The following is a 46,379-nucleotide window of genomic DNA, read 5'->3' as shown; positions in this document are numbered from 1 at the left end:
AAAAAAATATACTCTAAAAATTATAAAAATCTCAAGAAAGTTAATATAAAAAGTTTTTTAAAAAAATAGTGAATTTCAAGAAAGTTAAATTATATAAAAATAGCTAAAAAAGATATATTTACATTTTAATGAAAATGTAAATAGTTAAAATAATAAAGATTATTAAGATTACACTTAATATTGCAATAATTTGATTTTGATATTTAGATAAAGTATCTTGTTCAAATTCAGGTTTATCATTATTTGAATCATCAGTTAAATCATCAATATTAAAATTATTTATTGGTTTTTTAGATGAATTACCTCTATATAAAGATTTATCATCTTCAAAACTTTCTTTAATTGGTTTTTCAGATGCATCTTCATTTTCAAATTTATTATCTACATCTTTTGATTTAACAGAACCTTTAGGTTTATCATTAGAAGGCTCTGATTTAGATATAATTTTTTTATCTGCATTATTAATATTTCTTAAAACCTTTTGATACCTATTATAAAGTTCTTTATATTTATCATCAGATATTAAACCTGCTTCATAATCTTCTTGTAAAGATTTAATCATATTTTCAATATCTTTCTTTTCAGGAATAATTACACCTCCTAATTATATTCTCTAAATATTTATTATCTTGATCCATTAGGTGAACCTGCAGCACTAGAAGAACTACCTAGATGAACCACTACTAGATCCACTACCAGAAGAACCAGTACTAGAAGAACTAGATCCACTACCAGAAGAACCAGTACTAGAAGAACTAGATCCACTACCAGAAGAACCAGTATTAGATGAACTAGAATGCTGATTATTTGAATTTGAACTAGAACTTGATGACTGATCGTTACCACTATTACTACTTGAACCAGAATCAGAAGGAGCTGAATAATCAGATCCACTAGAACTATCTTGACTTATAGTATCAATTGGATTATCAGTAGTATTATTTGTTGTATTATTCATTGTATCATTAGTAATATTATTTCCAAAATCAGGTAATTTTAAATTAATATGTCCAGTCATCATTCCTGCAACATTACCTACACCACAAGCAACAATTGCAACAATAAATAAAACTAAAACAACTGCTTTTTTATCAGCCATAAAAATTCTCCTAATAAATATTATATTAAATTATGTATATTCAGTTAAAATCATATTTTCTTATAATGAAAAATATTAGTATATTTAACTAAATATAACTTAAATAATTATATTTAATATAAAATATATAAATATATCTATAAATATATAATTTAAGAAATTATAAGAACTAAATTAAAATTTAAAGAATATAAATATAAAAAATTAAAATTCTATTTAATATTAAAATAAAATTTAGACCTTATTAAAAATATGTTTTATTTAAAAATTTTAATACTTTAAAATCCATTAATTTTTAAATTTATAAATCTAGAAAACTTAAAAAAAAATTAATTTTAAAATTGATTAAAATGAAAACAATAAAGAAAAGTGTTGAATCTACAGTAAAAATTAAAAAATCAATATTTACTGCAAGATTATATCCTGCTCAAAACAAAAAAGAAGCTAAAAAAATAATTGAAGAAGTTTCAGATAGATATAATGATGCAACACACAATTGTACAGCATATATTGTAAGTGATTCACAAGGCTATGATGATAATGGTGAACCTAGTGGAACTGCAGGAAAACCAATGATTAATGTTCTTGAAAAAAATAATCTAGAAAATATTGTTGCAATAGTAACAAGATATTTTGGTGGAATAAAATTAGGTGCTGGAGGTCTTGTAAGAGCATACTCTCATTCAGTACTTGAAGCAATAAATATTGCAGAAATAGTTGAAATGAAAGAATTTGAAATATATGAATTTATATTTGATTATAAATACATTAAAAATATTGATGGTATCATTAGAAAATCAAATCTTAAAACAATTAAAAAAGAATATGATTCTAAAGTAAAGTATTATATTGCATCTAATAATCAGAAAATAATTGAAAATATTAATGAAAAATTTCAAAATGAAATAAAAATTAAATCTGTAGGTAAAAAATATTTAGAAGTATAATATATTTTTTAATAAAATAAGAAGATATTAATAATTTAAAATAATAATACTCATTTTTTATATAGACTTAACTTCATAATCCTAAATAATTCCAAAAAATAATTATAAGACATGAAAAAGTTTTAAAATTTTTATCTTTAAGAATAAGTAGTATTTTCTTAAAGATAAATAACTTATTTTAAAAAAGCATTTTTAAATAAAATAATAATTCTAGAATGAATCTAAATAATAGATAGACTAAACTTCACAAATTAAATGTCTTAAAATCTTAAGAGAAAAATATATATTATCTATAAAAAATTAAAAAGTGTTTTTATCAATCTTTCTAAGAATAATTTCTAATAACCTAGATAATTATCATATATTCAACCTTTAAACTACAATTAAATCAACTATAAAAATATATACTTTTTATATTCTAATTAAGATAGTATACATTAAAATATTTAAAAATCCTGAAAACTTTAAAAACATCTAATAATGAAATATAAATCAAAATCTACAATTTAGATTAACTAATTTCTAGAATCATATAACTTTTAAGCTAATATTTCCAATACAATTAAATAATACGGATTGTTACTTAAAGTTATTAAGTAGAATTTAATTTGTTTGGGCAATTGCATTATTAATTTATGCTTTTAATTATTAAAATATTTTTTGTAAAATACACAAAACTAAAAATATAAATCAATATTATTTTTAAAATACTTATTTTATATATTTCAAATCTAATAAAGTAGCATAAAAAAAGATATTAATAAAAAACAGTAAAAAAAAGAAGAGTATTAATAAAAAATACTGAAAAAGAAGAATACCCATTATAAAAAAATATTATTATGATTTAAAATCAATGATAACATTAGAATTACCATTTTTCATATCATTAATAATATGTTTAGATTTTTTATTCTTTTTAAAATTATTATTTTTATTGTTTTTCTGATTATTTGATTTATTATTCTGTTTATTAGACTGATGACTTTTACTATGATTATTCTCTTTATTAGATTTCTTATTATTTTTATGTTTATTCAAATCATGATTATTATTTTCTTTATTAGATTTCTTATTAGACTTATGACTTTTACTATGCTTATTTACTTTATTAGATTTCTTATTCTTATTATTCTTCTGTTTATGATTCTTATTATTATTTTTAGATTTTTTTCTATCTTTTGAAGATTTATTAGAGTTTACTTTAATTGATTTATGATTTTTATTATTATTCTTAGATGAATTTTTATGTTTATTATTCTTATTATTGTTCTTTTTAGATTTTTGCTTTAGATTATTTTTTGATTTAACTTTAATTTTATCTTTTTTAGATTTATGTGGATTTTCAATTTCACGAATAAGATATTCTGCTTGTTTATATAATTTATTCATATCAAATGCATAAGCTACTCTTTTAACAGCATCTAAACTTTTAATATAATTATCTAACCATGAAAAAATATCTCCAGGATAAGTATGTATTTGATAGTTATTAAATAATGTTTTAGATATATTAATTGGATCTTCACCATTTAATCTTTCATTTATAATAAGATAGGATATACCTCTTTGTAAGCAATCACAGAAAGGTTTATCAATACAATCACATCTTAAGAAATCAACTTGAATTCTAATTAATGCATCTTGGAATTTACTATCTAACTTGTTTATAACATCTCCAGATGATATAATATCCAGTGTAGACTCTGCAAATAATCTTGAGGAAACATTCATTTTTAATTTATTTGCTATTTGATTATGAACAGATGGTGAAAGATAAGCATTAGCAAATAATTCTAAATCCATAGCAATTGTTTTAACTTTAAGTTGATTAAGTTCTTTACGGCTTATAAATTTAAATACATTATTTGTAACTTTTTTATTAGTCTTTTTAAGATTTTTAGATTTATTCTTAGATTTATGAACTAAATCATTATAATATTCACTTTGTGGATTTAAAATATTAGGAATATTATTCATAATATAATCTGAATCTTTAAAGTAATTTGAGTTAAAAATGGAATCTTTAATAAATTGAGCTTTCTCAATTGATAAGAAACTCATTGTTACAGCTCGACCATACCTAGTTGCTTCAAGTATTCCTTTTTTATATTCAATAAATCCATCATCAATTAATTTACGTGTTATATATCTAGTATCAGATGGAATTTCAGTATTTTCATAGAACTCTTCAAGATCTGTCATAGTATTTACAGCACCAGAAGATATATCTGCAAGTATTTGCTCTTTCAATTGTTCTTCATCATAAATAATTTCAACATCTTCAGTATCACTTTCAAGAAGATTTAAAGCCATTGCTTCTTCTGTGTCAGTATCAAATTCTTTACCTATTTCAGGTAAAAGATATACTATTCCTCTATCATGGTATGATGGACGACCAGCACGTCCTAACATCTGTGAAAATTCATTAGGTCTAATCCATTTATTACCCATTAATAAAGTATCAAATATTACTTGACTTGCAGGAAAATCAACACCTGCTGCAAGAGCTGCAGTTGTAACAACAGCTTCTAATTTACCTTCATCAAATCTTTTTTCAATCTTAGCTTTTTTAGAATAAGATAAACCTGCATGATATGCTGCAGCTTTAATACCTTTATCAAGTAAGAAACTTGCAATCTGAGTTGTTTTACGTCTTGAATTAGTAAATATGATGGTTTGTCCTTTATATCCTTTAGATGAAACTGTATGATTTTCTTGAATAATAAGTTTTCTCATAATCTCTCTTTTTTGAGATTCATTCCTTACAAAACTAATATGTCTTTCAAGAGGAACTGGCCTATTTTCATATTTAACAAGATTCATATTGAATTTATCTGCTAAATATTCTGGATTCTTAATAGTAGCTGAAAGACCAATAAGTTGTGCACTTGGAAAAATTTTAGATAATCTTTTAATTAATCCATTAAGACGAGTACCTCTATCTTCATCATCTAACATATGGATTTCATCAATTAAAACAACCCCAAGATTATTTAAATCCTCATAATTTCCACTTCTAATCATATAATCTAAAGCTTCATATGTACCTACAACAATATCAGAATCATATATACTTTTATCAGGAAGTCTTAATTCACCTTTAGCTTTAACACGATTTTTACCAACTTTAATAGAAACTTTAAGATTTAAATCTTTATATTTTTCTTTAAAATCCCTATATTTCTGATTTGCAAGAGCAACAAGAGGTGTTAAAAATACAAATTTTTGACCTTTTAAAGCTTTTGGAACACCTGCAAGTTCACCAACTAATGTTTTACCACTTCCTGTTGCAGATACTGCAAGTATATTTTCATTTCTTAATAAACCTTCTTTAATTGCAAGTATTTGAACAGGTAAAAGTTTAGTATTACCATGAGAAATAAGAATATCCTTAAATTTTTTATTAACTTTAAGTCTCCTCATATCAATAAGTGGAATTTTTTTACTATTATCTACTTTAACCTTATCAAAAAGAGTTAAATCTGGATGACTTATAGGATCAAATTTAGGAGATAACATATCCATAATAATCTCAAGATTTCCTGTTTTATCTAGAATCCTTTTAAAATTCCTAAATACTCTTTTATCATAACCTCTTAATTTAAGCTGTTCTTTAATAGTGTTTTCTGCACAATCTTTACATAGTAATTGATTATGATATTTATAGGAATACTCAGAATTAATAATAGTAATCTTATTTTCAAGGACACAGTAATCACATATTCTTGTAAACCTATATTTAATATTTAAAGAATCTAAAAATTCTTCAAATTCTTCATCATGATTAGCTAAAAATACTATTTGACTTCTAAGTATTTTAATTGCTTCTTGTGGAGGATAAAATTTTTCATATAAAGATGAATTTTCTTCAATATTAAGATTAACAATGAATCTATTAAGTTCTATTTTTCCTTTTTCATCTTTTTTAAATTTTAATGTAGCTACAAAACTTGGTACTCTTTGAGTATTTAATGCACCTTTAGGTGAACCAATAGGATACATTTCCCACAATTTTTTCTTTTTCTTAAGAATTATCATTAATTTAATTTTAATCTTTAAAGTTTATAAAAATAATTGTTAAAGTAATTATTTAATAAAAAGTATATATTAAAATTTAAAGTCTCTTGAATCTATTTTTCTATAATAATTAATATTTGAAAACTAAATTCCATAAAAAACATCAAAATACTAAATAATTAGAATATAAAAAAATGGATTTTATAAAAAACACTAAAAATTAAGCTTAAAAAAACATCAAAATATTAAAAAAATTAAAAAAATAAAAAATAGATTTTATAAAAAACACTAAAAATATTAAACTTAAAAAAATTAAAAAATAATCAATAATTCTAAAAAATAGTAAAATAAATAGAAAATTGAAATATTGTAAATAATTTAGAAAAAAGCTTATGAATTTTTAATAATATCTTCATAAGCACTTATTGCAGCAACTGCACCTTCACCACAAGCTACAATCCACTGTTTTAATCCACCAGTAACATCACCTGCAGCATAAACATTACATAAACCAGTTCTCTGATATTTATCACATAAAATACTTCCATCATCACTAAGTTTAAGATTCAATTTCTCTGCAATTTTATTATGTGGAATATCACCTACTGCAATAAAGACCCCATTTACTGAAATTTCAGATTTAGTACCATCTTTATTTAATAATTTAACATTACTTACAAGTGGTTCTCCTTCAATTGCTTCTACAGTAGTATTCCATATAATAGGAATCTTAGATTCTATAAGTTGATCTTCTAAATATTTTTGACATCTTAATCTATCTCGTCTATGAACTAATGTAACATTACATCCAAGATCTTTAAGATATATTGCATCAATTGCTGCAGTATTTCCACCACCTACAACAAGTATATCTTTTCCTTTAAAAAACATTCCATCACAAGTAGCACAATAAGATACACCTTTACCTAAATGTTCATTTTCACCTTTAACATCAAGTTGTCTATGTCTTGAACCAGTTGTTAAAATAATAGCCTTTGATGTATATTCTCCTTTTGAAGTTTTAACAATAAAAGAATGATTTTCATTAAATACATCAAGTACTTCTTCAAATTCATGAATATCAGCATACTTTGATGTTTGTGACTTGGTTTTTTCAATTATTTCTAATCCACTTACCATTGAAAAACCAGGATAATTATCAATTACTGGAACTTCTCTAGCTTGACCACCTGCTAATTCTTTATCAAGAATTAAGGTTTTTAAATTTTGACGACCTGTATAAATTCCTGCTGTAAGACCTGCAGGACCTCCACCAACAATAATAACATCATAATTTTCCAATTTAATACCTCTTAAAAAATTTATAAAAATAAAAGTCATTTTTAAATTAATATTATATTAAGCAATATGATATTTATAATTTTTAAATATTAATAAAAAACAAGTTTTCTTAAAAAAATATTTTAATTATTTAAATAAATCTATTAATTTTAAAGATTAAAATGTTTTAGAGAATATATAATTTTTAAAAAGACAAAAACACTTTAAAATGAGTAATCATAAAATAAAAGCTCATTAAATAAAAATAAAAATAAAAAAAGCTCAGTAACTAAAAATAAAACAATCATAAATTAAAGAAAATAAAATATTAAAATTTAAATTAACCAAATTAACAAAAAATAGTTAAAAAAAACAAGAAAAATCTAAATTAACCAAAAATAGTTAAAAAAATAAAAAAATCTAAATTAACTAAATTAACCTAAATTAGTTAAAAAAACCAAGAAAAATATAAAACTTCAATAAAAAGAAATTATATAAAAATAGAATTCTAATTAAGCTATATAAAAATATAAATTTTTAATATAAATAAAAATTAATATTAAAAAGTCCTAATTTTAAATAAAAATATAAGATTTAACTTATCTTTCAGGCATTTGATAAGCTAAATAAGCTGCCAAAAGACCAATAACAAACCATACAAACTCTGCAATCCATGACGCAGTAAGATAATATAATATTCCAAATATTATTATTGTTAAAACAAAAACAAAAAATCCGTTTTTACTATCACCTTGTATTAGCTGACCCATTCCTGGTAGGAAAAATGAAATAATACCAGCTAATGTTTTACTAACCATTAAACTCCTCCAAAATATATAAAAATTTGATATTAAATTTTAAAATTTAGTTACATATTAAAATTTATTTTTAATATGATATAAAGTTTTTCATAAGTGTATATTATAAAATATAGTTTATTAAACAATAAAAGAATAATGTTTATAAAAGTTATATAATGTATAATTAAAGTATTAAAAATATAAATAAATAATATTAATAAAAATTAAAAAAATAAAAATTTATAAATTAATAAAATATTTAAAATTTACTTATAAAAAAAAATAGTATTAAAAATTTAATTATATAAAATCTACTTATTCATAAATTTAAAGAAAATCAATTTAATTTTCTAAAATCAAAGTATTAAAATAAAATTTTAATTTTAAACAATAAAAAAAAATAAGAATACTATTTAATAAAAAAATAGTATTTGTGTTTATTTAAAAATTAAAAAGAAAATTAAAAATAAAAATTAATTTTCTAATTCAGAAAGTCTTTTAATCCTTTTAAGCATATCTGGGTGAGTTGAGAATAATTCCATGAATTTATTTCCTCTAGAAACTTTAACATTAGAATTTCTAAGTTGTCTTAACTCATCAGAGCCAATAATTCCATCACCATCTAAATCAACTTGAGATAACTCAGTAATATCTCTTTCTGCATGAGAAACATCATTTAAGAAAAATGCTTTATTTCCTTCACATTCTTTAATCTCAGATGATGGGGCAGCTGCTGCACCATATACAAGTTTATATAATGCTGAAGCTAACCATTCTGGTTTATTTCCAAGTTCTACACTTCCTTGATCAGCATAATATTCTCTTATTCTTGAAACAAATAAGACTAATAATTGACCTATAAAGTAGAAAACTAAACCAAGAACACCTATTATAGCTCCAAGACCATTATCATCATTATTAGAGTATAAGAATCCCATTGCAGTATAATAACAAATCATTGGAATTACACTAATAATAGTATTAATAGCACAATCATAATGTTTAATATGAGACATTTCATGTCCTAAAACTGCTTTAAGTTCATCATGATTTAAAACATTTAAAATACCTGTAGTAACAGCAATGTGTCCATCTCTTCTAGTTCTACTATATGCAAATGCATTAGGAACAGACATATTACAAATACCTACAGTAGGTTTTGGAATACCTGCATTTGCAGCTAATTCTGCAACCATTTGATGCAATTCAGGTGCTTCAGCTTCAGAAACCCGTCTTACACCCATTGACCATTCAACAAGTTTAGGACCAGCTAAGAATTGTATAAATGTTATAACTAATGATATACCTAGCCATACCATTGGAGCCATACTTACACCAACAAGTGCACAGACTAATCCAACAACAATATACAACATAACAAACATAAGAATTGAAGCCAACATCATCCTCAGATGTAACTTCCAAGTACCTTTCATTATATATCATCTCATTTATTTAGTAAATTTATAGTATTATTATAAATTAATTAGAGTTTAAGTAATTAATTTATAATTTTAACTAATATCTTATATTTTCAATAATATTATATAATTAAAGTATATAATACTTTCTTTTTAAACTTTATTAAATAAAAGAATGAAACTATTAAAAACTTATTTTATTTAAAATTTTAATTTTTTAGTCTTTGTTGAAATCCTCAAAATTTTATAAATAAACTTTCATAAAAATTGATTTTTAAATATTAACTAAGTTTAAATTTTTAAAAAAAAAATAGATTTCAAGAGACTCAATTTCTTAAAAAAAAGATAAATTTAAAATAAATTATACTATAAAAGATTTAAAAAAATAAATTAAGTATATAAATTTAATTTAAATCTTCAAATATAAAGTCATATAAAACCTAATCAGAATCTTCAAATACAAATTAAATCAAAGTAATGAAACCATTTAATCAGAATCTTCAAATATAAATGAAGTCATAGTAATAGAGCCTAATTCACCATCTTCATTAAATATTATAGGTTTATCGGAAGGTGATAATAAACCTAAAACATTTAAAAATGGAATAAAATGTTCTGTAGTAGGTATTGCAAGATTATAATTTTCAATATCTTTATAATTTATAATTTTTTCATAATCTTGATTGATTATGGCATCTTTAATATTATTATCAAACTCTTGTGCCCAATCATAAACCTTATCCATTCTCCAATCTACCATACCTAAATTATGTACAATATTACCACTAGCTAATATTAATGCACCTTCTTCTCTTAATGGTTTTAATTTTTCACCAATTTCAAATTGTTCTTTAGGTAATAAATTAACATTAACACTAATCATTACAACAGGTATATCTGCATCTGGATACATATTTGAAAGAACTGACCAAACACCATGATCTATTCCCCAATCATTATTTTCTTTTCCAGAATCTCCAAGTAAATCAAGAACTTTTTTTGCATATTCCGGTGATCCTTTAGGTTCATAGTGAACTTGATATAATTCATCTGGGAAACCATACATATCATTAACTTGTTTATTAAAATCAGCAGTTCTCACATATAATTCATCTTTAAACCAATGTGCAGAAATTGCAATAATAACTTTAGGTGTTCCTATGTATTTTCCTAATTCTTTCCATTTAAGTCTATAAGGATTATCTCCAATTGCATTTAAGGGAGATCCATGACCTACAAAAATAACTGGTTCTTTTTTGACCATATTTAAACTCCAAATAATATTGTATTTATAAAAAGTAAATATTAGTAATTTTTTAAACTATATATAAACTTCTAATTAAACTAATATAAAAAAAATAAAGACTATGAACTTTTTAAACCATATATAAACTTCTAAACAAACTAAATATAAAAAATAAAAATAGTTTAATATTAATTTATTGAAAATTTAATTTAAATAAAAAATTTCTATTTAAATTGAAAAATCAATGAATTAATAAAATATTTAAAAGCTAAATAAAGAAGTTTGAACTGTATTATCTTTATCTTTTTTAGATTTTTCCTTAGATTTAGAATCTTTTATAGACTTAGAATTATTATTATCTAAATTGGAATTTTCATCTTTAGATTTTTTATCTGTATCATTACTAGAAACAGACTCTAAATCCTTATTCTTAAACTCTTTAATTAAATCATTATTAGAAACTGACTCTAAATCATTACTCTTAGACCCATTACCTAAATCATTACTAGAAACAGACTCTAAATCCTTATCCTCCTGAGTTTTAAATTCAGAATTTTCATTAGACTTGTTTTTAGATTTAAATTCATCTTTTTTAAAATCAACTATTGATTCTTCTTTATTTGTTTTAAAATCAAGAGTTTCATCAGAAGAAAGATTTATAGAATTATTAAAAGCATTTTTCATCTTTTCTCTTTCTTCAGCACGTCTTTTAGCTCTTTCTTTATCCATTTTTTCAATGAATTTTTTAGGTATTTTCTTTTTCCTAAATCTTTTAATCTCTTTATCATCTAATTCTAAAAATGAAGATATTTCATATGCAGTTTTATCATCTTGGAACATTATCTCAAAATAAGGAAACATTGTATATGCTGTTTTTAATGAAACATGCATTTTTGCTTCCATTTTCTCAGCAATTGAATCTCTAAGACTTCTTTTTCCCCTATATCTTGCCATTTTACTAAATGCATTAGGATATTGTATTTTTGTAAATTTACGATATTTTTCATCCTTAGATAATGCTACTCCAAGACCCATAAATTGAGTTGCATATTTCCAGTAACCATAATTTCTACTATCTCTTGTATGTCCAAAGAATATATCTGCTTTAGAAATATAATCATAAGCTTTTTTAATTTCATGAGGTTTTTGATATTCACGTGGAATATTTTCTGCAATATATTCCATTACAAGTGTTGGTTCCTCTTCAAGATACAATACATCTCTTATATGATTATAATTTTTACTTTTAAGTACTGTGGTTACTGCATCAAAAATTGTTGATTTATCATTTTTTTGAGAAATAGCTTCTAAATCTTCTGGATTTAATGTTCTAGATTCTTCAGTTAATGCTTGAAGACTATTAATAGCTGAACGCATATCACCATTAGATTTTTTAGCAAGTATATTTAATGTTTCTTTATCTGCTTCTATATTCTCTTTTTTACAAATTGACTGGAGATTTGTTCTAATACTAGGTGATCTAACTTTACTCATTTTTACAACAGTTACTTTTTTTCTAATGGTTGTAAGTCTTTTTGAGTATAAATCATTAGCCATCATAACTATTGGATGTTGAGATTCCTCAATAATTTTATTTATAGCTCTTGTTCCACCTCTATCATCATTACCAGTAATACCATCAATTTCATCTAAAATAATGAGTTTTGGATTATCTGAAAATAAAGAATGTGTAGAAGTAGATTCTCCAATAGTGTTCATTAAAATATCATAAGAACGTTTATCACTAGCATTTAACTCAATATATTCACCAAACTCATGACCAATAATTTGTGCAAAGGTAGTTTTTCCAACACCTGGAGGACCAACAAGAAGTAAACATTTTTGAGGATTACCTTTTTTCCATTCCTCAATCCAATGTTTTATTAATTTTTTCTCTTTAGCATAACCTTTAATATCTTTAAAGGTTTGAGGTCTATATTTATCTGTCCATTGCATATTTATTCCCTTTAAATAATTTTAAAAAGATTTTAAATAAAATTTAATCATAAAAATTTAGCAAGAAGAGCTTCAAGTTGTATTCTTGGATTAGATCCTTCACGTATTCTAAAATCAGTTTCAGCTATATCATTTACTAATTGAATATAAACGGAACTATCCATATTTCCATCAGTAACCCTTTTTGTAACATCTTGATAAATCTGTGTAACCATATCCTCTCCACTTGTTCCTTGAAGAATCATAGTTTCACGAAGTAAATCTCTTGATTTCATAAAATCACCAGTCATTGCTGCAGTAATCATATTATGAACATCTTGAGGTTTTGATTTAGATATTACTCCATATACAGAGTCTTCACTAATTTCTTCACCTTCAGTTGCAGCAGACTGTAATACATTTACAGATTTACGCATATCTCCTTCTGCAAAGTATACGATTGTATCAAGCCCTTCATCAGTATAATCAAATCCTTCTTCTTCACAAATATATGCAAGACGTTTTTTAATATCTTCACTTTTAACTGGTGCAAATCTAAATATTGCACATCTTGATTGTATAGGATCAATGATTTTAGATGGATAATTACAAGATAAAATAAAAGATGCAGTTTTGGTATACATTTCCATTTCACGTCTTAATGCATGTTGAGCATCTTTAGTCATATTATCAACTTCATCTAAGAAAATAATCCTAAATGGAGCACCAACTGGTTTTAATCTACAGAAGTTTTTAATATTGTTTCTTACAGTGTCAATACCTCTTGCATCAGATGCATTTAATTCAAGGAAATTTTGTTTCCAATATTCACCTAAAACAGATTTAGCTAAAGCTAAAGCAGTAGTAGTTTTACCTACACCTGCAGGACCTGAAAACATAAGGTTAGGCATGCTTCCTTCATTTTTATAATTTTTTAAACGTTTAATAATTTGTTCTTGACCAACTATATCATCTAAGGTTTGTGGTCTATATTTTTCTACCCAAGGTCCTATCATCTTTTCACCATAATATTTTTAAAAATAAAATTTATATTGATTATAATTATATTTTTTATAATATTTATATTATTTTTAGTCTAAAAATTAATGAATTTAAACTTAATATAAAGATATAAAAGAATAAAATAGATTATTTACTATAATTAAAAGCTAAATAAAAAAAGAAAAAGAAAAATAACTTATCTACAAATAATTAAAAACTAAATAAAAAAAAATAATTACCTACAATAATTAAAAAAAATAAAAAAGGAAAAAATTAAATAAAAACTAAAAAATCTAAATAAATTAGAATTTACATAGAATTTAAAGGATATAAATTATATTTTTCAGTTCTTAATTTAATATCATTGAAATTATCATCAACGAGAAGTTCACCATCTTTAAATACAGTTCTTAAGATATCTTCACCTGGAGTATCAATTGGAACTGTTTTAAAGTTTTGACCATTAGCTAATAATTTAAGTCTTCCTTTTTTAGATTTTTTACTATTATCTAGTGGTTTTTTAAATATATCAACCCATTTACCATTTCTATATTGAGCTGAACATTTAAATGCTGTTCTTTGAGTATCTCTAGTTACATCAGAGTGTAATCCTCCACCCATACCAAAAAGAATATTTTCTGCAGCCCATTTGTGTGCTTTAATACCAAATAGGATATCACGTATTTTATGATAATTTAAACCATCACCCCATAAAACACCAATATTAGCATTAAATACTTTATATCCTGCATCATTTAAATGGGTACCAAATCCTTTCTCAATAATTTCAAGACAATCAATAGTAGTAGATACAGGTTCACCACTATCTGGACGGAAGACAATTTTATTTCCAGGATCTTTATTTAAGAACTTTTTAATTTCATTATTAAGTTCATATCCATCAAAACAAGCATTTTTTAAAAAGTTTTTATAATCATAACTATCAATTACAACTGATAAAATACCATTATGTGCACTTCTAACTACATTAATTGCTTGTTTTAATTCATTTTCTGGTCCTTCTGCAGTCATTACACTGTGTTCAGTTGCTTGTACTGAAAAACCTTCAATTTCATTTGTATTATAATAATTTGGTGGAATTGTAAGTGCAACTAAAGTATCTGTTCCAGAAAAACTAAGTAAATGTGCAGAACTACAAAGTTTTGCAGATTCAGTAGAACTTGCTCCACGATATCCAAAATCATGTAACATAAATGGAAGATTATCTTTTTTAGATCCTGTTACATCAAGATAAAAATTACATAATTTTTTAACTTCTGCAGATAATGTTGCAACAGTTGATGGATACCATACTTGTTGAAGTAATGGTTCAAGATAATTTGTTAACCAGAAACAACGTTTATCTGTGTTTTCAACAGTCATTAAAACATTACTTACATTTACAGGAGTTCCTTCAGGAACTGCTTTTATCTCAATTGGAAGTTTTCCATCAAGTTCTTTTGCAATATACATCCAATCATCATAATTAAAAATACCTTCACCAAGATGGACTTTCATAATATCATTTGCTTCTTCTACTTTCTCTTCAGTTACAACATTTCCAACTAAATATTTTTTAAGAATATATTGTAATCCATAGAAGATTGTTTTATTAAATTCAGCCCCAGTCCTATTTTCAAGATAAGAATAAATTTTTTCAGTACCTTTTGGATAAAAGTAATGATGTGTAATCTTATAACTATCTGTTAATAAACATATATTATTTTCTATCATAGTATTCACCCTCTTTAAAATTATAATAATAGATTATAAAATACTTATTAATATATTTAATCATTATTATTAAGTAGATTAATTAATTAAAAAACTTAAACAAATTATAAATTATTTAAAGTTAATTAATTAAAAATCTAAACAAATTATTTAAATTATCTAAATTAATTGATTAATTTATTAAAAAATCGGAATTTAAATTATCATATTATTAATTAAAAAACCTAAATTAATCTAAATTAAAAAGTTAAATAAAAAATATCTAAAAAAAGAAAAAAAAATAAAATTATTTTTTAATTGTAATTGGAATATTCCATCTTAAAGAGTTATAATTTCTATTATTTGAGTATAATGTAATTACAAAATTATTTTTACCAATTTTTAATTTATTAGTTGGATAATTTATAATACCTTTAGAATTGGTTTTAAACCATTTATAATTTCTAAAAGAATTAATACCAATACTTACTTTAAATGATGATAAAACATTAGTTTTATACATAAAAGATAAAGAAACAGTTTTACCTCTTTTTATAGAATATTTTAATACTGGTGTATTATTAACAATTGTATAATCCATATCTACATTTTTAAAATAAAGTGAAGGATTTGCTTTAAGTATTTTAATTGAAGCTTTTTTACTTAATAATACACTAGCAACATTTATCTTAGAGATAATTGGATAATTACCAATACCTAAATTTATATTAAATGTAGCAATTCCTTTAGAATTTGTAATTCTTGCATATGTTTTACCTTTAATTGTAAAATATACTTTAATACCAGAAATTGGATTATTCTTATATAATACCTTAGCAGTATAAGCTGCATCTAAATATTTTTTACTTACACTAGAAACAATAAGTGAAGTTTTAGATTTAATCCATTTATTTACAATAACATTAGAAGATTTAGATATACTATAACCATAAACATTAGTATTTACAGTGAATTTATATTTACCTGGATTTAAGTTTACAATTAAATATCCAATACCTTGTTTATCTGTTTTTACATTATATTTTACATTTAAAAGACTGATAACTACAGTAGTATTTGTAATTGGAACATCTTTATATAATAATTTTACAGTATATTTTTTACTATCTCTAAAATCTTTATTTAAATCAGCTACTATAATATGAATTAATGATTTATTTACTATTACATTAATAGTAGATTCTACAACAATAGATGTTCTAGGAATATAAGTATAAACATTATATTTACCTGGACTTAAATCAAGAGGTATTGATGCTTCACCTTCTTCATTTGTAGTAGCTGTATAATTATGGCCTAAAACATTAAATATAATAGTATGATTAACTAAAACTTTACCATTTGAACTTATTTTCCCAGTAAGTTTTGCATCATCAGTATAATATACTGTAATATTATCTACTTTTAGATCAATAGGATTTACAATATATCCATATTTTGTAGAATTTGATTTTAAATAAGTATAATTTCCAAAATTACCACCATTATAAATAATTGTAATATTGTATATACCTGGATTTCTAGGTGTCCAAATAAATGAATTATTATTTATACTAGCAGTATGGGAAATTGTTTTATTAGATCCAATAATGTATATTGTTGCATTACCAAAATTAATTGCCTTACCTTCAGAGCTAACAGATACATTGATGTATATAGGATTACCTTCTAAAGAAGAATCATTTGTAATTATCCTAGTAGTAGTATTAGCTTCAATAGGGGAGTTATTTCTTAGTTTTGTAATATTATTATTTGAAGTACTATAATTATCCTCAGATTGATAATTAGATGATGTATTTACAAACTGATAATCATATGAATTATTAGAAGGAATACAATCAGTATAATTCATTACAGATGAATCTGTAGCAGATACACTAGTAAGACAGACAATTACAATTATAAATAAACCTAAGAATATAAATTTATTATAATTTTTCATCATATCTCCAATTTATTCTTGAATATTTAAAATATCTTATTTAAAAATTAAATAAAATTTTAATATTTAATTTCTTTTTAAATAAAAATTAAATATTAATTTAATTACTAAAAATTAATTTTGTTGAAAATTAATTTTAAAAATTTAATTCTTAAAACATGTGATTTTCTAAATTTAAAATATTATAATTTCAACAATAATAAAAATTTAGTAATTATATAAATTATATGATTATATAAGATATATAATTTTTCTTAAAAGAAATCATTAATAAATTAGAGTTAAAATATACTTTGTTTAATAAAATTAAAAATTAATATTAAATTGTTAAAAAATAATTTTAAAAAATATAATAAAAAATAGAAATTTTTAAAAAAAATATACAATATAAAGTATACTTTAATTTAGATAAAGTATATACTATAAATATTTTTAAAATTATAAAAAAAGTAATTTATTTTTAAAAAAAATTAAAAAAAATTGAAATAAAACTTAAGAATTTAATCTTTTAAAAGTTCACAGACCTTATTACCTGCAAATAAACAAACATCAACACATGGAGATTTATCTTCACCATTTTTAGATATAGCTCCACATTTTACAGAACCATATTTATCTTGAAATTCATTAAACAATTCTTTAGACATAGGTTTTATATCATCTTCATCAGCTAAAATACCTAATGCCATAACAGCACCAGTTATAGCACCACAAGTACCATCAGCAAATGTTCCTCCAATTCCACCAGAAAATCCAAGAGCAATTTTAGATAAATCTTCAACATCAATATCACAGTCTTCACAAAGTCCCATAAGTGTAGCTTGTGAACAACTATAATCTTTTCTATAATCCTCTATTTTTTTAGATATCTCTTTTGAATTTAAATCCATAATATCACCTTAATATAGATTGTAATACTATAAAAAACACTAAAAAATTAAAACATCCCAATATATTTAATCACAATATTATAAAAAAACATTAAAAAATTAAAAAATAAAAAATAGCTAAAAAATATTAGCTATTTAATAATAAAAATAGTTTATAATAATTTTTTACCAAATTCTTTTGCTTCTTGAATTTGATCATCTTTGTTTTTAAAAGCTCCTGGTTCATTATTTTCACTTAAACTTAAAATATCTCCTTTTTGGAAACCAAGTATATTAAAAGCATTCATTTGTGTTTCAAGTGATGGTTCAAATGATTCAGCAGGTGCAACACCATTACTAGTAATAAAGAATACTTTTTTATTAGCAAATAATTTTTGATAATCTTCATTCATGAAGTAAGAATATAATCTATCAATAATTAATTTAGCTTGTGCACTTACATCAGAGAAATAAATTGGACTTCCGAATACAATAACATCAGAATCTTCAATTTTTTTATAAATAGCTTGCATATTATCTTGAATTGCACAATGACCATCATGTGCTTTACAATAATTATCAGATTGACATGGAGAAATATCTAATTTATTTGTACTAATAATAACAGTTTCAGCACCTTCTTCTTGTGCAGTTGAAAGTGCAACTTCCATTGCAGCTTTAACATTACTATCTGGTCTTGGACTTGTATTAATTCCTAAAATTTTCATAATTACACACTCTTTAATCTTTTTTATATTAAATTAGATAATTCAAATTATATAAATATTTAGTTTAGTTCTAAAATTATTAATCAGTAGTAAAAACTTTATATAATACTTAAATTAAAGATAATAGGTATAAATATAATTATAAGGGAATAATATGAATGCATTTGATAGATTTGTAATTGGAGATACAGATAATATAGAATGGTGTTTTGAAAATAGACATTTTAATAAAAGATTATTAGATAATGGTATTTCAAGAGAATTTATAGTAGATACTGTTTATAATGAGGAACCAATAAATTATGAACATAGTGGTAAAAACCAATATGCAGTTATATTTCCTGCACCAAGTACAAAGAATTACTCTGAAATTAAAGTAATATTTGCATGTAATGATAATAAAATAGATCTTGTTACAATAATGCCTCATGGAAAAACTAATCGTCAACAAAATACTTATAAATCAGATTCATATAAAAAGAAAGAAAAAATGATTAATAAAGCAAAATCTAAAAGAGATTATTTATAAAAACTAAATATTTATAGATTAAATATCTATAAATCTATTTTTAAATACATTAAATAACAATAAAAAAATCTAATTTTACTAAGATACAAAAACTAATTATCTATAAATTAAATTATCTATAAAACTATTTTTTACAATAAAATATGAAGATTTCAAAAAATTATTAAAAAATCAAAAAATATTTTAGTTCAATTAATTTTGATAATTATGTTAAAGTTTTAAATAAATCCATAGAAAATTATTAAAAATAACTTAAAGATAAGAAAAAAGTAAACTATATATTTTAAATTACACACATAATAACATTAAAACATAATGAGGTTAATGGTTATGGAAACTGTTCGTGAAGTGCTTAAAAGATTCAATTTAAATATAGATTTATCTGATGAACTTTTAAATCTTAAAGTTAGAGGAGGATATAAAACATATGAAATTGAATACTTTGATGATGCAGTATCTGATGATGACGTAAAATATGTATTCATTTCAGATAGACAAATTCATGACAATGGATCATATATTGCTTCAATGGAGATTACTTCATTTGGTAAAATGGCTACTGTTGGAGATTATATTCAACCAAATTTAGATATGCCCCCTATAGGACAAATTTATGATTACCAAGGTAATCCTGGACGTATAATAGGTTAATATCTTTTTTATATTGTTTCATTTGGAATTTTAGTTTCAAAAAAATTGATTATGTAAGAAGTGATTAAATTTTCTATAAATCTATTTTTTACCAACACAGCAAATAATAATAAAAAATCTAATTTTACTAAGATACAAAAACTAATTATCTATAAATTAAATTACCTATATACTAATTTTACTAAAACTAAATAAACTAAAATTATAAAAAAATTTTAAAGAAAAGGTTTATAAATTAAATTACTCTAATAAAATTAAACCATAACAAAAATAGCTATTATTTTTCTCATCAATACCTAATATATCATAACCATTATTTTCAATAGTTTTATGAACATCAATACCACAAGCTTCCATTGCTGGACGAGCTTCTTTAGGGTGGATACATTCTTTAAGATTACATTCATCACAAAGAAGACATGGACCTGCACCTAAACCAAATGCTTTATAATAACCTAATCTACAACATTCTTCTTCAATTTCTGCTGAGATTTTACTAATTCCACCAACATTATCAATAAAACATAAACTTACTTGAAATAAAATAGCTTTATCATATGAAGATACCATATTTAACATTTCTTCTGCTTTAGGTGCATATGGTGGACAGGTTAATGTTTTACCATAATCAGGACAACCATATTGGCATTTTAATCTAGTCCAAGGTTGAATAACAATAGAATCAGTGTCTATTAATTTTAATTCTATTTCTTTATAATTATCTGTAACTTTTTTTAGTTTTAAACATAAATCATTAAAATCCATATTATCACAATAAAAATATTTATTTATTATTAAGAAACTTATAAAATAGATTATATAATTATAAATTCTTATGTAAAAGAATATAAAAACTTTTATCTTATTAATATTAATAAAATCTTTTTTAAATAGCTAAAAGGTTTAAATCTAAATATTCAAATAATAGCTAAAAGACTTAAAAATTAATTAAACCTAAACCTTCAAATAATATTTTAAATCCAAGAAATATAAGTACAATACCACCAAGGATTTCAAATTTATCTCCAAAGTAATCTCCAATTTTTTTACCTAAAAATATACCAAATATAGTAAATCCAAAAGCAACTATACCAATAATAATAGTTGGAATTAAAACATCTTGTTTTAACACTGCATAAGTTATACCTACTGCAAATGCATCAATACTTGTAGCTATTGCAAGTAAAGTAAGTTCACTAAATGAAAAACTATCTTCAATTTTACTTTCATCATCATAATCTGATGATAAACTTTCTCTTATCATATTTGCACCAATTAAAAACAGAAGTATAAATGCAATCCATGGTGCAAATGTTGATACAAGCCATTGTAATTGAATACCTGCAGTCCATCCAATAATAGGCATTAATGCTTGAAAACCTCCAAAGAATAGACCATACCATAATATTTGCTTAATAGTAATATTCTTTAATGTAAAACCTTTTGTTAAAGATACACTAAATGCATCCATTGCAAGAGCAATTGCAATAAGTAATGTTGCTATAAAATCCATATTATCACAGATTAAATTTATTTTTTCTGATTTTCTTCAAGATATTCAACAGATGCAAGTATATTTGGTTTATATTGAGCTACAGTATCATCTAAAAATTCTAAGAATTCTTCTGCAACATCATTATAATTATTAGAAACTACATCTTCATCTAAAAAGTCATTTATTTGAGAGTTTGAAACTTTAATAAGTGGATAAATATAATTTTCTTTTTTCCTTGGGAAATTAATACCATTACCACTGAAAATTTCAGATATTATAGAATGTACTTCTGTATCTAAAGTCTTATTTGAGGTAATTAAATCATAATCTTCTTTTTCATCAAATATTAAACTTATACCATATTTTCTTGTATATGGTTCAAGTATAATTGGAATTAATGGATTTGCATCTTTTGGTATTAAAACTTTAACTTTAGGTTTGATAGAAGATGCAAGTTCTCTTGATGCATTTGTAGCTATTTCTTGAAATAAAGAAGATCTTATAACCTTAAAATCTGAAAAATGTTTTTCAAATGTAGTTTGTCTTCTTCTTGAGAATTTTGAAAAACGAAGATTATTTATATAGATTTTATTTGGCATATAAGATATGAATCTTGTATCAACACCAATATCACTTAAATATCTTAAAATATCCCTCTTTGAATTTCCAAAATCTTCTTCTTCAACAGGTATATTAAAGTCAAATAAAAAGTTTTCCATATAATCACATTAAATAATTAATATCTAAAATTCCTCAACACCAGATGCTTTTAATATAACTTCTTCCATGACTTTAATATTAGCATCAATTCCAGTCCATATTTTAAAACTTTCAACACCTTGATATAAAAACATTTTAATACCAGATACACAGGTAGCTCCAATCTTTTTAGCTTCTTTAAGTATTCCAGTTTCAAGTGGTGTATAAACTATATCAAATACACACATTTCATTATTCATTTGTTGAGCATAAATTAATGGTTCATCATTAATATGTGGATACATTCCATTTGGAGTTGTATTAATTATAATATCTGTATCTTTAAGATATTTATCAGAATTATATTGTAAATCATAGCCAATTTCATAGTCTGTTTTATTTGAAATATCCTCTGCAAGTACTTTTCCTCTATTAACATGTCTATTTAATATTGTAATTGAATTAACATCTTCTTCACATAAAGCATAAGAAATAGCACGTGAAGCACCACCTGCACCTAATACTAATACATCTTTATTTTTAATATTTACTTTCTCTTTTAATGCAGACATTGCACCTATAGCATCAGTATTATATCCTTTTGCAATACCCTCTGAGAATTTAATTGTATTTACTGCACCTATTTTTTCTGCTAAAGGATCTATTTCATCAAGATATTTAATAACTTCAATTTTATGTGGAATCGTAACATTTAATCCTTTAATATTTAATGCTTTTGCTCCACTAATAAGATTATTAATGTTTTCTTTCTTAACATGGAATGGAACATATGCATAGTTAAGGTTTAATGATTCAATATTAGCATTATGCATTAATGGAGATAAACTATGTCCTACAGGATCTCCAACTATTCCAAAAAGTAGAGTATTACCATCAATCATATTTTTATACCTCAACTAAATATTAGCTGTTTTTTCATATTCTCTTAATTTTTTAACACTTCTTTTAATAGAATCTACTTTATTTACTTCTACCATGTATATTCCATCATATTTATTTTTCTCAAAAGTATCAAGTAATGTTTTAAAATCAACATTACCATCACCAATTGACATGTGAGAATCATCATCTCCTAAATTATCATGGACATGTATGTGTTTAATAAGAGGAGAATACATTTCATTAGCAGTATATCCTGCAGTATTTGCATGACCAATATCAAGACACATTGACATACCTAAATCATATAAAAGATTAGTAATATCTTCAAGATTTGTATATGTAAAACCTTGAATTAATGGCATATTCTCAATTACTGCATTAACACCTAAATCATCAGCATACTTCCCAATCTCAGAAATTGCATCAATATTTAATTTATCAATTTTATCTTCAAGACCTTGACCTAAAAAAGGTATATGACCCGGATGTACAACTACAATATTAACATCTAAACTATTTGCTAAATCAAGAGAATGTTTAATTTCATTAATAGAAGCTTCTCTAATAGAAGGATTTAAAGAACAGATATTCATATCAATTATTGGAGAATGAATAGTATATTTAAGATTAAAAGAATTTAAAATCTCAGTATCCATATCTCTTAATGGATAATCATGTAATAATTCAACATATTCAATATTATTATCTTCATAAAATCCTAAACAATTGTATAAACCATATTTAAATACAGCAAGAGTTGAAGCACCTATTTTCATATTATCATCTTATTTTAATTTATATACTCACTAAATAATAGTTAAAATCATAACTAAATAAACCTAAAGAAGTTAATCTACTAATTAACCTAAACAAGTTAAAACTACTTATTAACTAAATAAACTTAAACAAGTTAACACATCAATTAACTAAATAAACCTAGAAGTTAATTTATTAACCAAATAAACCTTAACAAGTTAATTTACTAATAACTAAATAAACCTTAACAAGTTAATCTACTTATTAACCAAACAAACCCAAACAAGTTAAAACTACTTATTAACTAAATAAACTTAAACAAGTTAATTTAAAAATCTTTATAAACTGCAGTTATAGGAAATCCAAAGTCAATAGCATCAAGTATAGTTTCACCTAAATCAAGAGTTTTTCTAATTTTAATTTCACCATGTTTACTTACAGTACCTGTAAATAAATATTTACCATTTACAAGAATATCAAAAGATCTACCAACATTTTCTTTACCAAAATGGAAAATAATATGTTTTTTAGTAATTGAATACTCAACTTGGAATGGTTCTTCTTTAATTAAATCTTCAAGAGATTCCATACCAATACTTATACCAATATCTCTTTCAATATCTGCAATACGTTTACCATTTTTACCAATGATTTTTGGGATATACTTTTCATCAACATAGATATTTACTCTATCAGGAGATATAATATCTGCATAGATATTTGCACCAGGAACATAGTGTTTCATTCTACGAATAATTTCTCTTTCAGCTATTTTCTCAACAGGAGTTTTATCATTATCATCTGTAGAATTATCAATTAAATCCATATCCATAACAATGGTCTGTTCACCATAAGTATAAATTTCATTTTTAAGTTCACCCGTTTCAAAGTCACGTACCTCAATTACAGGACGAGCAAGATCAGATTCAACCATACCACTTGGAACTTTAATTGTTAAACGATTTTCATATACAGTTTTAACTTGACCATCTTCTATAAAGATTGTAGTATCAACAACACTAGGTATTATACCAAGTTCTATTCTATTTGCAATTCTTTGTATTCCATCAATTGGTCTTGTTGCATGTACAACACCAATCATACCTACACCTGCAAGACGCATATCTGCAAAGATTGAGAAATCATAAGATTTTCTAAGTTCATCATATATTGTAAAGTCAGGTCTTACAAGAAGAAGGATATCTGCAGTCTTCTCCATATCTCCTTCTAAAGGTGCATATTGGGTTATCTCATTAGAGACTTGTAAATCTCTTGGAGACTCCATAGTTTTAACAACTTTACCATTATCTTTATAGAATTCTGCTACAGCCTGAGCAAATGTAGATTTACCTGCACCCGGTTCACCAGATATTAATATACCTTCAGCATTATTTTTTAATCTTTCCATTAATTTATCACTTAAATTATAATCATCAAGTGAAACATCAGCAATAGGTCTTACAACAGTTATTTCCATAGCTTCAGAAAATGGAGGCATTGCAATTGAAATTCTATATTCTCCAGATTGTACAACCATTGCTCCTTCTAAATCTGCTTCAAGATATGTTTTAGGGTCATATCTTTCTTTTTCAAGAATTTCTTCTGCAATATTCCCTAACTCTTTATAGGTGATTTTTTCATTAGAAAACTTTTCAAGTTTAATATGTCCAGGCATACCTTTTTTTACATATGGTTCTACATTTTCTTTAAGATGAACTGACATTGTTAAATCATCAAAATATTTAGATATAGATAATTCCATATTTCCTTTAAATTTCTGTTTATAATATTTTACAGGAATTCCTAATGCTTTAGCAGTTTCTGCTTGAATTTTATCACTTGTAATTAAAATACCTAATTCAGTATTTGCAACATCACGAATCATAGCATCAATTTCACCAGTTTTAGCAAGTGATATTTCATAGTTAGATGGACGTTTACCAACAAAAGTAATTGAAATATCTCCATTATCTTCTAAAGATTGAAGTTTTTGAAGCTCATGTAATCCTGTAATTCCTGTAGGTCTTTTTTTATTTGCTTGGTATTCAAGCTCTGCAACTACTGCTTGTGGTATAATAATTTCTGGATAATCATATTCTTCAATAACTTTAGAAATAATTCCTTCAATAACAGCACTAGTATCTGGTACTAATCTTATTGATTCCTCTTCATATTCATAATCCATTTTAATTACCTTTATAAAAAAATTAACTATTTATACATATCTTTAGGATCAAACAATCTTTCTTGAATGATTTTAATATCATCATCAGATACATTATCAATATCTAAATTTTCAATATTATTAATTTCCCTAAAGAAACAAGATTTATATCCTTCATGACATGCTGCACCTACTTGATCTACTTTTAAAACAACAGTATCCGCATCACAATCAACATAAATCTCTTTAACATTCTGAATATTACCAGAACTTTCACCTTTCATCCATTGCTGATTTCTAGATGTACTATAATAATGTGCCTTTTTAGTTTTAATTGTATCTTCTAAAGCTTGTTTATTCATAAATGCAACCATTAAAACTTCATTAGTCTGATAATCCTGAGCTACAGCAATAATTAACTTTTCACCATTTTTTTCATGTCTAAAATTAAATTCCATAATATCCCTTTTTTTAATATAAATAAACTATTTAAATCATTATTATAGTTATATCACTTAATTAGTAATAAAATACTAGTTATAAACCACCTAATAAATAAAAAACATAAAATACTAGTTATAAATTACCAATTAAGAAAATAAATAATTGTAAACTAATTATTAAGAAAAAATTTACAATCTATCAAGAATATAATCAACAACATCTTTAATATCTACAAGTTCTTGATTTCCAGAATCCATATCTTTAACAGTAACTTGTCTATTTTGAACATCATTATTTCCTATAAGAATAGTGTATTTTACACCAAGTTTATTTGCATAACTTAATAATTTTTTGAATTTTTTACGTGATAAATCAATATCTGTTGCAATACCTGCACTACGTAATCTTTGACCAATATTATAAGAGATTTGTCTAGTTTCTTTTGATATTGGTGCAACAAAAACATCAACATTATTATTAGGTTCAGGTAATTTACCACAAGCTTCAATAGCATCCATTAATCTATCAAAACCAAATGCAAATCCAGTACTTACAACATCATCTCCACCAAAGAGTTTAATTAAACTGTAAGTTCCACCACCACAAACTTGTTTTTGACTACCTAATTCAGGTACATAAATCTCAAATACAATACCAATATAATAGTCAAGTCCACGTGCTACACCAAGATTAATCTTGTAATTATCTACACCAAAACTTTTAAGAGTATTAATTAAATCTTTTAATTCTGCAAGAGGTTCTAAACATTCATCAAATCCTCCAACTAAAGATTTAATATCATCATATATATCACTAGTACCAACCATATCAATTAATTCAAGAAGAATATTAGCAAGTTCCATATTATCAATGATTGCATCTTCACCAGTTAAAGCTTCTTTTAATAAATCTTTATCACCTTTATCAACAACAATCATAACTTCACGAGATTTATCTTGTGAAATACCATAATGAGCAAATAAACCACGAATAATACCTAAATGGTTAATATGAATCTCAGCAGTATCAATACCTAACTCTTCAATTGATTCATTAGCCATAGCAATAACTTCAGCTTCACCTTCTGGAGATTTAGCACCTATAAGTTCACAACCAAATTGCCAAAATTGTCTAAATCTTCCTTTTTGAGGTCTTTCATATCTGAAACAACTACCATAATAATAAAGTTTAATTGGTTTAGCTGTTTTTGATAATTCATTAAGATATAATCTTGCAATCGCTGCAGTAATTTCAGGTCTTAATGCAAGTTCTCTATCTGATTTATCCTTAAAATTATATAATTGATCTACAATTTCTTCTCCAGATTTAGTTGTAAATAATTTTAATTCTTCAAATAAAGGAGTATTAACTTCCCCATAACCATAATTTTCAAAAACATTTCTTAACTTGTTTTCTACTTGTTTTCTTTGTGACATTTCATCAAATAGAAAATCTCTAGTACCTCTTGGTCTTGTAAATTCCACGTGATTTCCTCCATAAATATGAAATAATTAATAATAAATATAATAAGTTAAATTTCTTCTACAAAATATTTATACATTAAAATTTTAGTATTTTAAACTTTATATAATTATTTATAAGGATAAAAAAAGAATTATTAAAAAAAATATAAAAAAATTAAATTTTAAATAAAATTTAATAATAAATTAAAAAATTAAAGTTTAAAATAAAAATAGACTCTTAAATCTAAATAAACTAAAAAATTAAAGTTTAAAATAAAAATAGACTCTTAAATCTAAATAAACTAAAAAATTAAAGTTTAAAATAAAAATAGACTCTTAAAACTAATAAAAAATTAGAAATTTATAAATGATATACCTCATCAGAAGGTACAATATAAATTTTATTTTCATCTAAAACATCAATAAGTAAATTTAAATCATGAGTACTTAAAAGTACTATAGCATTATCAGTTTTTTCATGAGTAAATGCATAAAGATAATCAAGATTTATATCATTATCATATAATACTTTTAAAATAGCAGATAAACCACCAGGAACATCATTTAATTCTACACCAATAGTTGGTGAAATTTTAAAAGTATAATTATTTTCTTCAAGTACTTTTTGACCTTTAGTAGGATTGTCAACAATTAATCTTAAAATACCAAATTCAGAGGTATCTGCAAGTGATAATGCCCTAATATTAATATCATTTTCTGCAAGTAAATTTAATACTCTATATAATTTACCTTTATTATTTGTTAAGAAAATTGAAAGTTGTTTCAATTTTAAATCTTCATAATTCTCTTTAAAATTCATTTAAATCACAATCTAATCATTAAAATTACGTTTATCAATAACTCTTACAGCTTTTGCTTCACTTCTTGGAATAGATTTAGGTTCTACAAGAGTAACTTTAACTTTAATTCCAATTTCATTTTGAATATAACTACCTATTTTTTTCTGAATTCCAAGCATTTCAGTTACATCATCACTAAATAAATCAGGAGAAGTTTCAACTTTAACTTCAATTTGATCAAGTGTATCTGGACGAGTAACAATAATTTGATAATGAGGTTCAGCTTCAGAAACTTTAAGAAGTGCTTTCTCAATTTGAGATGGGAATACTGCAACTCCTTTAACTTTAATCATATCATCTGTTCTTCCAGTGATTCTTTCCATCCTACAAAATGTTTTACCACATTTACATGGTTCATAATGTAAAGCAGTAACATCCTTAGTCCTAAATCTAATAATAGGCATACCTTCCCTTTGAAGGTTAGTTAATACAAGTTCACCTTTAGTACCTTCAGGTAAATGTTTACCAGTATTTGAATCAATAATTTCAGGATAATAAAAATCCTCAGCAATATGTAAACCATTTTGTTCTGTACATTCAATACCTACACCAGGACCCATCATTTCAGTAAGTCCATAAATATTATATGCAGGTACACCGAAAGTATCTTGAAGTCTTTGTCTCATTTCTTCAGTCCACATTTCTGAACCAAAACCAATGACTTTAAGACCTAAATCTCTAGGATCATAACCTTCTTCTTTAGCAACTTCTCCAATATATAATCCATAAGATGGAGTAACAACTAAACAAGTAGTATTAAAATCATTCATAAGTTCAACTTGACGACGTGTTTGACCTGTTGATATTGGTACAACTGTTGCACCTATTTTTTGTGCACCATAATGAATACCAAAACCACCAGTAAATAAACCATAACCATGAGTATTTTGAATTATATCTTCATCAGTTAATCCCCAATTAGTTAATCCTCTAGCCATAAGTTCAGACCAGTAATCTAAGTCTTTTTTAGTATATCCACTTACAACAGGTTTACCAGTAGTTCCACTTGAAGAATGAATTTCAAGAATTTTCTTTTTATCAACAGCAAACATTCCAAAGGGATAAGACTCCCTTAAATCATCTTTAGTAGTGAATGGAAGTTTTTCAATATCATCTAAGGTTTCAATATCCTCTGGAAACACTTCACATTCAGTATATTTTTTATGATAGTATGGAACATTATCAAATGCATATTTTACAATTTTTTGTAATTTTTTCAATTGCATTTCATTAATTTCATCTCTTTCCATACATTCGGCTTTTTCATCCCATAACATTATATAAAACCTTCATTATGATAAATTATCTTAAAAATTTTATTAATTTTATAAACTATTATATGTATATTTTTCTTAAATAAAATATTTAACTAATTTTTATATTAAATATTGAAAATTTTTATAAAAAAATATAAGATATAAAATATTTAACTAATTCTTAAAAATAAATTTTTATATATAATCTTAATTTTATATTAAAAAACTAAGTTATATAAAAAAAGTATAAAAAATATAATAAAAAACTAAAAAATAGACAAAATTAATAAAAAAAGAAAAAATAAAGAGATTTATTGATCTTCTGGAGCAAGTGGAGTATAAACTCTTGCACCAAATTCATTATTAAGATCATATAATACTTGAGGATTATCTTTAGCTATTTTAACTTTAGCTAAACAATCCATAGCATTTTCTTCTTCTTCTACTTGTTCATTTACATACCATTGTAAGAAATTATTAGTAGCATGATCTTTTTGTTCAATAGCTAAATCAACTAAATTATTAATTAAACTAGTTACATATTGTTCATGTTTTAAAACATGTTCCATTACTTCAAGGTTACTTTCCCATTCAGTTTTAGGACCTTCAATAGTAGTTAAAGTAACTTTTGCTCCTCTTCTAATAATATAATTATAGAATTTTATAGCATGATCTTGTTCTTCTTTAGCTTGAACTTCCATGTAATTAGCAAATCCTGGTAAATCATTATCATTAAAATAAGCAGCCATTGATAAGTATAAATAAGCTGAGTATAATTCTGCATTTAATTGTTCGTTTAAAGCTTTTTCCATAACTTCATTAACCATTATATCACCTGAAAATTATTTAAAAAATTAATAATTAAAAAAAGCTAGATTAGTAGTTTTTAAATTTTTATAATATTTAAGAAAAAATAAAAAGAATTGTAAAATTAATTAAATAATTTTAACTATTCTTCTACAAATTGATCTTTACCTACACCACAAACAGGGCATATGTAATCATCAGGTAAATCTGCGAAAGCAACACCTTCAACATCTTCATCATATCTGTATCCACAGACTTTACAAACATATACTGCCATATTATTCACCTCTAAATTTCTTTAAACATTTTTTTAGCTGCGCCACATAAAGGACATTTGAAACCTTCAGGAACATCTTCCCATGCAGTTCCAGGAGCTACATCTCTACGTTCTTCACCAGTTTCAGTATCATATATATAACCACAGACTTTACATTTATATTTTGCCATTTCTATGACCTCATTTTTTATACTTAATATTTTGTTTCATATGATATAAACATTTTTCTTTTCATATAAAACCAATATCATATATATTTATAATAAAATTATGATTTCTAAATAAATAAACTTATCCCTATTTATTAATAAATACTTAATAAAAAAATATAAAACCCTATTTTTCAAATAGAAAATAACTTATTTCTATTTTAAATAATAAAAATATCTTGATTTTAAAATATTAACTTTATGAGTTAATTAAAAAATATAAACTAATTTAAAATTAAACTTAAAATTAAATAAAAAAAAGATAATAAGTAAAATAATTATTTTACAAGTAATACTGGAACATCAGAAACCTCAAGAACTTTAGATGCAACACTACCAATATTCTTTTCATAATTAGTTTTATTATCTAAAGAATTCCCAAATTGTCCAATAACTACTAAGTCAGGATTAATCTTTTGAATCATAACCTTAAAATCATTAATAGGATCAGCTGTAATAATATGTTCAACTACTTTAAGATTATTTTCATGACCTTTTTCAGTAATACTATCAAGAACAACTCCACCTTGATCGTCACCATCATCATAAGACATTTTAAATGGGTCAATAATATATAATGCAGCAATATCAGCACCATATTTAGATGCAATATCTACACCAGTATCAATAGCTTTACTAGCAGTAGAAGAACCATCACTTGCAATTAATATTTTATTAAACATAATATCATCACTCTTCAAGTAAATAATCTGCATGACAGAAGTCAATAAAGTTTCTAACTAATTTATCCATATCACGACTATCATCAAGGATTTCACCATCATTCATAAATATACCTCTATTTGAAAGTTCTTTCATGAAATCAGTATTATGTGAAACCATTACAATAGTAATACCATATTCTTTACATAATTTTTTAAGAGAATTAGATACAATTCTTAATGTTTTAGGATCTAAATCACCAAATGGTTCATCTAAAAGTAAAATATCTGGTTTAGAAGCAAGAACAAGAGATAACATTGCACGTACTTTTTGACCACCAGATAATTCATATGAACGTCTATCAAGAACATCTAATGATAAATTAAGATGTTTAAATAAATCTGCAACAGTTTCTTTAACTGCTTTAGCAGGGAATTTAGGGAATAAATCATCAAGAATTTGAGGCATAATACCTACTTGTTCTAATCTACGTTTAGCTTCATCTTCAGTTAAATCTGTTAAAAGATATAAAGAATCTAATAATTCATCAGAAAGTCCTTCTTTTTTAGCTATTTTTTTAGCATCTTCTACAACTTTATTATTTTTATAACCTAATTTAACAGCAAGTTGGTCTCTGATTGTTGCATAATGTTGAAGAGCAAATTCTTGATACATAAATCCAACTTTACGTCTTACATCCATCCTATCTAAAGAAGGTTTATGAATATCTACCCATACTTCACCTGCATCATCCTTTTCAAGTTTATATGTAACATTACCATCATCAGGTTCATCTAAACCATCCATTATACGAAGAAGCACAGTTTTACCAGCACCACTTGGACCAAGTAAAGTTAAAATATCTCCTTTTTTAACTTCAAAATTAATATCCTCCATTTCTAAGCTAACACCTGCTTGAAGAACATAGAATTCTTGTTTAATATCATTAACTTTAATAATAGATTCATCACTTGCTTCAAGATCAATATCAACAACAGGTTCCATATCACTTAAAAAACTCTCAGTAATACTGTTTACATCATCACTAATTTCAACTATTTCACCATTATCCATTAATACAACACGATCTGCAAGATATTTTTGTACTTCAGGTAAATGAGAAACAACTACAACAGTAACACCTAATTCTTTATTGATTTTTTTAACAGCATCTAAAATTTCTTGTTTTGTTCTAGGGCAAGCCATAGTAGCAGGTTCATCAAGAAGTAAAAGTTTTGGTTTTTTAGCTAATTGTCTTCCCATAATAAGTCTTTGTTTTTCACCACCACTTAATACAAGAGAAGAATATTTTTGTTTGTCTTTAAGACCAACAAGTTCTAAAATTTTGTCTGTTTCTTCACCAAATTCTTCTTCAGCTTCTTTTAAATTAGTTGAAGCTTCATCACCATATTTAGCACCATAAAATTTTCTTAAGATATTTTCTCTACAAGAAGCAGGCCATAAACCAAAATTTCTTTGTAAATGAATTGCAGTAACCTTTTTAAGCTGATTATAATAATATTGACTATCAGAAGCATTAACAACAACATCATCAACAATTACTTTTCCTTCATCAAATTTTTCAACACCTCTAAGACATCTTAAAAGAGTTGTCTTACCAGAACCACTAGTACCAATAATACCTAAAATTTCTCCTTCTTTAATCTCAAGGTTAATATCTTTGATTCCAATTATTTCATTTCCATCAGATAATTTATAAGTTTTAGATAAATTTTCTACTTTAAACATTTTATAACCGCTTGAAATTTAATAAATATCCTAAAAAAGGAATTTTTAAAAAATAAAAATGAATTAAAACTATTTTAATTTAAGTTAATTCATAAGATATTAATTGTAATATAATAATTTAAATATATATTTTAATACTTTTATAATTTGTTTAATTCTTATAAATAAAACATTAATTTCTCTAGGTATATAAAAATTAAATAATTAAAAAAATATAATACATAAAAATAAATATTGTTAAAATTCTTAAATTTATTATAAATTTATTCATAATATACTAATTAAAATTTTAATCTTTTAAAATCATTTAAACTAAAAGTTAAAAGCCAAACCATATTAAACTAAAACAAAAACTAAAATTTAAAAAATAAATCATATTAACTCATTTAAACTAAAAGCTAAAATTAAAAATAGATAAATCTTAAACAATAATAAAATCATCTAAACTTAAAAGTCCAAATAAATCCTAAAAAACTTAATAAAGTTTTCAAGAATCTTAAAAACTAAAATATTAGTCTATAAAGTAATAATATAAATTATTAATGAGATTATATAAAATCAGAAAATAAAAGCTATAATAAAAGATAATAAGTAATTATAATCTTACAAACTCAATACGAATTGTTTTAAAAAGTTTTAAAAGATTATTATCTCTTGAGAAATTATAGATTTTATCTTTTATATAAAAACTACTATCTTTTTCTTCAGATTCATCCATAGAATCAGGTACTTCTATTTGAAAAACATTAGTAAAATTAATATCATCAGAGTCCACTTTAAATTTAACATTACCAAAATGATATTCTTTAGATAATAATTCAAGTTCATCTAAAATCATTTTTAATGGATCATCATTTTCAACAATAACTACCTCAGATTCTATATCCTCATCATTAACCATAATATCACTAAATTTTTATTTAATTAAATATCTAATTTATTCTGATTAATTTCAAAAAATTCTGTATATTTAGTATTTCTTTCAATAGGAGTTCTACCAAGAGCATTAATTAATTTTACAAGATCAACAATAGAAGCATCTACCCCATCAGGAGCACCACTAGCCTCAGATAACTCATCTCCACCAAGAGTTCCACCTAAATCATTTGCTCCTGCAAGAAGAGAAACTTGTGCAAATCTAAAACCCATTTTTACCCAAGATACTTGAATATTTGGAATTAAATCCCTAAACATTAATCTTGCAACAGCATAAAGTTTTAAATCTTCAATTCCAGTTGCACCAAGATTTTTATGTTGTTCTAAGAAGATTGGTGAATATTGTTGCATAAAAGTCATTGGAATAAACTCTGTAAAACCATGAGTTTTTTCTTGAACTTTTCTTAATATATCTAATGTTTCAACACGTTCTGCAACAGTTTCAACATGTCCATACATCATTGTTGCTGAACCAACAAGTCCTTGTTTATGAGCTGATTCAACAACTTCTACCCATTCTTTAGTAGTTACCTTTTTAGGACAGATAATTTTTCTTGATCTATCAGTTAAAATTTCTGCAGCAGTACCTGGAAGACTATCTAAACCAGCTTTTTTAAGTACTTTAAAACCTTCATCTAATGACATTTCAGAAACTTTACATGCATCAAAAACCATAGTTGGTGAAAAACCATGAATCATAACATTTGGGAATTCACCTTTAAGAAGTTTACATAAATGTGCATAATAATCAATATCTGCTTCAGGTAAAACACCACCCATTACACAAAACTCACGAGCTCCATTATCAACAGCATTTTGAGCTTTTGCTAAAATTTTATCATCATCTAAAATATAAGCTTCTGGATCATCTCTATCTTTACCAAATGCACAAAATCCACATCTGATTTTACAAACATTTGTAAAATTAATATTACAATTATTAATAAAAGAAACTTTATCACCAACAATTTCATGCCTTAAACTATCAGCAGTTCCAAGTAAATAGAAAACTTCATGGCCTTTTAAATTCATCAAATAATTTGCATCTTCAACAGACAATGGTTCATCCCATGCATTGCCTAAAATATTCTTTGTCTTAGTACTTATATCAAATGATTTCATATTTTGTATTAATTAATTAAACATTTATAAATGTTTCTATATATTGTTCAAAATTAGGGAAGTTCCGATTAAACAAAAATGAAAGATATATAATAAATATTATACAATATGATTTATAAAACTGTTTAAAATTTTTATAAAAAAAAATTATTTTATTTAAAAAATTTAATTAAAATAAAAAAAATAACTTTTTATAAAAAGATTTTTATCCAAATGACAAATGTTTAATTTTAAACAATAAGATTAAAAATAAAAATAAAAATCAAATAAATAAAAATTCAATATTAAAATTCAGTCAAATGTTCAAAAAAGCCAAATGAGGGACTAAACAAACACCAAAAATAATTAAATAGAAAATATAAATTTTATTAAAATCTATAAAAAATAAAATAAATAATAAAAAATCATAAAAATAAAACACTAATCGATTAAATTTTAGTAAAAAATCCTATAACAAAAAACAAAACACTAATCAACTAAACATCAATAAAAAAAAATCCCATAATAAAACAAATAAAAACAATAAAAAAACACAAAAACAAATAAAAAATTCTATAATAAAAAAAGAAAACACCAATTAACTAATAAAAGATATTATTTAAAAAAATAGATTTAAAAATAATAGGATTAAATTATTGAAGATAATCCAATTATTATTAAATTAAAGAAATTATAACCTAATAACAGGGAGCAAAAGTGGAATAATAAATATAAAACAATTAATACAAATGCAATTTTAAATAAAAATGCAATACTTTCAATAAGAAAATATAAAACTAATATTATTAATGCTATTACAATTAAACCAACAATAAACCCCATCATAAATTTATCCTCCAGCTAATATAGTTTTAGATCCTTGATTGGAAATTTCTTCTTTTTCAAAATCAATATCAAATTTAACTCTTTCAATAGTATCAATTAAAGCCTCATAAGATTTTTGTCTATGAGGTCCAAGAATTGCAACAATAAAAAGACTATCACCAGTATAAAATTCACCTATATAATGAATAATATTAACTTCAAAAACTCCAAATTTTGTTTTTACATCTTCAGCGATTTCATTCATTTCTTTTTCAGCTTTTTCAATATCTGGAGTTTTAAGTATTAATTTATCTACTTTTTTACCAGGTTCTTTACCTCTTACAATTCCTTCAAATGTAAATATTGCACCTGCTTCATCTACTTTTTTAGATTTTTTAATATCGTCAATTAAATCAGCAGAACTTACAACATCATCATCTTTTTTAATTATACGTACTACCATATAAAAATCACTCCATTTTATAATCTATTCTTTATATAATATAATAATATAACTATAGTTATATAAATATTTTATTTAAAAAATCATATAAAAATATAAGAAATTTTAAGTAAATTAATAAATAAACTAAAAAAATTTATATTAAAATATTTAAATTAATATGAATCTATTAAGATATTTTATTTAAAAATTTAACTTTAAAATTCAATATTTTTTAAATTAGAAACAAAATATATCATAAATTTTAAGAATCTCAATAATATGAGTATAAAAAATTATCTTTCACTAAGTTCTTTTTTAGCAAGATGTCTAATTCTATTTATACCATCAATTTCATTAATTAATTCAATAGTTTTTTTAGGTACAAGTTCTTGCCAATTTCCACCATTAATCATTCTTTTTCTAACTTCTGTTCCAGATAATAAAGTCCTATTAAATAAAGGAGGTGCTTTTACTTCAAAATCTTCTTCATAAAATAACCTTTGTACTAAAGGATTACCTGAAAAAACTATAGAAAATGGTGGTGTCATCATTTTAACATATGATACCCATATAGCATTAGTATAAATATCTTCCATAGGTATAATATAATATCTAGATGAATCTACACCTTCATCTGCTAAAGCTTGTTCAATCATTAATACTCTTTCACCAGCAGTGAAAGGATTAGTTACTGTGTGTGATTCTTGAGCACTACCAACACCAATAATAACCTCATCAACCTCTTCAAGTGTTTTTAAAATAACCTGAACATGTCCTTTATGAATAGGTTGCATCCTACCAATGAGTAAACCTCTTTTAACTGTCATTTTAAATTCCTCATTTTTATTTAATATTTGATAATATTATATTATAATAATTTATATTTTAATTTCAAGTATTAAAAATTTTTATATATAATCTTAATTTTATATTAAATAATTAAAAAAAATATTAAAAATTTTTACATATAATCCTAAATTTATATCAAGTATTTAAAAAATTAAAATTTTAAACATTTTAGGGGGCCTGAATTTTTGACTTGTTTTTGAGGCCTAATTTTTCTTATTTTCATAAGTTTTAATTATGGTATATTCTTGTTTTGTAATAATACAATTGTAAAATTAGTAATTTAATAAAAAAAGGTCATTTAAACCAATAAATCTAAATAATAAATGCAACAAATATATATTTGGCGAAAAAAATGTTCCACAATTTAAATCTTGATAAAAACGACCCAAACTATATTATGTTAGACAAAATATTTAAAATTATTGGTTCTAGAAAATCAAAACAAATATTTTCATCTAATGGGTTTAAAAACCTTAAAAAATTAGATACAGTAATCAAAACACAATTTATAAGTATATTTTTCGATTTACCACTTGATTTTATTGTAAAAAACCTTAAAAACAAAGAAGAACTAAAAAAATAATTTAAAATAAATCAAATTTTAGAAGCTCAAGAAATCTACGATTACTTCCAAAGAAACTCTGTAGAAAATTATGCAAATGCTGTAAACAGTGCATTAAAAGCTTTCTGTAACTATAAAAAAGAGAAAAAAGGACTTTCATTGTTGATGCAACACCAATAAACTTAGATTTCAATTTTAACCGTAAAAAAACAATCCAAAGAAAAACTAAGAAAAATGGATCTTAAATGGAGCTATTCTTCCTCTAAAGGATTTTATATTGGATTTAAAGCAACATTCATACTTGATTACGATTCTATAACTCCCGTTGCAATTTTATTCCATTCTGGCGCACCCAACGATGCAAAACTTTTTGAAGAAATAATAAAATAATTAAACAGAAGACATATAATAAGAAAACAAGACACATTAATCTTTGATAAAAGATATTACAGTCTCACAAACTACCAAATCAAAATAAGCAAATACCAGATTGTCCCGTTAATTTTCCCGAAAAAATTTCTAAACATAAAACACCCTGATGATATTTTAAGCTACTCATTAAACATATTTAAAAATAAAAAAGATTTAAACAAAAATAAAAGACTTTTTAAAACAATTAAAAAAAGAATTAATCAACAAACTAATAAATTGGAAACATTACAAACATATAAAATGTAAAATCGAAGACTATTTCAAACTACTTAAAAATTCACTAGAAAAAAGAAAAATACACAAATTTACACCAAAATCAGTAAAAAAACCATATATATGTATTATTAGGAACACTACTTGTACAAAACTCCAATACATCAAAAACAGGCCTACAAAAACTCTCATAAATGTGAAAAATTCAAGCCTAAAATATTTATATTGTTGAAATTCTTATAATTTTTAAAATAAACTTTATCAAATTTGATTTTAAAGCACAATACCCCTAAATTGTTATAAAAAATAAAATTTCAATATACTCAAAATTTTTACAATAAAAAAAACTATTATAAAAATAAAATATTAATTATATCTAATTATAAAGTATTATATTTAATATAAATTCCAATATATACCATTTAAATATAATTTTATGGTAACATGTTAATTTCATCTTTAAAAATTATTGCAAAAAATAAAAAGATAAGTAAAAAAATAATAATATATTCATAATGTTTTTTCTGTAATTTTTTAAGATCCGCTGAATAATATGTTCCAAAACCAAATAAATAAAGAAATATAAAAAATACAACCCAAAAATTCATAACCAATCATCCCTAAAAAATCAACAATAAAGAATATAAAGAATCAACATCATTAATACACAAATAATTATAGTATATTCATTAATTCTTTCTGAATCCTTTTCATTATTAAAAGCAGAAACTCTACTAGCAATTTGAACAGTAATTGTAATATATAAAAAAAATAATACTATAATATATTTAAATATCATAACTATTCCTCATTATTAAGTTAAAATATCTGCTGTAAAACTCACTTCTTTACTTACAATATAACTTTTCGTGATTTCTTTAATAATTCTTTTCTTGTTTTCACCAATAACTTTATTCTTTGTATATTTATAATAACCTTTAGCTAAACCTAATTTTTCAACATTAACTTATATGTCTCTTTTTATTTCTGATTGAATACATTTAATAGATTTAATTATACTTTTTGTTTTAACAAATTTATTAATAAAATTATACTCCGAACCTAAATCATATGCGTTTAACCCCATAGATATTCCAAATTCTACTGCATTATGCTGTGTAAGATTAACACTTATTTTTTTACTATTTTTATCAATATTAATCAAACCAGAACTATATGCAGTACAAATTGTACCTACTGCTAATAATGGAATACCTACAACCGCACCAGCACCAGATGAAGTCATTATTAAACCTGCATTAACCATAAAACCACCAACAATACCAGAAAGTGTTCTAGAATTAGAAACATTATTATAAAGATAATTTATAATATTATTTGATCTAAAATTTTTTATTTTTGAATAAAATTGGTTGTAGATTTTTGAGTATATATTATGTATTTCTGAGTTTATTATATTTTTTAAATTACTTACTATTTTTGATGATTTTAAAAAATTGAAGAGACCTAAAATCATCCCCCCATTTAATTTATATTTCTTGTTTAATTGATTAATAATTATGTATGAACCATATCCCCCATATTCTGTAAAAGTGAGATAAGAAGAATTGTCAGATAAACCAAAATATGTAACATTATCCTTATTATTTAAATAAAAATCTTCTCCATTAATTAAGCCCAATATGATTTCATTTACTGCACATGTAGAATTATCTCCATTTAAACTCATTATATATTCTTCTAATACACTGGTTATATAAGAAATTTTATTTAATCCTTGTTTTATATTATAATAATCATGACTGTAAAATGCAGATGTCCAATTCCAGATACTAATACTTCTCCCTTTTACTGAAAGGTATGATTCAATTAGGTAATAATAATTATCTTTGTCCCATTTTATATTATATTCTTCTGAGATTTCATTGAAAGATTTAATCATTAACCAATTATAAGCAAGATTACCTAAATATAATTCATATACAACCTTATTTACTCCTGTATAATTGTTTGCATTATCAGTTACATTTTTCATTAAATTGTCATTAATAAGAACTCCTGTATTAATAAATATACTTTCAATAGCTTCATACCCTAATTTATTTGTCCAATTAGCTTTATTAAATTTATATTTGTTAGCTACACCCCCATAAGATAAAAGAATATAATTTATATTTTCATACATGAAATCAAAAATATTATAGTTTCCATAATTATTTAAAAATGTTGAAGAAGCAACTGGTTGATAATTAATATACCATGTACTTGAATTGAATTTCATATTTAAATTATTATTTAAGTAAGTTTGAGTCGTGCTTGTATAAATTTCAGAGCTAAAGAACATTGAAGCAATTTTATTATTACCATAATAAAAATTTACATTACAAATATTTTTATTTGAATATTTTCCACCATTATAAATAACATTTAAACTGTAAAGTTTGTCTTTATTGTATGCAAGATATCTGATAAATATGTTTGCTCCATTTGAATATATTAAAAATCCAATACTTGTAATAATTGAACTATTTTTAATTTCTATAATATTATTAGTATTAGTTAGTGAAAAGAAATAATATTTATTAATTTTTAAATTATTTGCACCAGATTCAGTATAACCATAAGTGTATTTATATAATTTATTGTTTTTATAAAATCCAATTAAACGACCATAAGGAACAGTTAAATTCTTAATTACATCTTTTCCTTTAATAAATACATGAAATTCATCTTTTTCTTTAGAGGTTATATTTATTGTGTAAATTAAATTAGGTTTGTAATATGCATCAATTTTAAATTCTGCAGTTATAGGTGAATATATTTCATTACCTTCAAATTTACATATAACTTTGTAAATATTAGGGTTATTCATATTAATTTGTAGTTTAAATGTCCCATTTTCATTTGTAATTCTTGAATAAGTTGTTGTGACATTTTTATTAATAAATAATATGTTTAAAGGCACATTTTCAATAGGATTTCCAAACTGATCAGTTAATATTCCAACAAAATATTCCCCCTTACTATGAATAATTAAATTTTTACTATGTATATATGTAAGAATTGTTCCATCAGTAATAATTTTTAAATTAAATATTTTTGAGGAATTCAAATAATTATCATTACCCATATAATATACTGATACATAATAATTTCCTGAATTAAAATTTGAAGTAGGTATTTGAATTTCACCATTATTATCAGTGTTTATTGTTAAATTTTTAATAAGGTTAAGATTTTGGCTTAATATTTTACAGATAATAGTTTTATTAACTAAATTGCATTTATCAGAGTATAATTTAATGTTTAAATTTCTATTTCCATTTTTAACAGTTAAATCATTACCTTCAAAGAATGTTTTATCCTTAATATTTAAAGTAAAATTATAATTTAATGGATTATATGTTTCATCACCATTAAATGTAAAATTAAGAATATTTTGTCCTATTGGTAATGTTTCATTGAATTTTATATATCCTAAATCATCTGATTTTAGTGTATAATTTTTATTGTTTATATTTAATGTTATAGTGTGATTTGCCACTGGAAATCCATCATTATTTACCATATAAAGAATCAGATTATTATCAAATGGTAATATATCATTTTTAATTAATAATAAAATATTTGATTTTAGAATTTTTATTGAATAATTAGCTGTTGATGTTTTAAATAATTTATCTCCATTAAATATAATGGTTAAATTATATAATCCGGGATATAAATTTAAATTATAGTATATATCTCCCCAAAAATCTGTTGTATAATTAAAACATTCATTTCCAACTTTTAAATATAATATTTTGTTCTGTAATCCTCTACCATCATTATCCGTTATTCTTATTTTACCATAAACTGAACCATAATTGAATGTATAATTTTCAGAAATAATTTTAGTTTCTATTAAACCATTGTTGTAACCTGTATATGAACTATTAAAGTTACAAATATTTGTAAATCTGGAATCAAAATTATAATCATCATTAAATTCATAATAAATACTATCTGTATAATTAACACCAATATTTTCAATATAAATTTTTGATGGTAAAAATGAACTTAAATTGTAAAAGGACAATATTTTTGAAAAACAAAATGTATATGTTTTAAAATCTATATTTGCATGTGTATAATTTGTTAAATAACTTGGAAGATAATTATTATCTTCAACAAAATCTACTAAAGTATTTACCATATGTATATAAGTATAATAACTTAATGTTTCATTATGAAATATATAATTATCATAAATCACAGCTTTATAAATATATGGTAAGTTTATTGTTTCATCTGTATTTTCATTATCATAGATTTGGTTTATGGTTTTTGCCATGAGATATGAGAATTCAAAAATGCTTAAATTTGTATCTGAAATAGTAATATTACTTGGTAATATGTGGTTTTTAAAAATAGTGTCTTTAAGTATGATTGCTGTGTTGATAATATCTTGTATTTTAAAAGATTTTGTAAAATTATTTATATAAATTGACCCATATGAAAATGTTGATGAATTTTCTAAATCATTACTACTATAATTTAAGTATATGTTATGATAGCCTGGACTTAATTTTAAGAAACAGTAGCATAACCCATGATTATCTGAGGTTAAATTAATTTTTTCCCCCTCACAATATAAATTTACTGTTTTATTTATTAATGGGTATCCTTGGTTGTCCATTAATTTAAAGTAGAATGGTTCATAGGGTGTTATGTTATCAGACACATCTATGAAGAATGGTATTCTTTTTAATATTGTTATAGTAATTTTTTTTGATGCTGGTGCATAAATTGATGTTCCTTCATATTTTATTGTTGCATTGTATGTATTTGGCCAAAGATTAATATCTAAACAAGCCATTCCCTCAGAGTTAATAGTTTTGTTATATGTTATTTCCTGTAAAGTAATAGTTATTTTCTGATTTACTAATGGATTACCATTATTATCATATAAATAAATATTTAAAGTATTATTATTATGAAAATATTTAACTAAATCATTAACAACAAGATTAACTGGAATTTTATCAATATTATTTTCATTTGATGAATTAAGATTATCTGATTTTAGAATTTCTTTAGAATTTCCTAAAATTAGTTTATCGTTATCTTCAGAATTATAACCATAATCCTCAATATCATTATCATTATTTTCATTGCTTTTTGTGATAATACTTTGATTTATATTATTTGTATTGTTTTGAATTATATCTGTGTGATTTATAGTAGTATTTGTATTATCTACTGCAGAGATTGAAGACATATTTAACCCTATAATAATCATAAACATAATCAAAAGAAAATATAAAATATAACTTTTTTTCATATTCCCAATATACTCCCCATTTAAAAAAAATATATGTGATAAATTGTTTAGAAAATTTAATATTTTAATAAACAAAAAATAATTATTTAATTTTATTTTTTAATCTAATTAAATTTCAATAAAGATTTATTCATATAAATATTTTTCATATGTTTTTTATGTTTAAATGTATATTTAACTAATATTTAAACTTTTTTTTAAAAAATAAAAACAAATATGAAATTTCAATAATAAAAGAAATTCAAATTATTAAATATTTTAGGGGCATGAATTTTTGACTTGTTTTTGAGGCCTAAATTTTCTTATTTTTATAGCTTTAATTATGGTATATTCTTGTTTTGTAATAATACAATTGTAAAATTAGTAATTTAATAAAAAAAGGTCATTTAAACCAATAAATTTAAATAATAAATGCAATAAATATATATTTGGCGAAAAAAATGTTGCACAATTTAAATCTTGATAAAAACGACCCAAACTATATTATGTTAGACAAAATATTTAAAAATATTGGTTCTAGAAAATCAAAACAAATATTTTCATCTAATGGATTTAAAAACCTTAAAAAATTAGATACAGTAATCAAAACACAATTCATAAGCATATTTTTCGATTTACCCCTTAATTTTATTGTAAAAAACCTTAAAAACAAAGAAGAACTAAAAAAATAATTTAAAATCAACCCGATTTTAGAAACTCAAGAAATCTACGATTACTTCCAAAGAAACTCCGTAAGAAATTATACAGATTCCGTAAATAGTGCATTAAAAGCTTTCTGTAACTATAAAAAAGAGAAAAAAGACTTTCATTGTTGATACAACACCAATAGACTTAAATTTCAATTTTAACCATAAAAAACAATCAAAAGAAAAACTAAGAAAAATGGATCTTAAATGGAGCTATTCTTCATCTAAAAGATTTTATATTGAATTTAAAACAACATTCATATTTGATTACAATTCTATGACTCCCGTTGCAATTTTATTCCATTCTGGCGAACCCAACGATACAAAACTTTTTGAAGAAATAATGAAAGAATTACGCAGAAGACGAATAATAAGAAAACAAGACACATTAATCTTTGATAAAGAATATTACAGTTTCATAAACTACCAAATAAGAATCAGCGAATACCAGATCGTCCCGCTAATTTTCCCAAAAAAATTTCTAAACATAAAACACCTTAATGATGTTTTAAGCTACTCATTAAACATATTTAAAAATAAAAAAGATTTAAACAAAAATAAAAGACTTTTTAAAAGATTAAAAAAAGAATTAATCAGTAAACTCATGAATTGGAAACATTACAAACCAATAAGAGGTAAAATTGAAGACTATTTCAAAGTACTTAAAAATTCATTAGAAATGAGAAAAATACACAAATTTACACCAAAATCAGTAGAAAAAACCCTATATTTATATGTATTATTAGGAACACTACTTGTACAGAACTCTGATACATCAAAAACAGGCTTACAAAAGCTCTCACAAATGTAAAAAAATTCAGGCCCCTAAATTTTTATATATAATCCTAATTTTATATCAAGTATTTAAAAAAATTAAAATTTTAAACATTTTATAAATAAAAAAATTAAATTTAAAATATCAAACTTATTGTATTTTAGATTAAACTTTAATAAATAAGTATTTATATTTAAAAGCACTAAATTCAATAAAAAAATAAATCCAATAAAACACTATAATTTCTAAAAATTTAAACAAAATTTAAGATTCAAAATTAAATCTAAGAAAACACTATAATTTCTAAAAATTTAAACAAAATTTA

The 46,379-nt window shown here is 23.4% G+C and carries 38 protein-coding genes and 2 pseudogenes; 5 read left to right on the top strand and 35 right to left on the bottom strand.

Features of this window, described 5'->3' with window-relative positions; all coding sequences use genetic code 11:
• Positions 1–118 precede the first annotated feature (118 nt).
• A complete protein-coding gene (locus tag T523_RS08625) occupies positions 119–562 on the bottom strand; it encodes a hypothetical protein (RefSeq protein ID WP_042708582.1) in 444 nt (147 codons plus the stop codon).
• Between the two features lie 102 nt (positions 563–664).
• Complete coding sequence (locus tag T523_RS08620) at positions 665–1,099, bottom strand: hypothetical protein (RefSeq protein ID WP_052334713.1); 435 nt, start codon at positions 1,097–1,099, stop codon at positions 665–667.
• Positions 1,100–1,449: 350 nt separating this feature from the next.
• On the opposite strand from T523_RS08620, the gene T523_RS08615 reads away from it, so the two are divergent.
• Positions 1,450–2,046 (top strand): YigZ family protein, encoded by a 597-nt coding sequence (locus tag T523_RS08615; RefSeq protein ID WP_042708581.1) that lies wholly within the window; start codon positions 1,450–1,452, stop codon positions 2,044–2,046.
• Positions 2,047–2,883: 837 nt separating this feature from the next.
• On the opposite strand, the gene T523_RS08610 is transcribed toward T523_RS08615, so the two are convergent.
• From T523_RS08610 to T523_RS08560, 11 genes are all read right to left on the bottom strand, one after another.
• Complete coding sequence (locus tag T523_RS08610) at positions 2,884–6,084, bottom strand: DUF5814 domain-containing protein (protein ID WP_084486476.1); 3,201 nt, start codon at positions 6,082–6,084, stop codon at positions 2,884–2,886.
• A gap of 369 nt (positions 6,085–6,453) precedes the next feature.
• Complete coding sequence (locus T523_RS08605; RefSeq protein WP_042708580.1) at positions 6,454–7,365, bottom strand: NAD(P)/FAD-dependent oxidoreductase; 912 nt, start codon at positions 7,363–7,365, stop codon at positions 6,454–6,456.
• Between the two features lie 578 nt (positions 7,366–7,943).
• Positions 7,944–8,114, bottom strand: coding sequence for a hypothetical protein (locus tag T523_RS08600; protein ID WP_156929628.1), 171 nt, complete (start codon positions 8,112–8,114; stop codon positions 7,944–7,946).
• 503 nt (positions 8,115–8,617) lie between these two features.
• The gene (locus tag T523_RS08595; protein ID WP_042708577.1) at positions 8,618–9,580 is read right to left on the bottom strand and encodes a zinc metalloprotease HtpX; all 963 of its coding nucleotides are present in this window, start codon (positions 9,578–9,580) and stop codon (positions 8,618–8,620) included.
• 472 nt (positions 9,581–10,052) lie between these two features.
• Entirely contained in the window at positions 10,053–10,829 is a 777-nt protein-coding gene (gene ygiD, locus T523_RS08590) for a 4,5-DOPA-extradiol-dioxygenase (RefSeq protein ID WP_042708576.1), read from the bottom strand.
• Between the two features lie 243 nt (positions 10,830–11,072).
• Positions 11,073–12,767 (bottom strand): replication factor C large subunit, encoded by a 1,695-nt coding sequence (locus tag T523_RS08585; RefSeq protein ID WP_042708575.1) that lies wholly within the window; start codon positions 12,765–12,767, stop codon positions 11,073–11,075.
• A gap of 47 nt (positions 12,768–12,814) precedes the next feature.
• A complete protein-coding gene (locus T523_RS08580) occupies positions 12,815–13,762 on the bottom strand; it encodes a replication factor C small subunit (RefSeq protein WP_042708574.1) in 948 nt (315 codons plus the stop codon).
• Between the two features lie 295 nt (positions 13,763–14,057).
• On the bottom strand, positions 14,058–15,482 hold the full coding sequence (locus tag T523_RS08575; protein ID WP_042708572.1) for a nicotinate phosphoribosyltransferase: 1,425 nt from the start codon (positions 15,480–15,482) through the stop codon (positions 14,058–14,060).
• Between the two features lie 286 nt (positions 15,483–15,768).
• The gene (locus T523_RS08570) at positions 15,769–17,424 is read right to left on the bottom strand and encodes a collagen binding domain-containing protein (protein ID WP_042708571.1); all 1,656 of its coding nucleotides are present in this window, start codon (positions 17,422–17,424) and stop codon (positions 15,769–15,771) included.
• A 500-nt stretch (positions 17,425–17,924) separates the two neighbouring features.
• Positions 17,925–18,314: a C-GCAxxG-C-C family protein gene (locus tag T523_RS08565; RefSeq protein ID WP_042708569.1), complete on the bottom strand. Its 390-nt coding sequence runs from the start codon at positions 18,312–18,314 to the stop codon at positions 17,925–17,927.
• Between the two features lie 152 nt (positions 18,315–18,466).
• Positions 18,467–19,021 carry a flavodoxin family protein gene (locus T523_RS08560; protein WP_042708568.1) on the bottom strand — a complete coding sequence of 185 codons (555 nt, stop codon included), beginning with the start codon at positions 19,019–19,021 and terminating at the stop codon, positions 18,467–18,469.
• A gap of 154 nt (positions 19,022–19,175) precedes the next feature.
• Between T523_RS08560 and T523_RS08555 the strand changes: the two genes are divergently transcribed.
• Both T523_RS08555 and T523_RS08550 read left to right on the top strand, forming a co-directional pair.
• Positions 19,176–19,550 carry a DUF4258 domain-containing protein gene (locus T523_RS08555; protein ID WP_042708567.1) on the top strand — a complete coding sequence of 125 codons (375 nt, stop codon included), beginning with the start codon at positions 19,176–19,178 and terminating at the stop codon, positions 19,548–19,550.
• A gap of 324 nt (positions 19,551–19,874) precedes the next feature.
• Entirely contained in the window at positions 19,875–20,201 is a 327-nt protein-coding gene (locus T523_RS08550; RefSeq protein WP_042708566.1) for a hypothetical protein, read from the top strand.
• 240 nt (positions 20,202–20,441) lie between these two features.
• Here T523_RS08550 and T523_RS08545 read toward each other — a convergent pair whose 3' ends face one another.
• The 20 genes from T523_RS08545 to T523_RS08450 form a co-directional block, all read right to left on the bottom strand.
• Entirely contained in the window at positions 20,442–20,966 is a 525-nt protein-coding gene (locus T523_RS08545; RefSeq protein ID WP_052334712.1) for a DUF2284 domain-containing protein, read from the bottom strand.
• Positions 20,967–21,138: 172 nt separating this feature from the next.
• Positions 21,139–21,714, bottom strand: coding sequence for a manganese efflux pump MntP (locus T523_RS08540; protein ID WP_042708565.1), 576 nt, complete (start codon positions 21,712–21,714; stop codon positions 21,139–21,141).
• Between the two features lie 17 nt (positions 21,715–21,731).
• Positions 21,732–22,415, bottom strand: coding sequence for a hypothetical protein (locus T523_RS08535; protein WP_042708564.1), 684 nt, complete (start codon positions 22,413–22,415; stop codon positions 21,732–21,734).
• A 24-nt stretch (positions 22,416–22,439) separates the two neighbouring features.
• On the bottom strand, positions 22,440–23,297 hold the full coding sequence (aroE, locus tag T523_RS08530) for a shikimate dehydrogenase (protein WP_042708562.1): 858 nt from the start codon (positions 23,295–23,297) through the stop codon (positions 22,440–22,442).
• A 15-nt stretch (positions 23,298–23,312) separates the two neighbouring features.
• Positions 23,313–24,074, bottom strand: a complete 762-nt coding sequence (locus tag T523_RS08525) for a sugar phosphate isomerase/epimerase family protein (RefSeq protein ID WP_042708561.1) — start codon at positions 24,072–24,074, stop codon at positions 23,313–23,315.
• A gap of 308 nt (positions 24,075–24,382) precedes the next feature.
• Complete coding sequence (locus tag T523_RS08520) at positions 24,383–26,239, bottom strand: PINc/VapC family ATPase (protein ID WP_042708560.1); 1,857 nt, start codon at positions 26,237–26,239, stop codon at positions 24,383–24,385.
• 26 nt (positions 26,240–26,265) lie between these two features.
• Positions 26,266–26,676, bottom strand: a complete 411-nt coding sequence (gene hisI, locus T523_RS08515) for a phosphoribosyl-AMP cyclohydrolase (RefSeq protein WP_042708559.1) — start codon at positions 26,674–26,676, stop codon at positions 26,266–26,268.
• Between the two features lie 174 nt (positions 26,677–26,850).
• Complete coding sequence (gene hisS / locus T523_RS08510) at positions 26,851–28,146, bottom strand: histidine--tRNA ligase (RefSeq protein ID WP_042708558.1); 1,296 nt, start codon at positions 28,144–28,146, stop codon at positions 26,851–26,853.
• 340 nt (positions 28,147–28,486) lie between these two features.
• Entirely contained in the window at positions 28,487–28,945 is a 459-nt protein-coding gene (locus T523_RS08505; RefSeq protein ID WP_042708557.1) for an ACT domain-containing protein, read from the bottom strand.
• Positions 28,946–28,957: 12 nt separating this feature from the next.
• On the bottom strand, positions 28,958–30,262 hold the full coding sequence (locus T523_RS08500; protein WP_042708556.1) for a phenylacetate--CoA ligase family protein: 1,305 nt from the start codon (positions 30,260–30,262) through the stop codon (positions 28,958–28,960).
• A gap of 290 nt (positions 30,263–30,552) precedes the next feature.
• Positions 30,553–31,068: a ferritin gene (locus tag T523_RS08495; RefSeq protein ID WP_042708555.1), complete on the bottom strand. Its 516-nt coding sequence runs from the start codon at positions 31,066–31,068 to the stop codon at positions 30,553–30,555.
• Positions 31,069–31,190: 122 nt separating this feature from the next.
• On the bottom strand, positions 31,191–31,325 hold the full coding sequence (locus T523_RS08490) for a rubredoxin (protein WP_042708554.1): 135 nt from the start codon (positions 31,323–31,325) through the stop codon (positions 31,191–31,193).
• Positions 31,326–31,336: 11 nt separating this feature from the next.
• Positions 31,337–31,495 (bottom strand): rubredoxin, encoded by a 159-nt coding sequence (locus tag T523_RS08485; protein ID WP_042708553.1) that lies wholly within the window; start codon positions 31,493–31,495, stop codon positions 31,337–31,339.
• A gap of 317 nt (positions 31,496–31,812) precedes the next feature.
• Entirely contained in the window at positions 31,813–32,217 is a 405-nt protein-coding gene (locus tag T523_RS08480; protein WP_042708552.1) for a universal stress protein, read from the bottom strand.
• Between the two features lie 7 nt (positions 32,218–32,224).
• Entirely contained in the window at positions 32,225–33,946 is a 1,722-nt protein-coding gene (locus T523_RS08475; RefSeq protein ID WP_042708551.1) for an ABC transporter ATP-binding protein, read from the bottom strand.
• A 595-nt stretch (positions 33,947–34,541) separates the two neighbouring features.
• Positions 34,542–34,847, bottom strand: a complete 306-nt coding sequence (locus tag T523_RS08470; RefSeq protein WP_042708550.1) for a hypothetical protein — start codon at positions 34,845–34,847, stop codon at positions 34,542–34,544.
• 23 nt (positions 34,848–34,870) lie between these two features.
• Positions 34,871–36,004 carry a 5-amino-6-(D-ribitylamino)uracil--L-tyrosine 4-hydroxyphenyl transferase CofH gene (gene cofH / locus T523_RS08465; protein WP_042708549.1) on the bottom strand — a complete coding sequence of 378 codons (1,134 nt, stop codon included), beginning with the start codon at positions 36,002–36,004 and terminating at the stop codon, positions 34,871–34,873.
• A gap of 627 nt (positions 36,005–36,631) precedes the next feature.
• The gene (locus tag T523_RS08460; protein ID WP_042708548.1) at positions 36,632–36,829 is read right to left on the bottom strand and encodes a hypothetical protein; all 198 of its coding nucleotides are present in this window, start codon (positions 36,827–36,829) and stop codon (positions 36,632–36,634) included.
• Between the two features lie 4 nt (positions 36,830–36,833).
• The gene (locus T523_RS08455; protein WP_042708547.1) at positions 36,834–37,271 is read right to left on the bottom strand and encodes a molybdenum cofactor biosynthesis protein MoaE; all 438 of its coding nucleotides are present in this window, start codon (positions 37,269–37,271) and stop codon (positions 36,834–36,836) included.
• Between the two features lie 275 nt (positions 37,272–37,546).
• Entirely contained in the window at positions 37,547–38,080 is a 534-nt protein-coding gene (locus tag T523_RS08450) for a nicotinamide-nucleotide adenylyltransferase (RefSeq protein ID WP_042708546.1), read from the bottom strand.
• Between the two features lie 374 nt (positions 38,081–38,454).
• On the opposite strand from T523_RS08450, the pseudogene T523_RS08910 reads away from it, so the two are divergent.
• Positions 38,455–39,503 (top strand): annotated as a pseudogene (locus tag T523_RS08910) (transposase).
• A gap of 434 nt (positions 39,504–39,937) precedes the next feature.
• On the opposite strand, the gene T523_RS09090 reads toward T523_RS08910, so the two are convergent.
• Positions 39,938–40,108: a hypothetical protein gene (locus T523_RS09090; protein WP_156929625.1), complete on the bottom strand. Its 171-nt coding sequence runs from the start codon at positions 40,106–40,108 to the stop codon at positions 39,938–39,940.
• A gap of 168 nt (positions 40,109–40,276) precedes the next feature.
• Positions 40,277–44,530, bottom strand: coding sequence for a hypothetical protein (locus tag T523_RS08440; protein ID WP_042708544.1), 4,254 nt, complete (start codon positions 44,528–44,530; stop codon positions 40,277–40,279).
• Between the two features lie 503 nt (positions 44,531–45,033).
• Between T523_RS08440 and T523_RS08810 the strand changes: the two are divergent.
• Positions 45,034–46,090: pseudogene (locus T523_RS08810) on the top strand (transposase).
• The last annotated feature ends 289 nt before the right edge of the window (positions 46,091–46,379 follow it).

This window comes from Methanobrevibacter wolinii SH, from assembly GCF_000621965.1.
GTDB lineage: Archaea > Methanobacteriota > Methanobacteria > Methanobacteriales > Methanobacteriaceae > Methanarmilla > Methanarmilla wolinii.
The sequence above is the reverse complement of the archived record's forward strand: the minus strand, read 5'-3'. Positions and strand labels throughout refer to the sequence as shown.

What these genes read in the sequence shown, in the direction of transcription:
- T523_RS08480 (WP_042708552.1), bottom strand. Translation starts at nt 32,217, where the DNA reads ATGTTTAATAAAATATTAATTGCAAGTGATGGTTCTTCTACTGCTAGT.
- T523_RS08560 (WP_042708568.1), bottom strand. Translation starts at nt 19,021, where the DNA reads ATGAAAATTTTAGGAATTAATACAAGTCCAAGACCAGATAGTAATGTT.
- T523_RS08600 (WP_156929628.1), bottom strand. Translation starts at nt 8,114, where the DNA reads ATGGGTCAGCTAATACAAGGTGATAGTAAAAACGGATTTTTTGTTTTT.
- T523_RS08615 (WP_042708581.1), top strand. Translation starts at nt 1,450, where the DNA reads ATGAAAACAATAAAGAAAAGTGTTGAATCTACAGTAAAAATTAAAAAA.
- T523_RS08525 (WP_042708561.1), bottom strand. Translation starts at nt 24,074, where the DNA reads ATGAAAATAGGTGCTTCAACTCTTGCTGTATTTAAATATGGTTTATAC.
- T523_RS08610 (WP_084486476.1), bottom strand. Translation starts at nt 6,084, where the DNA reads ATGATAATTCTTAAGAAAAAGAAAAAATTGTGGGAAATGTATCCTATT.
- T523_RS09090 (WP_156929625.1), bottom strand. Translation starts at nt 40,108, where the DNA reads ATGATATTTAAATATATTATAGTATTATTTTTTTTATATATTACAATT.
- T523_RS08580 (WP_042708574.1), bottom strand. Translation starts at nt 13,762, where the DNA reads ATGATAGGACCTTGGGTAGAAAAATATAGACCACAAACCTTAGATGAT.
- hisI (WP_042708559.1), bottom strand. Translation starts at nt 26,676, where the DNA reads ATGGAATTTAATTTTAGACATGAAAAAAATGGTGAAAAGTTAATTATT.
- aroE (WP_042708562.1), bottom strand. Translation starts at nt 23,297, where the DNA reads ATGATTGATGGTAATACTCTACTTTTTGGAATAGTTGGAGATCCTGTA.
- T523_RS08475 (WP_042708551.1), bottom strand. Translation starts at nt 33,946, where the DNA reads ATGTTTAAAGTAGAAAATTTATCTAAAACTTATAAATTATCTGATGGA.
- T523_RS08440 (WP_042708544.1), bottom strand. Translation starts at nt 44,530, where the DNA reads ATGTCTTCAATCTCTGCAGTAGATAATACAAATACTACTATAAATCAC.
- T523_RS08575 (WP_042708572.1), bottom strand. Translation starts at nt 15,482, where the DNA reads ATGATAGAAAATAATATATGTTTATTAACAGATAGTTATAAGATTACA.
- T523_RS08500 (WP_042708556.1), bottom strand. Translation starts at nt 30,262, where the DNA reads ATGTTATGGGATGAAAAAGCCGAATGTATGGAAAGAGATGAAATTAAT.
- T523_RS08570 (WP_042708571.1), bottom strand. Translation starts at nt 17,424, where the DNA reads ATGAAAAATTATAATAAATTTATATTCTTAGGTTTATTTATAATTGTA.
- cofH (WP_042708549.1), bottom strand. Translation starts at nt 36,004, where the DNA reads ATGAAATCATTTGATATAAGTACTAAGACAAAGAATATTTTAGGCAAT.
- T523_RS08495 (WP_042708555.1), bottom strand. Translation starts at nt 31,068, where the DNA reads ATGGTTAATGAAGTTATGGAAAAAGCTTTAAACGAACAATTAAATGCA.
- T523_RS08535 (WP_042708564.1), bottom strand. Translation starts at nt 22,415, where the DNA reads ATGGAAAACTTTTTATTTGACTTTAATATACCTGTTGAAGAAGAAGAT.
- T523_RS08455 (WP_042708547.1), bottom strand. Translation starts at nt 37,271, where the DNA reads ATGGTAGTACGTATAATTAAAAAAGATGATGATGTTGTAAGTTCTGCT.
- T523_RS08485 (WP_042708553.1), bottom strand. Translation starts at nt 31,495, where the DNA reads ATGGCAAAATATAAATGTAAAGTCTGTGGTTATATATATGATACTGAA.
- T523_RS08540 (WP_042708565.1), bottom strand. Translation starts at nt 21,714, where the DNA reads ATGGATTTTATAGCAACATTACTTATTGCAATTGCTCTTGCAATGGAT.
- ygiD (WP_042708576.1), bottom strand. Translation starts at nt 10,829, where the DNA reads ATGGTCAAAAAAGAACCAGTTATTTTTGTAGGTCATGGATCTCCCTTA.
- T523_RS08450 (WP_042708546.1), bottom strand. Translation starts at nt 38,080, where the DNA reads ATGACAGTTAAAAGAGGTTTACTCATTGGTAGGATGCAACCTATTCAT.
- T523_RS08490 (WP_042708554.1), bottom strand. Translation starts at nt 31,325, where the DNA reads ATGGCAGTATATGTTTGTAAAGTCTGTGGATACAGATATGATGAAGAT.
- T523_RS08585 (WP_042708575.1), bottom strand. Translation starts at nt 12,767, where the DNA reads ATGCAATGGACAGATAAATATAGACCTCAAACCTTTAAAGATATTAAA.
- T523_RS08550 (WP_042708566.1), top strand. Translation starts at nt 19,875, where the DNA reads ATGGTTATGGAAACTGTTCGTGAAGTGCTTAAAAGATTCAATTTAAAT.
- T523_RS08505 (WP_042708557.1), bottom strand. Translation starts at nt 28,945, where the DNA reads ATGAATTTTAAAGAGAATTATGAAGATTTAAAATTGAAACAACTTTCA.
- T523_RS08460 (WP_042708548.1), bottom strand. Translation starts at nt 36,829, where the DNA reads ATGATGGGGTTTATTGTTGGTTTAATTGTAATAGCATTAATAATATTA.
- T523_RS08625 (WP_042708582.1), bottom strand. Translation starts at nt 562, where the DNA reads ATGATTAAATCTTTACAAGAAGATTATGAAGCAGGTTTAATATCTGAT.
- T523_RS08470 (WP_042708550.1), bottom strand. Translation starts at nt 34,847, where the DNA reads ATGGTTAATGATGAGGATATAGAATCTGAGGTAGTTATTGTTGAAAAT.
- T523_RS08555 (WP_042708567.1), top strand. Translation starts at nt 19,176, where the DNA reads ATGAATGCATTTGATAGATTTGTAATTGGAGATACAGATAATATAGAA.
- T523_RS08520 (WP_042708560.1), bottom strand. Translation starts at nt 26,239, where the DNA reads ATGGATTATGAATATGAAGAGGAATCAATAAGATTAGTACCAGATACT.
- T523_RS08620 (WP_052334713.1), bottom strand. Translation starts at nt 1,099, where the DNA reads ATGGCTGATAAAAAAGCAGTTGTTTTAGTTTTATTTATTGTTGCAATT.
- T523_RS08545 (WP_052334712.1), bottom strand. Translation starts at nt 20,966, where the DNA reads ATGGATTTTAATGATTTATGTTTAAAACTAAAAAAAGTTACAGATAAT.
- T523_RS08595 (WP_042708577.1), bottom strand. Translation starts at nt 9,580, where the DNA reads ATGAAAGGTACTTGGAAGTTACATCTGAGGATGATGTTGGCTTCAATT.
- T523_RS08565 (WP_042708569.1), bottom strand. Translation starts at nt 18,314, where the DNA reads ATGGATTTAAATTCAAAAGAGATATCTAAAAAAATAGAGGATTATAGA.